The following is a 49,270-nucleotide window of genomic DNA, read 5'->3' on the forward strand; positions in this document are numbered from 1 at the left end:
CCCTGGGGTGCGGGTCGTCGGGCGTGTTGACGGTGTCAGCGTGACCGGCCCTGGATCGAGTCAAACTCCCTAGTGGCCGGGGGACTTGCCGGTAGCCCAGAGGTCAATAGTTGAAGGTCGAGCCGAGCCTCTATAGCCGAGTGAGAGAGCGCCAGGTTCTGTTGAAGGCCTGGCGCGTGATCAAGGCCAACGCGGAACGGTCGGGCAACAAGCAATCGCGGCTCGATGCGCAACAGTTCGAAGAGAACCTGTTCGCGAACATCGAGAACATCCAGCGTCGCCTGCAAAAGAAAACATTCAAGTTTAAGCCAGCGCTCGGCGTCGCCATTCCAAAGGGAAAAGGCAAGGTCGGCAAAAGGGCGATCATCGTCGCCCCGGTTAGCGACCGCGTGGTCCAACGGGCCATCCTAGATGTTCTATACCGTCATTGCGGGTCAGGTGATCTACAGGCCACGTTACGGACGCCGACGTCCGTCGGAGGGGTGCCGGGGCGTGGTATCGGCCATGCGTTGGCGCTCATAGAGAAAGCTGAAGACGTCGGAGCGCGATATTTCATCCGGTCCGACATCCGCGACTTCTTCCCGTCTTTCCCCAAAGCCAACGTCATTGAGCAGCTAAGGAAGGCGCTGAATGATGGGGATTTCGTGGACCTCTTCGATAGCGCGATAAATGTCGAGTTGTCTAATCGAGCTCAACTCGGCCCCGATGCAGAGCTGTTCCCGCTAGGCGCTGATGGCGTCGCTCAGGGCTCGCCGCTGTCGGTTTTGGCGGGCAATCTACTCCTGAAGGACTTCGACGCTGAACTAAACCGTCGTGATGTCGTTTGCGTCAGGTATATCGATGACTTTCTAATATTAGCGAAAAGCGGGAAAGCGGCCGGAAAGGCGCTTGAGGCTGGCCGCTCAATCCTTAAAAACTTGAACCTCGAAGCTTATGATCCGCAGTCGGCTCCCCACAAGGCTGAAGCTGGGCCAATCAATGGAGGCTTTGACTTCCTTGGATATCGGGTCGTTCGGGGCCTTAATCCGCCCTCGGCATTAGCGCGAGAAAAGCTGCTCGGGAAAATTTCCGAACAGATCGCTGAGGGTAAGAAATGGGTAAATCAATCGCTAAGTGACGGGCAGCCGAGGACGAAGCGAACGCAGTGCTATATTCAGACGCTGTCCCAGATAGACGACACGCTACGTGGCTGGGCGGGAGCATATCAATACTCGCGCAGCGTCCAGAGCTTTGTCGACCTAGATAGGCGCATAGACGAGATGATCCTGTCGTTCGAAACGTGGTTCGATCGCGCGGTGCATGGATATGAAGCCGATCGATACCGTCGCGCCCTGGGCGTGCGGCTACTCTCGGACACCGCACCGGTCGATCTTCCGTCCGTGGATATGTGACGTTCATCGAGAAACATAGCCGCCGTTTCTTTCCCACAGCCTGTCTTTCTTCGACGAAGGTTCTCCTGCCCTTGAACTGGCGCACAGTTGGGTGGCCCCTGGCGCGCCATGCAACCGCGTTTCTCATCATCTTCGATCGAGGTCGAGCTGATCTGGCTCAAGGACCGCTTCCAGCGCTGGCTTCGTTTCGGCCAGCCAGTTGATGAGATCGTCCACGATCGCCGCCGCCGCGCCGTTACCTTCGCCCCCGGCGCCGTCTTCGCCCTGATCCATTGGGAGGCTGGCGACTACGGCACCACGCTCTCGCGCCTCTGGGTTCTCCGTGCGGTCGAAGCGGGCGAGCCCTTCGACCGCGTTCCTTTCGTCAATCCCGGCGCCGAAGTTCTTCTCGACCTGAAGACCTGGGTGAAGGTCCGCGCCGGCCTGGACGCCATCGACGCCATCGAGGCGCTCGGCATCAATCCTGAGCGCGTCTGCCTCGACCACTGGCGCCATGTCGGCGGTCGGATCGCCGTCGCTGAACCGCCATCACCCTACACCCGCGTCCGCCACCGCGCCTGGCTGTCGCGCAAGCGCCTGGGCTTGATCGACGAGGACGCCGCATGAAGGTCGAGACCAAGGTCTATCTGCCGGCCGACCTCGCCAAGGCGCTCGACCAACTGTCGATCCGTACCCGTCGGCCCAAGTCGGAGATCGTCCGGGCGGCTCTGGCTTCGTTCATGTCGCCGGACGGCGCCGAGCGCACGGAAGCGGCGTTGCTCCGCCGCCTGGACCGGATGAACAAGCACATGGAGCGGCTGGAACGCGAAGCCCAGGTCGGCAACGAGGCCTTGGCGATCTTCATACGCACCTGGCTTGGCGCGACGCCGGTCGTCTCGGCCGCCGACGAGCCAGCGACGCGGGCGCTGGGCCAGAAGCGCTATGGCAACTTCATCCAGGCCTTGAACCGCCGCCTCAGCAGCGGCGCCTCGCTCTCCGACCAAGCGTTCGAGCCGGGCGGCCTTGGGCTCGACGGCGACGAGCCAGCCGGGCGTTAGATGCCGAGGCCTCGGCCGCGTCCGAGCTGCCAGGAGATGTTGCCGCCCCTTTCGACCGTGCCGGCGATGTCCTGGCCCCGATAGCGCTCCATCACCGGCCGCCACGGCACGAGCGCGAAGTCCATATGGCCTTCGATCACCGCGAACTTGCCTGATGCCATCTGCACGCTATCGACCAGCTTGCCGCGTACACTCTCGCCGGGCTCGGGCATTCTGAACGGCAGACCTCGATCCTTGGCCATGGCTTCGCCGCGCCGGCTGATCTCCTGACGCTCCAGCGTCGCGAGTAGGTCTGGCTTGGCGCGCCAATCGCCATTGGCGCCGCGCGCGGCATGGCCTTGCCGAACCAGGGCCTCCCGTCGTCGATCGAGGGCGCGCTCGACCTCAGCGCCGAAGCCCTGCGGCGCGGCGTCTAGTCGCCCGCCGTTGACGAGCTGACGATCTAGCCAGGTGGCGCCATCGCTGCGGATCTGGCGCTCCAGGTCGAACGCCGACAACAGGCGGACCTGCGATCGGCGGCTTTGCTCGAAGGCCTCGGCACGGGCTGTAAAGTCCTTGGGGATACTCCAGGCGTCCTTGCTCCAGCGCTCCACCACACCGGCCCGGCGTAGCGCCTCCAACCTTCGAACATGCGCCTCGACGAGATCGTCGGCGCTGGCGCCGGGCGGGAGCTTCATCTCGCCGCTGATCAGCCGTTGCCGGTGATCGCTGGGGCGATAGACGCCATCCTCGGCAAGGGCGGCGATAGTTCTGTCCGCTGGCCGGCTGACGGGTCTGGCGCCAGTCTCGACGACGGCGCCGATGCGGATATCGGCGGCGGTGTCGCCATCGACCTCGACGTGTCGGACCCGGCCATCGATCCCATCGACCACCAAGCCGACCCGATCGCCCAACTCGTCGGTCAGGCGCTTGTCGATCACCCGCCCGGCCTTGGGCGTCGGAGGCTCGTCGGCCGGGTCGATGACGAAGGCCTCGGGATTGGCCGCGCGACCGCGCCGGCTGACGGCCCGGCTCATGGCGCGGATGACGTCGCCGCGCTCGCCAAGGCCGCGCAAGGTCGACTCCAAATCCTCGGACAGCCGCCAGACGCCCGGAGAGACCTGTTCGGCGAGGTCCATGCGCTCCAGGGTTCTCAAGCGGCCTTGGCGCAAGGTCGCCTCGTGATCGGCGCGGACCTGGCCGGCGTCTGGTCGCATGTCGACGGTGCGCGCCGCGGTCATGTCGGCGACGAGGCCGCGGTCGATGTGCGTGAAGCGCTCGGCGGTGATCTCGGCCTCGCGCTTGCGGGCGACCTCCTGCTCGGTCTGCAAGCCTAGCTCCAGGGTCGCCAGTTCCTGGGCGCGATGGCGAAGGCCATGGGTCAGGTAGTCCTGGGCGATGATCAGGTCCTTGCCGAACGCGTCCTTGCCTCGGACCACGACATGGCTGTGCGGGTGGCCGGTGTTGAAGTGATCGACCGCCACCCAATCGAGCTTAGTCCCTAGATCGCGCTCCATCTGTCCCATGAGGTCGCGGGTGAAGGCGCGCATGTCGGAAAGGTCCGCGCCGTCCTCAGGGGCGACGATGAACCGGAACTGGCGTCGGTTGCCGGCACCGCGCGCGGTGAAGGCCGCGCCGTCAACGCCCTCGCCGTCACGGTCGTAGAGCTTGGCGGGCTCGCCATCGCGGGTGACGCCATCACGCACGAGGTAGCGCAAATGCGCGCCGGCCGCCTGGCTTCCACGCTTCAAGGCCGCCATGCGGGTCTTGATGACAACGCGGCGATAGCCGCCGCCGCCGTCGCGAAACTTCATCGCGTTGGCGGCGTCCTGACCTCTGCCGATCCGCGAGCACCGGCCGGGGAAGCCTGAGCGTCTGGCCGGGCCTTGGCCGCCCGACCGCGAGGCGGTCCGTGCGGGCTTGGTGACAAGGCGCGAGAGACGCTTCCCACGACCTACCGCTTGCCGTCCGTCGCTGCGGATGCGGCCCGGCCGGATCTCGAAATCCAAGAGGTGGTCGTCCATGGCGCCAGCTTGCGCTCATGGCCCCAGGCGGCAAGCGTGGCCGGGGTTAGGGACAACTCTGGCGTAGAAAAAGAAAGAGTCCGACCTCGCGGCGAGACCAGCCCCGCCGCCGGTGGTCTTGGAAATTCCAGTGTGCAGACAACCGCGTGAGGGGCCGCTAGCCCCGGACGCTTCAATCTTGCCATGCGTAAGGTCACTGCTCCACCAGACGCGTTATGCTACTCTGAATCCACCACGCCGAAGCCTACTTCCGGCGGCGATCACGCAAATCTTCCACGGATATAGCCAAGCAGTTTCCGGACAGCCTCTACTATTTCAATAGCCCCTCCCGCGTGACCAAAAGCCCAAGGTGAAGCTATGGATTTCGGCGCGAACATCCGCATACTGCCCGTTCTCCGATTGTTTCGAGCGCGAACAATCTGGACTAAACAGGGGTTGGGGACTGATGGCTGTTGGGGGAGATCTGGCGCTAAATGTAGCTGCCAGCCTAATTTTCGAAGGGCTGAAGCGGCCCTTCCAAGCGTTGCAATTTGAGATGAAGCGCCGGACAGCGGTGAGCAAGGCGCTACAAGAGAAGCCGACGGCTCGCTCTGTTAAGGCCGAAGCGCAAATCTCAGAGGCTATTGAAGCGCTGGCGAGAGTCATCGGAAATTCGGAAGGGAAGCTCGATCAGAATACCGCATTATTCATAAGGGAAGTTCAGCGTACAGCCATTCCTGAGACGATATTCCACCTCGCACTGTGCGGACGTGATCCAGAACCAGTGTTCCCATCGTTCTCTGCGATTTACGATCTTTTCTCGGGTCTTCCGTTTTCCAGCAAGGCCCTATTCAACGCTCTTCATGCGTCGATATTAGAGAGGGTGGAAAAGGTCGAAGATGGTGCCTTGTTGGAAATCCTTCGGGCTCAAAATCACGCTCTCTCTACACAGCTGGACCAGGTAATCGCCTCCCTAAACAATGCATCCCATGTAAAGGGCATAAACACATCTTCCATAGAAGATGCTCGCGTGAAGGTCGCGAAATCCATTGAAGCGGCCAATAGATTTGTAAATATCGAGACTTTGCAGGGGTCAAAGAAGTTCAAACTCAAATCTCTTTCGATACCAGCGCGGCTTGGCGAACTAGACGAGCTGGCTATTCAGTCGGCTAGAGCTTCGGACCAGGACTTCCATTCCATTTACATAAATTTTCGCCGTCAAACGCACCGTGCGGTTATCCTAGGGGATCCGGGAGGCGGAAAATCAACATTGACCCAGCTTCTAGCGATAGACCTTTCCAGCGCCATCACGCTTGAAGCGGCGAACCCCGGCGAAGCGCACATAGACGTGCGCGATCTGAGATTGCCTTTGAGGATCGTCCTCAGAAGCTACGAATCCAGAAAAGAAAAGAATCCAGCTTATTCGTTCTTCGACCACATAAGGGACGAGATACTTATAGCTCTAGAGCAAAACGTGGAATTTGCGGCAAAGTTTCTTCAGAGAACGCTCTCTCTGGGTGAGGCAGTTGTCATATTCGACGGCCTTGATGAGGTTCTTGACATCGACGCTCGTCGCACGATGGTGACCTATATTGAACAGTTTGCCGAAATATATTCAGCATGCCCCATAATGGTTACCTCGCGGCTTGTTGGGTATCGCGACGCCCCACTTAGTGAGGATTTTACTCCTTACGGACTGGCGCAATTCAATGATGCTGAGGTCCTCAAATATGCTGAGAACGCAATCCGTGCAGTCAACGGCCTGAAAGTTGCCGAGGCAAAGCAAAAGGCTGAGGCGTTTCTTAAGCAAACCGAATCCGTGGGTGGAGACCTAAGAAAAAATCCGCTTATGCTTGGACTGATGGTGCAGATTTTTGTCTTTCGAGGAGATGTGCCATCGAATAGGCCTGAAATTTACAAAGAGTGCGCCATGCTCATGTTTGAAAAATGGGATGGCCGCCGAAATATTGTGGCGAATGTTCCTTACGAAGACTTTGAGCTTCTTGACGTATTCAGCTTTGTCGCGGGGAGGATTTTCGGCTCCCCTGAACGTGAAGAGGGAGTGAGTCGAGATTGGCTGACCAAGGAGCTCAAGGTAAATTTTGAAAATTGGTACATCGATAAAGCTAATGCATTTAAAGCCGCAAAGGCTCTCGTGGAGTTCTTAACGGGTCGCGCATGGGTTATGAGTGAGGTTGGGCACCACACATATAAATTCACGCACCGGACATTTCTTGAGTACTTCTTCGCGCGCGGCTTGATTTCGGAATGTAGGGACATTGAGGAATTAATACGAGAAAAGTTACTTGAGCGCGTTGCGCGAAACGAGTGGAACGTTATTGCGCATCTCTCCCTGCAAATGGCCGTATTCCGCGAAGGCGGAAAAATGCGACAAGCCGCGACGGTCATCCAATCAATTTTGGAAGATACTCCACTACCAAGCAAGCAAGAGCTGGCAGTTTTAACATTTGTTTCTAGGGCTACAGAGTATCTCACGTTACCCGAGGTGTCTTACAGCCATATAGCCAAGCTGGTTGTTGACCGCGCTATTCGAGTTGGCTCGAAGGAAGATACGTCTGCTTCAAGTGTAGTAAGAGCACTGCTTAGTGCAGCAAGGACGAGGGCGTCGCTGGCTTTATCTGCGCTTGACGCCGAAGTGGGGCGATGGGCGGCGCAACCTGATGCGTTCGAAAACATCTTCTGTATGTATCTCCTCGACCTACCTGCGGCTACGGGGCGAAGCCCGCGCAGCATTGACAACGTTAAAAGGAGGTCGCGGCTCGATCGAGCTTGGGCATCGCTTCAAAGTATTAGAGTGAAATATCGTGAACAATTTCTGCAGTCAGCGCTAAAGAGTCCCATTGCGGCGCGCTCATATATATACCTCTACAACGAGCGGAGACTTCAACTATATAATATACACGGGATCAATTTGCTGATCTCGGCGCAATCACCTTTAGTTCCGGGGCCCGCAGAGCGGACTCTCCCGGAAGCGCTTCTAGTTGGACTCGCCGGCTTGACCCGTGACCTCGACTTGGATGGACCCGAGTCAGGGATCGATGATCGCATCCGGTTCATTCGCAGCGTCGCTGACGACGCTCTCGCCGGGGCGTTTACCTCATTGAGCGCCCCCCTGATCAGTCGCGAATATATGCGAGAGTTTAAGGGTGATCTTGAGGAGGTCGTGCGGCGCATGTGGCATTTCCGCAGATCGCCACGTCGCTACAAGAGGAGTGAAGCAAGTCTCGGGGCGATAATGGTATGTGTATGTCTGCTCCTAGAGCATTTCCCACACTTTAGGGATGAGCGCGGGGACTTGGGCATTAAGAGGAGCTCGAGGCGGAAGGAGGCGAATCACATGTTCGAGATCTTGGCACCTACGGGAATTTTCCGGGAGTTACTATCCTCTATGGAGGGCTCTGACTTCGCTCCAATTCTCCGAGCCTGGATAGACGACGAATTTCGATTCTCGGGCACCGCGCCTCGGTAGGCTCAGAGCAATCTCCGGGGGCAATGGCTTCGCTGAGACGCGGAAGCGTGACAGCGCCTCTCGTGGCTGCTCCAAGCGCTGCTCGATTAGGTGTCAGTCGGAAACTCTGCCGGGAAGAACGAAGGGACAGCGCCTCTCTTGGAGTAGGCACCCCGCTCGCACCAGAAACCTACTGAGGGGTCACGGGTCTGGCCGCCGCGCTCGGTCATCGCCGTCACATTGGCGTTGAGGATGCGGGCGGCCATTTCGCAGTTGGTGAAATTGTAGTTCGGGTTGCTCTCTCCTTGCGCGTCGAACGTAGCGAAGTGAACACGCATCCCGTTGTTGAGCGGGGAGTTGCGGTAGAGCGTGGCAGGCTTGGCGTCACCGCTGCAAGAGGCCAGGAACGGCATAAAGAACGTAAGCGCAAGCGCAGTCATTGTGCGCATAGATGAACCCTCCCGTTTGGTCCGTGAGCATCGCGCACGGGGGCGAGGGTCTGCAACTAGGAGATGGCGGGGCCGGCGCTCGGCTATACTTGACACGGTTGACCCTCGTCATTTCACGACGTGAGGCGGGGGCCTAAACTGGCACGCAAACCATCTGTCGGCTCAGGGAAGTGTGCGACCGCTCAACGGTCTCTAGATCGAAGCGGCTAGGAATTGTCGGTCCCGGATCACACCCGCCCCTGTGGCGGGAACCCCTCTATCCGCCGCACGTGCGGGAGGGGCGGACTGCTAAACAGTCCGCTTGCGTCTCACGTGTCAGCTGAACCAGGGGTTCCCGCCACAAGGGCGGGAATGACGGTGGTTGTGGGTGGGCTGGAAACCCAATCCTAGGCGCACCTGGCCGCGACGCGGGTCGAGGCCGCGCGGGAGATGACCTGGGCCGGAGCCTTCGGATAGCGCTTGGTCAGCTCGTCCAGGGTGCGGCACGCCTCGGTGGTCTTCTTCAGGGCCACCATCGAGCGGGCCAGTTTCAGCGTGGCGTCCGGCGCCCAGCTGGTCTGCGGCCAGCCGCGGATCGCGCCGATATAGGCCCCGGCCGCGTCGGTATAGGCCTCGCGCACGAACAGGGTCTCGCCCTGCCAGTAGCGGGCTTCCGGCGCCTTGGCGCTGTCCGGATAATTGTTCGCATAGGCCGCGAAGGCCTGTTCGGCATTGGCGTAGTCGCCGGCCAGCAGCAGATCCTTGGCCTGCTTGAAGGCCACGGCCGGATCGGCGGGCGGCGCCGGCGGCGGCGGGGTCCCGCCGGCCAGCGCCATTCCCCCGGTTCCTTGGGCGCCGACCTGGACGGCGGCCGCCTGCATGTCGGCGATCGACTTCTCCAGCGCGGCCAGGCGCTGTTCCAGCAGGTCGGCGCGCGCCTTCTGGTCGGCGACGGCGCGATTGGCCTTGGTCAGCTCGAAATTGGCGGCCTCGTTCTGGCCGTTCAGCTTGGTCAGGGTCTGTTCCAGGTCGCCGACCCGCTCGTTCAGGGCGGCGATCTGGGCGTCGGTCTCGGCCGGCTGAACCACCACGGGCTTACCGGTGTCGCGGCCCTGGAAGACGATCGACCGCAGCTCGCGGACCACCTTCTCCATGCGCTCGACGCGCTTGGCCGAGCGATCGTCCAGCGGATCCTCGACGGGCAGCGGGGTCTGGGCCACGGCCACGGCGGCGGTCGAGGCGAACAGGACGGCGAGCAGAGCGGATTTCAGCTTCATGACCGTGATCTAACGATAGGACGCGGACAAAACTAGGGCGGCTACTCGTTGAGCAGCCGCCCCAGGACTTGCGGCTTAGCGGGCGCCGTCCGTGATGGCCGTGTGGCCGTTACGGTTCTTGGCCCAGGCCTCTTCGCTCGTGCCCGCGTCGATCGGACGTTCCTTGCCGAACGAGATCGTCTCGATGCGGGCGGCGGCGACGCCTTGGCCGATCAGGAAATCACGCACGGCGTTGGCGCGGCGGGCGCCGAGCGCCAGGTTGTACTCGCGGGTGCCGCGTTCGTCGGCGTTGCCTTCGATGCGGACGCGGACCTGCGGGTAGCGGTTCAGCCACTGAGCCTGGCCGGCCAGGACCGGCTGGGCGTCGGCGCGGACCGAATATTCGTCGGTGTCGAAATAGACGCGGTCGCCGACATTGACGACGAAGTCCTGAACCGAACCCGGCAGCACGCCGCTCGACACCGGCGGGGCCGGCGGCGGGGTGTAGGGCTGGCTCGGCGCGGCCGGCGTCGGTTCCGGCGCCGGCGCGGCGGGCTGGGGCTTCGGACGCGAAGCGCAGGCGGCGAGCGAGGCGGCTGCCACGCCGACGAGCGCCAGTCTAATGGCGCGCTGGGTGTCGAAGCTCATCCAGTTTCTCCTCAGTCTACGAACTCTGGACCTGATCCATACCTGCGCAACGCTTGCAATGGACCCATGAAATGCCTGACCAAGCCTCACAATGATGTCAGAAGCTCGTCAGACGATGATGATTCACTTCCGGCGCGAATAGACCAAGCCGAAACCTCTGCCTTAACGCCTGTGCTTCGCGCAGGTTGCCCGAAGGATGTGTCAATCAGTCGAGCAGCGGCGACCAGGCCGGGTCGGAGCCCGAGCCGCCATAGGCCGCCGGCCGCAGGATCCGGCCGGTGATGTCCACCGTCCACAGCTTGGGATTGCCGGCCGAGCCCTCGCGGAAGAACATCAGAACCCGGCCGTTCGGCGCCCAGGTCGGGCCCTCGTCCAGATAGCTGGTGGTCAGCAGACGCTCGTCGCTGCCGTCGGGACGCATGACGCCGATGTGGAACTCGCCGCCCGTCTGCTTGGTGAAGGCGATGAAGTCGCCGCGCGGGCTCCAGACCGGGGTCGTGTAGCGGCCGCCGCCGTACGAGATGCGGCGCACGCCCGAGCCGTCGGTGTTCATCACATAGAGCTGGGCCTGGCCGCCTCGGTCGGAGTTGAAGGCGATCTTGGTCCCGTCCGGCGAGAACGACGGCGAGGTGTCGATGGCCGGGTCGGTGGTGATGCGGGTGGTGGCGCGGCTGCGCAGGTCCATCAGATAGATGTCGCTGTTGCCGGCCTTCTCGACCGAGAACGCCACCTTGCTGCCATCCGGCGAGAAGCGTGGGGCGAACACCATGCCCGGGAACTTGCCGACCGTTTCCTGCCGGCTGGTCTCCAGGTTCAGCAGGTAGATCGACGACCCCGTCGGCCGCAGGGCCATATAGGTCAGTTCCTGACTGGTCGACGAGAAGCGCGGCGTCATGACGATGTACGAGCCGTCGGTCAGGTACTGCGGGTTGGCGCCGTCCTGGTCCATGATCGCCAGGCGCTTGACGCGGGCCAGCTTGGGGCCGCTTTCGGCGACGAAGGCCACGCGGGTGTCGAAATAGCCCTTCTCGCCGGTCAGCCGCTCATAGACGGCGTCGCTGATCTTGTGGGCCACCCGCCGCCAGTTGTCGGGCGTCGAGGAAAATTGCAGGCCCAGCAGTTGTTGCTGGCTGAACACGTCCCACAGGCGGAAGTCGACGCGCAGGCCGCCGTCGGGGCCGACCGTGACCTGGCCGTTGATCAGGGCCTGGGCTCCCGTCGCCTGCCAGTCGGGGAAGCGCGGCTGGACGTTGACGTCCTGCAGCTTGTCCGGCACGCCCGACACGTTCAACGGCTGGAACAGGCCCGAGCGCTCGAGATTACCGGTGATGACCTGGGCGATCTCGGCCCCGCGCGTCGTCCCCGAGAAGGCGGGAACCGCGATCGGCAGCGGCTTGACCGCGCCGGCGTTGATGTCGACCTCGATCTGCGCGGCGGCCGGCGTGACGAAAGCCGCGCCGCCCAGCAGGACGGCGGCCATGAGCAAGAGAGCTCTCAGACGCATCGGGGCTTTCAAGCGCATCGAAGTCTCCTTCTTGATCCTTCCGAGCATCAACGCGAACAGGCCTGTTTTGCGTTGAAGTTCAGGGCGATTTTCTGACCGTACAGGTCGGACGGCAGGTAGGCGAACGGCGAGGCGGCGAACAGCGCGCGGATGGCGCGGTCCGAAGCCGCCTTCACCACGGGATCGGGCGAGGACGTGCCCGGCGACTCCGGCTGACCGACGACCCGGCCGCCCGGTCCGATCACGAACACCACGCGGACATTGACGTTGGCGCCGCCTTCGACCTCGCAGTTGGGGTTCCAGCGGTCCTGGACCTCGCCCTGCAGGCGGCCCAGGGCGGCGGCCGAGAGGCCGGTGGCCGCGCCCATGGCCGGACGGGCCGAGACCGAGGTCTCCGCGCGCGCCGGACCCTTGGGCGCGTTGGCCGTCGGCTTGCCGGTCGCCTTCTTGGACTTGGCGATCGAGGCCTCAAGCGAGGCGAAGAAGTCGGTGTCGGGCTTCTTCTGCGTCGGGGTCGGCTTGGCCGGCTTGGGCGTGACGGCCGGCTTGGGAACGGGCGTCGGCTTGGGCGGCGGCGCGGGCGCGGGGGTCGGCGTGGGCGCGGGCATCGGAGCCGGCGGCTGCGGCGTGGCCTCCGGGACCGGATCCGGCGTCTGCGCCGTCTGCTCCTCGGGCGCTTCCTCGGCGGGGCGCACATTGGTCGGGCCGTTGGTGACGATGGTCACCGGCACCGACTCGCCGATGGTGATCGGCTTGGACTGTTTCCACGGCAGGCCGAACGCGATCAGCGCCGCCACCGCGCCGTGCAGCGCGATCGAGGCCAGCAGGCCCGGAGAGATCGGGGATTCGCGGCGAACGCTCATCAAGCTTTCCTGGCCGCCCCTATTGCGCCGGCCGCAGGTCGCCCGAGCCCTCCGGCTGAGCATCCTTCGGCGCCGCGCCCGTGGAGGGACCGCCCGTCTCGGTGATCAGGTTGATCTTGTTGAAGCCCGCGTTCGACAGGCCCGCCATCACCTGGGCGACGACCGCATAGGTCGCCCCGCCGTCGGCGCGGACGAAGATCGGCTTGTCGTAGCCGCTGCCGGCGATCGCGTTCAGGCGCGGGGCCAGGTTCTGGAACGGGATCTCGGTCTCACCGACGAAGATCTTGCCCTCGCGGTTGATCGACACGGTGATCGGCTCGTCCTGGTTCTGCAGGGCGGCGGCTTCGGTCTTGGGCAGCTCCAGCGGCACGCCGGCGGTCAGCAGCGGCGCGCTGATCATGAAGATGATCAGCAGCACCAGCATCACGTCGACCAGCGGGGTGACGTTGATCTCGGACAGGGCCCCGCGCGAGCGGCGACCGCGACGACGACGGCCCCGGCCGCCGCCGGTCGCGAAGGCGTCATTGGACGACATCGCCATCGGCCTAGACCCGGTCCGACAGGCGGCGCTGGATCGCGGTCGACAGATCGTCGGCGAAGCCTTCCAGGCGGCCGGCGTACTTGCCCGCGTCGGTCGAGAACTTGTTGTAGGCGATATAGGCCGGGATGGCGGCGATCAGGCCGACGGCCGTGGCGAACAGCGCCTCGGCGATCGACGGGGCCACGACGGCCAGCGAGGTGTTCTTCGAGATCGCGATGTTCTGGAAGGCGTGCATGATGCCCCAGACCGTGCCGAACAGGCCGATGAACGGGCTGGCCGTGGCGACGATGGCCAGGCTGCCCAGGCCTTCCTCGACCTTGGCGTTCTCGCGGGCGATCTGGGCGTCTAGGATGCGGTCGATGCGGGCGATCAGGAAACCGGCCTGATTCTCGCTCATGGCGCCCTTGGTCTTGGCGTCGCGCCATTCCTTCAGCGCCGCCTGCAGCATGCGCGGCAGGGCGTGGCGCGGATTGGCGCCGGCCTCGCCCGCGACGTCCTCGAGCGAACGCCCGCCCGAGACCTGCTCCTCGAAGCGGTCGGCGGCGCGGTTCAGGCCCGCGAAGCGAACCAGCTTGTCCAGAATCACGGCCCACGAGCCCAGAGACGCCAGGATCAGGCCGATCATGACGGCCTTCACGACCCAGTCGGCCTGCATGAACAGGGCGAAGAACGAGAAATTCGGGGCGGCTGCCGAGGCGTCCATGCGGGTTATGGCTCCGTTGGGGCGTCTGAAACTCTTATCACGCGCCGTATGGCATGAAGCGACGCTTGGGTGAAACTATGACAATCGTCGAGCGATCCCGAAAAACGCTGTTTGTTTATTCGTCGTCGCTGATCAGCCACGGCGCCAGCTGCGCCAGCATCTCCGCCGTCGGACGACGCGGACGGCCGTCCAGGGTGATGCAGATCGCCTCGCCCCGGGCCTCGACCAGCACCTCGTCGCCGCGCGTCACCTTCTGGCTGACATAGAGCCGCGCGCCCTTCACCCGGTCATAGGTCGTGCGCACGATCAGCGCGTCGTCGATCCGCGCCGAGCGCTTGAAGTCCAGCGTCATGTGGATGATCGCGAACGCCGTGTCGGCCTTGGCCAGCGCGGTGTGCGAGATTCCGACCATGCGGAAGAAGTCGCTGCGCCCCCGCTCCATGTAGCGCAGGTAGTTGGCGTGATAGACGATCCCCGAGAAGTCGGTGTCCTCGTAATAGATTCGCACGGGCAGCTGATGCTCGCGGCCGGAGAACACGCCGGCCGTCGGTTCAGGAGCGGTGGGTTCGGGCGGGGTCGTCATGAGGACTGCTTAGCCGCTGGCGTCGCGAACGTCAGCCCCATCGACATCAACCACCCCAGCACCGGCGCCGCCCCCGCCCCGATCACCGGCGCGGGATAGTTGGCGATCAGGTTGGCCAGGACGAAGCCGGCCCAGGCGGCGGCGAGGGCCAGGGCGGCGGGGGCGCGGCGACTCCAGAGCATGGCCATCGGCACGGCGATCAGCGCGACCGCCGCGAGCGGGCCCAAGGTCGGCGAGACCTCGAAGGCGCGACGGACAACCAGTTCGACGTGGTCGACGGCCGGCAGGGGATCGGGACGGCTCAGCGCCCAGGCGACGCCAGCCCCGCCGATGACGGCGAGGATCCCGGCCAGGCGGCGCTTGGACTTGTCGACCAGGGCCACGACGCCGAGCGCCAGGGTCAGGGCCAGCACGGACGCCGCGTCGGGCTGGGCGGCGAGGACGATCAGGGTCGCGGCCAGCAGTAAGGCGACGATGGCGTCGAGGCGCTGAGCGGCGGTCCAGGCGGCCAGCGGGACCAGCAGCGAGGCGGCGTGCAGTTGCAGCGGTCCGACGGCCACCCAGCGGCGGACGCCTTCCATCGAGACGCCGGCGACCAGGATGTAGGCCTCGATGGCCAGCGTCAGCGCGAGGACGATCACGGCGGCGATGCGCCCCGGCGGCCGGACGCGCCAGGCGATAACGATCGCCGAGAGCGCCCCGACCACGCCGGCGGCGACCTGCAGGATCATCGCCGAGGACGAGCCGCCGGCCGCGCGGATCGCCAGGACCGAGATGACCAGGGTGGCCACGACCTGCAGCATGACGGCGGCTTTGCGCATGGCCGCTACTCGTCGAACAAACCGCCCTGCCCCGTCGGGGCCGGCGGCGCCTTGAGACCCAGGTGCAGATAGGCCTTGCCGCAGGCCACCCGCCCGCGCGGCGTGCGCTGGATGAAGCCCTGCTGCATCAGATAGGGCTCGATGACGTCCTCGACGGCGTCGCGGGCCTCGGCGATGGCGTAGGCGATGGTCTCGACCCCGGCCGGGCCGCCGCCATAGTGCTCGATCAGGGCGCGCAGATAGCGGCGGTCGAGACTGTCGAGGCCCACTTCGTCTACTTCAAGCCGGGCGAGCGCCAGGCCGGCGGCCTTGCGGTCGATGACGGCCGCGCCGTCGGCCTCGGCGAAATCGCGGACACGGCGCAGCAGACGGCCGGCGACCCGCGGGGTGCCGCGAGCCCGCTTGGCGATCTCGTCGGCGCCGTCCTCGGACAGCGGCGCGCCCATCTTGCGGGCCGCGCCCAGCAGCACGTGGCGCAGCTCGGCCGGGGTGTAGAACTCCAGCCGAATCGGAATGCCGAAGCGGTCGCGCAAGGGCGTGGCCAGCATCCCCGCTCGCGTCGTCGCCGCCACCAGGGTGAAGGGCGCCAGGTCGATGCGGATCGAGCGCGCCGAGGGTCCCTCGCCGATGACGAGATCCAGCACATGGTCCTCCATGGCCGGATAGAGGATTTCCTCGACGTTCGACGACAGGCGGTGGATCTCGTCGATGAACAGGACGTCGTTCGGCTCGAGATTGGTCAGGATCGCGGCCAGGTCGCCCGGCTTGTTCAGCACCGGGCCGGAGGTGGCGCGGAAATTGACGCCCAGTTCGCGGGCGATGATCTGGGCCAGGGTGGTCTTGCCCAGGCCCGGCGGACCGAACAGCAGCACGTGGTCCAGGGATTCGGCCCGCCCCTTGGCGGCCTCGATGAAGATGCGCAGATTACCCTTGGCCTGCTCCTGACCGACGAACTCGGCCAGGGTCTGCGGGCGCAAGGCGCGGTCGGTCGCGGGAACCTGGTCGCCGTGCTGCGGCTCGCCGGAGATGACGCGGGTCATCGCCCAAGCTCCTGCAGGCCGGCCTTGATCAGCGCCTGCACCGTCGCCTCTTCGCCCAGGCGATCGGCGGCGGCCTCCACCACGCGGCGAGCGTTCACCTCGGCGACGCCCAGGCCCATGAGGGCGGCGACGGCGTCGCCGGTGGGCGCGGGCTTGGCGAGCGCGGCGGTCGCGCCCGAGGCCGGGGCGGCTGTCAGCACCGGCCCGTCGGTGATCGGCTTGTCCTTCAGTTCGGTGACGATGCGCAGGGCCAGCTTGGGTCCCACGCCGTTGGCGCGGCCGACAGCGGCCTTGTCCTCGCGGGCCACCGCCGACGCCAGCTCCGCCGGAGACAGCACGTCCAGCACCGCCATGGCGGCCTTGGGTCCAACGCCCTGAATCGCCTGCAACAGCACGAAGGCCTTGCGATCCTCGCGCGTGGCGAAGCCGTAGAGCCGCAGGCCCGCGCTCTCGCTCCACTGGCTCTCGATGTGCAGCAAGGTCTCCTCGCCCAGGGCCGGCAGGCGCTGAAGCGTGCGGTGGCCGCAGCGGACGACGTAGCCGACGCCCATGACGTCGATCAGGGCCTCTTCCTCGCCGACCTCGGCGACGGCGCCCCGCAATCTTCCGATCATGCGACCCTCCGATTGGCGACGCGCAGATTGGCGTGGGTGACGGCGACGGCCAGGGCGTCGGCGCAGTCGGCCGTGGTCTTGCCGGCCGTGGGCAGCAGGCGAGCGATCATGAAGCCGATCTGGGCCTTGTCGGCCGCGCCGGTGCCGACCACCGCCTTCTTGACCAGACGCGTGGAATACTCAGCGACCAGCAGCCCGGCGCGGGCCGGCGCGATCAGGGCGGCGGCGCGGGCGTGGCCCAGCTTCAGCGTCGACTGAGCGTTGGTGTTGAGGAACACCTCCTCGACCGCCGCCTCGTCGGGCTTGTGCTGCTCGATCACCGCGCAGATGCCCTCGAACAGATGCAGCAGGCGCTGGGCGAAGTCAGCCTTCTCGTCGGGAACGATCACCCCGTGGGCGACATGGCTCATGCGCGAGCCCTCGACCGTCAGCACGCCCCAGCCGGTGCGGCGCAGACCGGGATCGAGCCCCAGGATTCGGATTGGCGTGCGATTCGCGTTCATCATGTGTTCTCGCACCATCGCCTTTTCCCGGCCCCACGAAAAGCCAGTCCTTTGCTAACGAGGCGTTAACGGCGGCCCTTGCGCCGCGAGCGCTGGCGGGCTCTCCTCGCGCCCAGGTTCATTGGGGAGAGTACGGATGAAACGGTCGGTGTGGATGACGGCGGGCGCCCTTGTGGCCCTCGCGACGACGGCGAGCGCGCAGGTCGCCGAACCGCCCAAGACCGTCCGCCCCGACCAACTGGCCTTCCGCGACCTCTACAAGGAGCTGGTCGAGATCAACACCACCCTGTCGGTCGGCAGTTGCACCCAAGCGGCAGAGGCGATGGGCGCGCGGCTGAAGGCGGCGGGCTTCCCCGAGGCCGACGTCAAGGTGGTGGTCGCCGACGGCCATCCCAAGGAGGGCAGCCTGGTGGCGATCCTTCACGGGACCGATCCGAAATCCAGGCCCATGCTGCTGCTGGCCCATATCGACGTGGTCGAGGCCAACCGCGCCGACTGGACCCGCGACCCGTTCAAGCTGGTCGAGGAGAACGGCTACTTCTTCGGGCGCGGGACCTCGGACGATAAGGCCCAGGCGGCCATCTGGGTCGACAGCCTGGTCCGCCTGAAGCAGGCCGGCTTCAAGCCCAGGCGCGACATCAAGATGGCCCTGACCTGTGGCGAAGAGAGCGAGGCCTATAACGGCATCGAGGACCTGGTGAAGAACCACCGCCCGCTGGTCGACGCCGAATTCGCCCTGAACGAAGGCGCCGACGGCCTGCTGGACGAGCATGACAAGCCCGTCGTGCTGGAGGTCCAGGGCGGCGAGAAGGTCTATCAGGACTTCACCCTGACCGTGACCAATCCCGGCGGCCACTCCAGCCGCCCCGTCCCGGCCAACGCCATCTACCAGCTGTCGGCGGGCCTGGACCGGATCGGCGCCTATGGCTTCCCGCCGCGCTTCAACGACGCCACGCGCGGCTACTTCACCAAGATGCAGGCCCGCGTGCCGGCCGAGCAGGCGGCGGCGATGAAGGCGCTGGTCGCCAACATCAACGATCCCGCCGCTCTGAAGACGGTGACCGCCGACCCGATGTGGAACTCGATGCTGCGCACCACCTGCGTGGCCACGATGGTCAATGCCGGACACGCGCCCAACGCCCTGCCCCAGCGCGCCACGGCCAACGTCAACTGCCGCATCCTGCCGGGCACGCCGGTCGAGGAGGTCCGGACCAAGCTGGCCGAACTGGCGGGCGCGCCCGTCGCCGTGACTCTGGCCCACGAGCCCAACAGCGTCTCGCCGCCGCCGCCCCTGACGCCGGCCATCATGGGCCCGATCGAGAAGGAAGCCGCCAAGCTGTGGCCCGGCGTTCCGATCGTGCCGATCCTGCTGACCGGCGCCACCGACGGCGTCCACACCAACGCCGCCGGCATCCCGACCTATGGCGTCTCGGGCCTGTTCGGCAGCTCGGACGGCGACGGCATCCACGGCCTGAACGAGCGCATCCGGGTCAAGTCGCTCTATGACGGCCGCGACTTCCTCTACGCCCTGATCAAGGACTACGCGGGCGGCAAATAGACGCCCCTCGCCTCTGGAACCGTCGTCCGATCTCCCTATCTCCGCTCCAGCGTAAAGGGAGACGGACGATGGTCGAGACATCGGACGACGGCATCCTGGCCGAGTACATGGTCAGCTACTGGTCGATGAAGCACGAGAAGCTCGACCGACCGACCAAGCTTCTTGAGACCCTCTACATAACCGAGCGCTACCAGGCCGGCGAAAATCTTCGCGAAGCGCGGTCGGCCTATGATCACTCGGTCTGGAACGGCGTGCCGGTGGGCGAGATGGATCGCCGTCTGGCCGAGCTCGACCAGTTCATGCGCGAGCTGGTCCGCGAACGCGCCGCCCAGTGGCGCCAGCCGCATTAGGAAGCCGGGGCGAGACTCAAGCCGCCTCCACCGCGCTCCAGCCGAACAGGCCGCCCAGGATCAGGCGCTTGACGGCGGCGACGTCGAGGCCCGTGCAGACCTCGGCGTTGGGCGCGCCGTCGATGCGGTCGACGCGGCCCAGGCGCTCGCCGTCGACGACCACCCGCAGGCGCGCGGGCGTGAAGCTGAAGAGCTCGGGCGCGATCAGGCTGGCGGCCGCCACCGAGTCGTGCGGCCGACAGCCTTCGCCGCCCCAGACCTGCTGATGGAAGGCGATATAGGGCCCGGCCGCCTTGATCAGGCGCTGGGACAAAGGCGAGCCGCAGCAGGCCGCGCCCTTGGCCAGGTCCTCGGCGGTGACCGACACCTGGTGCGTGACGTCCATCGGCATCAGGCGCGGCATGACCCGGCCCTCCAGCGTGCGCTGCAGGGCCTCCGGGTCGCTCCAGCTGTTGAAGTCGGCGCCGCCGGCCGCCTTGCCGGCCACCTCGAAGGCGCCGGCCATGATCGTCGGCCGCCAGTCGCGGAAGGCGGCGGGGTCTTCCAGCAGCCCCTTGGCCAGGTTGGTCAGGGGGCCGAGGAACAGCCCCATCACCTTGCGACGCGCGGCGAAGGCCAGGAAGTTGGCCGAATGGCCGCGCTCCAGCTCGGGCAGCTTCCAGCGCTGCGAGAAGCCCGCGCCGTTCAGGCCGTCGACTCCGTGGGCGGGCCGCATCCGCTCGACCCGCCGGCGGGCCAGGCCCGAGCCGGCGCCGATATAGACCTCGGCCCCGCAGCCGGCCAGCCGCAGCACGCCCCGGGCGTTGGCGGCGGCCTGGTCGACATAGGTGTTGCCGAACACGGCCGAGACCGAGACCACGTCCACGGCCTGTCGCGCGCGGGCCAGAAGCGTCAGCGCCAGGGCGTCGTCCACGCCGCAATCGGTGTCGATGTGAACCCGCAGGACCATGTCCGCAGTCTAGCCGCGCCCCATGACGGCGAGAAGAGCGGCGAGAGAGATCAATCCCCGCCTAACCCGCCAGGTAGGCGTCCAAATTCCGCTTCACCCGCGCCATCATCGGCTCGTCCGCCGCGGGGCGCTGGAACGCCTGGCCGGTGATCGTCTCGAACGCCTCGATATAGACGTCCGAGGTCTGCCGGATCAGGTCCGTGGGGATTTCTGGGATCGGGTCGTTGTAGGGATCGCAGCGCTGGGCCACCCAGGCGCGGACGAAGTCCTTGTCGAAGCTGTCGGGGCGCTCGCCGGCCGCGAACCTGGCGTCGTAGGTCGCCGCCTTCCAGAAGCGGCTGCTGTCGGGGGTGTGGATCTCGTCGGCCAGGACGATGGCGCCGTCGGCGTCGAGGCCGAACTCGTACTTGGTGTCGGCCAGGATCAGCCCGCGCTCGGCCGCCAGGGCCTGGCCGCGCGCGAACAGGGCCAGGGCGTAGGCGCTGAGCTGGTCCCACTGCTCGGGCGTCAGCAGGCCCTGTTCCAGGATATGGGCGGGCGACAGCGGCGCGTCGTGGTCGCCGTCGGCGGCCTTGCTGGTGGGGGTCAGGATCGGCTCGGGCAGGCGCTGGTTGGCGCGCAGGCCGTCGGGCAGTCGCACGCCATACATTTCGCGCTCGCCCTTGTTGTAGAGCGTCAGGATCGAGGTCGAGGTGGTCCCGGCCAGATAGCCGCGCACCACCAGTTCGACCGGCAGCATCTCCAGACGCCGGCCGATCAGCACGTTCGGGTCCGGATAGGCCAGGACGTGGTTGGGGCAGATATCGGCGGTGGCGTCGAACCAGTAGCGCGCCGTCTGGGTCAGCACCTGGCCCTTGTACGGCACGGCGCACAGGATGCGGTCGAAGGCGCTGAGACGGTCGGACGCCACGATCACCCGGCGGCCGTCCGGCAGGTCGTAATTGTCCCGCACCTTGCCGCGATAGTGGTTGGGCAGGCCGGGCAGGTCGACTTCAGCCAGGGCGTTCGGGGCGGAAAAGGTCACCGGGGCCTCGTCGCTGGAAATACTGGAAGTAAGAAGGGGAGGCCCATTCGACCTCCCCCAAGAGCGTCAGCCCAGCTTGGCCAGGTCTTCGTCGCTGATGTCTTCGTTCGAATAGACGTTCTGGACGTCGTCGTCGTCGTCCAGCAGGTCGAGCAGCTTCATCAGGGTGGCGACCGAGTCGCCCGTGACCGGCACCTGCATCTTCGGGCGCCAGGCGATCTTGGTGTTCGACGCCGCGCCGAACTTGGCTTCCAGGGCGGCGGCCACCTCGTTCAGGCTTTCGAAGGCGGTGTAGATGGTGTGGCCTTCGCCCTCCTCGTCCATGTCCGAGGTGACATCGTCGGCGCCGGCCTCGATGGCGGCTTCCATCATGGCGTCTTCCGACGCGGCCTTGGCCGGGTAGGTGATCTGGCCGACGTGATCGAAGTTGAAGGTCACCGAGCCGGTGGCCCCCATGTTGCCGCCGATCTTGGTGAAGTAGGACCGGACGTTTGCGGCGGCGCGGTTCTTGTTGTCGGTCAGCACCTCGACGATGATGCCGACGCCGCCGGCGGCGACGCCTTCATAGCGGATTTCCGAATAGTCGGCCGCGTCGCCCATCTGCGACTTCTTGATCGCGCGGTCGATGACGTCCTTGGGCAGGCTCTCGGCCTTGGCGTTGTTCACGGCCAGGCGCAGGCGCGGGTTCATGGCCGGGTCGGGCAGGCCGGTCTTGGCCGCGACGGTGATTTCCCGCGACAGCTTGGAGAACAGCTTGGAGCGCGCGGCGTCGGCGCGGCCCTTGCGGTGCATGATGTTCTTGAATTTCGAGTGGCCGGCCATTCGGAGGCTCTGTCTCTGGTCTGAAAAATGGAGTGTGGGCGCTTCTAGCCCCCGAGGGCGGGTTTTGTCACCCCCAAGGGGCGCCGGCCGGCGCTTGCACTTCGTCCCGCCCCGATGATAGTTAGGCGATAACTTAAGTATCAGGGAGCGACCGATGAGCCTGACGCTACACGCCCACCCGCTGTCCTCGTTCTGCTGGAAGGTGCTGATCGGCCTCTACGAGAACGACATCGCCTTCGGGAACGTGATGGTCAACCTGGGCGATCCGTCCGGGCGCGAGGCGTTCCTGAAGCTGTCGCCGATGGGCAAGATGCCGGCGCTGCGCGATGAGGCCCGCGACGAGACCGTGCTCGAGACCAGCGTCATCCTCGACTATCTGGACCTGCGCTATCCGGGCCGCGTGCGGTTCGTACCGCGGGACCCGGACCTGGCCTGGCGGACGCGGTTCTGGGACCGCTTCTTCGACCACTACATCCATCACCCGATGCAGCGCATCGTCGCCGATCGCATCCGGCCGGCGGAGGCTGGCAGGGATCCGTACGGCGTCCGGGAGTCCTACGCCCAACTGGCCACGGCCTGCGATCACCTGGAAAAGGAACTGGCCGACGGCCGCGACTGGATGTGCGGCGACTTCGGCCTGGCCGACTGCGCGGCGATGCCGGCGCTGTTCTACGCCGACAAGGTCCAGGCGCCAGAAGCGCCCTTTGGGAACCGCTGGCCGCTGTGCCTGGCCTATCTGGAGCGCCTGAAGAGCCGCCCCTCGGTCCAGCGCGTATTGGCCGAGGCCGAGCCGTTCTTCCAATACTTCCCGACCGCTTAGGCGACTTCCGGGATCGACTGCCGCAGCCGCCCGCCGACGCGGATCGGCTCGACACGCACCGCCAGGCCCGTGCGGTCGTCGGTCTCGACGAACACGCCGCACACCGTCGCCGGCCCCGAGGCCGGCGTGTAGCGCCCGCCGCTGATCTTGGTGGTGAAGCGCCGCAGAGGCTCTTCCTTCTGGTTGCCGATGACGCTGTCATAGTCGGCGCAGGCGCCGGCGTCGGTCTGGTAGGCGGTGCCGCCCGGCAGCACCTGGCAGTCGGCGGTCGGGACGTGGGTGTGGGTGCCGACCACCAGCGAGGCGCGGCCGTCGCAATAGTGGCCCATGGCCATCTTCTCCGACGTCGCCTCGCAGTGCATGTCGACGATCACCGCGTCGGCCACCTGGCCCAGCGGGGCCTTGTCCAGCTCACGGTCGGCGGCGGCGAACGGGTCGTCCATGGCGTCCATGTGCACCCGGCCCAGCAGGTTGACGACAAACACCGTCTTGCCACTGTCGGTCTGGAAGAGATGGCTGCCGCGCCCCGGGGCGTCGGACAGGATCGGGTAGTTGGCCGGCCGGATCAGGCGCGGCTCGCGGACGATATAGGTGAGAGCCTCGCGCTGGTCCCAGCTGTGATTGCCCAGGGTCAGGCAGTCGGCGCCAGCCTCGAACAGCTCGCGTGCGGTGTTCTCGGTGATGCCGAAGCCGGCCGCGGCGTTCTCGGCGTTGATGATCACGAACTCGAGGGAGAGCCGGCGGCGAAGATCGGGCAGATGGTCGGCCAGGCCGTCGCGGCCCGACTTGCCGACGACATCGCCGAAGAAGGCGAAACGCATCGAAAGTCCTTAAGGAGGGCCTGGGCGGCCCATGTCATTGACCGCGATATACTCTTTTTCGGTGAGAATAGCGTCCAGCCTTTGATCGTGCGGCTCGTGCGGCAAATTCTCCGCCTGCTGGCCACTGTAGGCCAGGCCCAGCACGACAACGGACTTGCGAGCCCTCAGGGCTTCCAGCGCCCGGTCGTAATAGCCGCCGCCCTGCCCCAGGCGCAGGCCGTCGCGCTGGAAGGCCAGCAGCGGCGTGATGACCAGGTCCGGCAGCACGACCGGCTGGGTCGGCGGAGGACCGCGCAGGCCGATGGCGTCATGGACCAGCGGCTGGCCGACGTCCCAGGCGCGGAACACCATGCGGCGCGTCTCGGCGTCCTCGACGGCCGGCAGGGCGATCGTCCAACCGGCCTCCCGCATCTGGTCGGCCAGGATGCGCGGCGACACCTCCGAGCCAAGCCCGTGATAGAGCGCGGCGACCTTACCAGCGGGATCGGGGAACAGTCGCGCCAGCGGCTCGCGCGCCACCTCGGCGATCATCCAGTCGGCTTCGGGGTGCTCCAGCGCCAGCTGCTTGCGCTGGTTGCGCAGAAAGACGCGCAGGGCCGTCTTGGCCGCGACAGGATCGGTGATCGCCATCCGTCGCTTATAGGAGACCATCGCTTCGGGAAGAAAGGTGGCGGCGCCGCGAAGAACCGTGAAGACGTTTCAATCCACTCGAACCTGTCAGTAACAGGTGGGCCCCGTGTTCCCGCAGCCACGGCCACGAGAGGGAACAGGTCCCGATAGAGAGATTAAGGTCCCTGGGAATAGAAATCTTCGACGAGAGCCACAGCAAGACCCGCCGTGGATCAATATAGGGGGTCGGGAGCCCCAGCGATAGAGGCGCCCGCGTCGCAGGCGACGATCAGAGGCCCAGCGACGCCTTCAGGAAGGCGTCGGTCTTGGTCAGCATCTCGGTTCGCGCCGTGTCGTCGTTGAGCTGGTGGTCCAATCCCTTGAACTCGACCAACTCGGCCTTGCGTCCCGCGTCCCGCAGCTTGCGCTCCATCAGCCGCGACTCGCCGATCCCGACATTGGCGTCGAGGTCGCCATGGAACAGCAGGACCGGCGCCTTGATCTTCGCGGCGTTCTGGGCGGGCGAGCCCTCGGTCACGTGCGGGCCCTTGCCGATGAATTCACTGACCTGGAGGTAGTTGGTGAAGTTCAGCGACTCGGCGCGCAGGGTCTCCAGATCGGTGACCGGCGCGATCGCCACGATAGCCTTGAAGAGGTCCGGATCCAGCACCGCCGACTGCAGCGCCGCGTATCCCCCGTACGACCAGCCGACGATGGCCAGCTTGCCCGGCGCGGCGATCCCCTGCTGGGCGAGCCAGCGGCCGCCGTCATTCACATCGCCGATCGCGGTGCGCCAGGACTGGAAGCCGTTCTTCTGGAACCAGTCGGCGCCATAGCCGGCCGAGCCTCGATAGTTGGGTTGCAAGACGGCGTAGCCCTGCTGGGCGAAATACTGGGCGAGCCAGTCGAAGCCCCATTCGTCGCGCGCGCCGGGGCCGCCGTGCGGCATGACGATCGCCGGCAGGTTCTTGCCGTCGCTGCCCGGCGGCAGGGTCAGGTAGCCAGGGATCTGCGTGCCGTCGGCGGCCGGATAGGTCACCGCCTTCACCGTGGCCAGCTTCAACTTTTCCAGCTGCGGCCGGGCGGCGATCAGCTCCTGCAGGTTCCGGGTGGTCTTGTCATAAAGGTAGTAGAGGCCCGGATCGCTGTCGCTGCCGGCGAACAGCAGCAGCTTGGACTCGTCGGCCGAGGCGTCGACGAACGTGATCAGGCGACCCGGCAGCGCCTTGCCCAGCGCCAGACCCAACTTGCGCAAGTCGGGGTCGAAGAATTCGGTCTCGCGCTTGTCGGTGACGTAGGAGACGCCGACCACGCGGCTCTGGCGACCGATCCGAACAAGGCCCGTAACGTCGACGTCGGGCCGCGCCAGCACCAGGTCGCGCTTGAGGCTGTCGTCCAGCGCCGTCTTGTACAAGGCCAGGCGGCCGTCCTTGACGTCGAAGCCGTAGACGACATTGAGCTTGGGATCGACGGCTTCGGGGCTGAAGCCGCTGTAGCCCGTGGCGCCGAGGGTCAGCTGGCCCAACGGCAGCCAGTCGCGGCGTTCAGGCTGGCGATAGAAATAGAGGATCCTGTCGCTGGCGTAGCCCGACGACCGCGTCGGCCGAACGCCCATCACCCGGACGGTCCCGCGCCCATCGCTGATATATTCGATGGCGTTGAGGTTTGACTTCTCGACGGACCGGCGAGCCAAGGTTGTCGTGTCGACGCGATCGACGCCCAGGCCGTCGTCTTCGTTGGCCAGGTGGGTGCCAGTGCCGCGCTCCGGCACATGGTCGCGGGTCATCAGGATCCCGCCCGGCGCGTCGTCGGTGGCCCAGTCGATCACCACGCCGCCGTTCTGCGACATCCGCAACGAGCGGTCGTTTGTCTGGGCGCTGAGCACCTTCAGGTCGCCCCCGTCGCTGTTGATCGCGATCAGGCGGGTGAAGCCCAGGCGGTTCTGGGCGTCCTTCACGACGACATAGATCTGGCAGACCAGGCGCGTATTGGTCGACCAACGGCAGCTCGTCAGCCGTTCGGGGCTGCCGCTGGAGGCGAGGATCGGCTTAGGCGGGCCGGAAGCGGCCGTGTCGACCACCTCAAGGTGGACGCCGCGCCCCGCGGTCGGGACGATCATCGCCACCTTCTGGCCGTCGGGCGACAGGCTGATCTGCTGGATGTATTCGCGCGCGCCGAACGCGGCGGCAGTGGAATCCGCCGCTATGGCGGGGCCGCTCAAGGCCAAGCCCAGAAGCCCGAACGTCGCCAGCACTCTCATCGAAGCCCTCTTCCGAAACAAGCCCCGAGGGTAGGGAATACAGCGGAGAGAACAACCTCAAGTTATAGCGAGCGGAGCGCCTACTCCGCCGCCAGCTTCTCGATCTTCTCGGCGGCCGCGTCCAGCGCGCGGATGGCGGCGATCTCGGCCTTGGTGCCGTCCTGGTTCAGGCGGGCGATCTCGGCGTTGGCGTGGGCCAGGCGCAGCTTCATGTCCGACAGCTCGTCGGCCAGCAGCAGGGCGCCCATCAGGAACAGCCGCGTCTCGCCCAACTGGCCGACGTCGGAGCTGACCTGGCGGACCTGGCGGTCGAACAGCCGCGCCAGTTCCGAGAGATGCGGCTCCTGGCCGTCCTCGCAGCCAACCATGTAGGGCCGGCCGTTCACGTGGATGGTCACTTGGGCCATGCGTCAGGCCTCCCCCCGATCGCGGACTTTGGGATCGCCTGCCTTGGGCGCGTCGAACAGGTCGTCGTCCTGCAGCGGCGCGACGGCGTCCTCGGCTTCGTCGTCGTCATGCGCGTGGTCATCATTGGCCACGAACTCGTCGCCGAGCGCGGAACGGATTTCCGCGATGGCGCGGCCCAGGGCGGCGGAGGCCTGCTCGCCGGCTTCCTCCAGCGCCTTTTCACGTTCGCGGGCGGCTTCCAGGTCGGCGACCAGGCGCGTGCGCTCTTCGTCATCGAAGAGGCCCGGCTCGGCGGGGGACGACGACGCGGCGGGAGCAGCGGCGGCGGCCGCAAGCGCGCGCTCGACCTCGGCGGCCCTGGCCGCCTGGCGCTGCTCAAGCTGAGCCACCGCGCGCTCCAGACGGCGCACGGCCAGGTCGAGGGCCGTACCGTCGGCCGGGATCATCGGCGATTTCCAATCATGCGACGCAACATATAGATGAGCCCCGTCTATGCCAGTCGTCAGGGCGACATTTGGGCGGCGCGGAGCCCATAGCAGCATTTACCGAAGCCGTGTCAGTTTCTAGGCCTTGACTCAGCGCCTTTCCCCCGCAAAACGCGCACCCAAATAGGGAACGCCGATCGAACTCGATCGCGCGGTCATAACAGGAGAACGACCCATGGCTATTCGCGTCGCCATCAACGGCTTCGGCCGCATCGGACGTCTGGTCCTGCGCTCCATCGCCGAGCATGGCCGCCGCGACATCGAGGTCGTCTCCATCAACGACCTGGGTCCCGTCGAGACCAACGCCCACCTGCTGCGCTACGACAGCGTCCACGGTCGCTTCCCGGGCGTGGTCACCTCGGGCGAGGACTGGATCGACGTCGGCATGGGCAAGATCAAGGTCACGGCGATCCGTGATCCCAAGGATCTGCCGCACAAGGAACTGAACGTCGACATCGCGTTCGAGTGCACCGGCATCTTCACCGCCCGCGACAAGGCCGCCCTGCACCTGGAAGCCGGCGCCAAGCGCGTATTGGTGTCCGCTCCCGCGGACGGGGCCGACAAGACCATCGTCTACAAGGTCAACCACGAGACCCTGACCGCCGACGACATCGTCGTCTCGAACGGTTCGTGCACCACCAACGCCCTGGCCCCGGTCGCCAAGGTCCTGCACGACCTGGTCGGCATCGAGCGTGGCTACATGACCACGATCCACAGCTACACCGGCGACCAGCCGACGCTGGACACCATGCACAAGGACCTCTATCGCGCCCGCGCCGCGGCCCTGAGCATGATCCCGACCTCGACCGGCGCCGCCAAGGCCCTGGGCCTGGTTCTGCCGGAACTGAAGGGCAAGCTGGACGGCAGCTCGATCCGCGTCCCGACCCCGAACGTCTCGGTCATCGACCTGAAGGTCGTGCCGACGCGCGACACCGACGCCGCCGAGGTCAACGCCGCCCTGCAGGCCGCCGCCGACGGTCCGATGAAGGGCGTGCTGTTCACCACGACCGACCCGCTGGTCTCGTCGGACCTGAACCACATCGCCGCCAGCTCGACGGCCGCCCTGCCCCAGACCCAGGTCATCGAGGGCAAGCTGGTCCGCGTGCTCAGCTGGTACGACAACGAGTGGGGCTTCGCGACCCGCATGAGCGACACCGCTCTTGAGATGGCGAAGTTCCTGTAAGGAACGCACCACCAAACCCCGCTCTCGCAAGGAGCGGGGTTTTCCTTGGCCCGCCCTCGTCCTTCGACAGGCTCAGGATGAGGGCTATTGCCGATCTCTTGAACCTCATCCTGAGCTTGTCGAAGGACGAGGTTCACCCACCGCAGGACGACCGATGACCTTCCGCACCCTCGACACCGCCGATCTCGCCGGCAAGCGCGCCCTGGTCCGGGTGGACTTCAACGTGCCGGTCGATGGCGGGAAGATCACCGACGACACCCGCCTGCGCGCGGCCCTGCCGACCATCCACTACCTGTCCCAGCAAGGCGCCAAGGTCGTGCTGCTGGCCCACTTCGACCGCCCCAAGGGCAAGGTCGTTCCGGAGATGAGCCTGGCCTTCGTGGCCGAGCCGCTGTCGGCGCTGCTGGAGCAGCCGGTCGCCTTCGCCAGCGATTGCATCGGCTCTGAAGCCGCCAAGGTCGTCGACAGTCTGGAAAGCGGCGGCGTGGCCCTGCTGGAAAACGTCCGCTTCCACGCCGGCGAAGAGAAGAACGATCCCGCGTTCGCCAAGGCCCTGGCCGCCAACGGCGACGTCTATGTCAACGACGCCTTCAGCGCCGCCCACCGCGCGCACGCCTCGACCGAAGGCCTGGCCCACCTGCTGCCGGCCTATCCGGGCCTGGCGATGCAGCGCGAGCTGGAAGCCCTGGACGCCGCCCTGGGCAATCCCAAGAAGCCGGTGATCGGCATCGTCGGCGGCTCCAAGGTCTCGACCAAGCTGGATTTGCTGCGCAACCTGGTGACCAAGCTGGACTATCTGGCCATCGGCGGCGGCATGGCCAACACCTTCCTGCACGCGGCCAAGATCGATGTCGGCGCCTCGCTGTGCGAGCCCGACCTGGCCGACACCGCCCTGGAAATCATCGACCTGGCGGGCGCGGCCGGCTGCAAGCTGCTGCTGCCGACCGACGTGGTGGTGGCCAAGAGCGTCAAGCCGGGCGTCCACGCCGAGACCCGCAATGTCTATGACGTCCAGCCCGACGACCTGATCCTGGACGCCGGCCCCGAGACGGTGAAGACCCTGCTGGCGGCCATGGACGCCAGCAAGACCCTGATCTGGAACGGCCCGCTGGGCGTGTTTGAAGTCCCTCCGTTCGACGAGGCGACCGTTTCGGCGGCAAAGCACGCCGCGCAACTGGCGAAATCGGGTAAGATCGTGGCCGTGGCCGGCGGCGGTGATACGGTGTCGGCCCTGAACCACGCGGGCGTGTCGGCCGACATGACGTTCGTCTCGACCGCCGGCGGCGCGTTCCTGGAATGGATGGAGGGCAAGACGCTTCCGGGCGTCGCGGCCTTGGAGGCTTGAGAATCTGACTAGTTTTCTCCGATCTCCCCGGCGAATGCCGGGGCCCAGATGGACGAGCGCTGAAGCGATTTCCAAGAACACCGCGTTCTTCCAATCAGCCCAAGCGCCTTGGGATCTGGGTCCCGGCATTCGCCGGGAAGATCGGAAGAGTTTAAGTACGCAGACTGACCAAACGGGCAGAGAACGCACAAGCGTCACGGCCCCAAAAACAAGAAACGACCCAACCACTTAACGCTTGCAGGAGAGAACTACGTGGCTCGCATCACGCTGCGCCAGCTGTTGGACCATGCCGCCGAGCATGAGTACGGCTTGCCCGCCTTCAATATCAACAACATGGAACAGGGCCTGGCGATCATGGAGGCGGCCGAGGCCGTCAACTCGCCCGTGATCATCCAGGCGTCGCGTGGGGCGCGGAACTACGCCAACGACATCATGCTAGCCAAGATGATCGACGCTCTGGTCGACATCTATCCGCACATCCCGGTCTGCATGCACCAGGACCACGGCAACGGCCCGGCGACCTGCGCCACGGCGATCCAGTACGGCTTCACCTCGGTGATGATGGACGGCTCGCTGATGGAAGACGCCAAGACCCCGGCCTCCTACGAGTACAATGTCGAGGTCACCCGCAAGGTGGTCCAGATGGCCCACAGCTGCGGCGTCTCGGTCGAAGGTGAACTTGGCGTGCTGGGAAGCCTGGAAACCGGCATGGGCGAAGCCGAGGACGGCCACGGCTTCGAGGGCAAGCTCAGCCATGACGAGCTGCTGACCGATCCGGACCAGGCGGTCGACTTCGTCGCCCAGACCGGCGTCGACGCCCTGGCCATCGCCATGGGCACCAGTCATGGCGCCTACAAGTTCACGCGCAAGCCGGACGGCGACGTCCTGGCCATGAACGTGATCGAGGAAATCCACCGCCGCCTGCCCAACACCCACCTGGTAATGCACGGCTCGTCGTCGGTCCCGCAGGACCTGCAGGACATCATCAACCAGTACGGCGGCGAGATGCCCCAGACCTGGGGCGTGCCGGTCGAAGAGATCCAGCGCGGCATCAAGCACGGCGTGCGCAAGATCAATGTCGACACCGACAACCGCATGGCCATCACCGGCGCGATCCGCAAGATCCTGGTCGAGAAGCCGGGCGAGTTCGACCCGCGCGCCTATCTGAAGCCCGCCAAGGAAGCCATGCGCAAGGTCTGCCAGGCCCGCTTCGTCGAGTTCGGCTCGGCCGGCCACGCCGACAAGATCAAGGCGCTGTCGACCGCGACCATGGCCAAGCGCTACCACTCGGGCGAACTGCACGCCAAGTTCGGCGGCGACGCGGCCAAGGCCGCCGCCGAGTAGGCGTCGATCCGTTGAAGACGAAGAGGCCTCCCGGCGCGATCCGGGAGGCCTCTTGCTATTCGGCGGCCGCGAGAAAAAGGCGGCGGCGGGCGAGCAGCTTGGCCGCGCCGGCCCCGACCGCGCCGCAGAGCAGCATGGCCAGGGTGAACCAGGGCCCCACGAACGCGTAGGTTCCCTGCCAGCAGTGCAGGCCGTCGACCGTCGCCGCGACGCCCCCGCAGAACAGGCCGCAGGCGAAACCGGTGAACGCGGGCCGCTCCAGGTCGATGTCGCGCAACCCGGCCGCCACCAGGGCCAGCATCGGCGCGGCGATGACCAGGATGTCGCCAAGACAGGTGGCGGCGCTCGGCCAGTCGGGGGCGGTGAGCGCCTCGGCGCCCGCGCCGGACGCCTGGACGGCGGCGGCGATCAGCATGGCGCAGGCCAGGGCCCCCGCCCCGGCCAAGGCTCGGAACCCGCCGACGCACGCGCGCGCCAACAGGGTCGCGGCGGCCAGGGCGCAGAGAGCGACGGCGGCGGGATAGATCGCCTTGATCCAGAAAAAGGCGCGGGTGGCGGCGACCGGCAGGTCCGGCCGCAGATCCAGCCAGACCAGAATCATCAGCACGCCGGCCAGGGCGCCGGCGGCGGCGGCCTCGGCCAGTCGCCATGGCAGGGTCGCGGCCGACCAGATGGGCGCGCCAGCCCTCATCCCGCTTATCGGGGCGACGGTGTCGTCGATCGTCACGCGTCTCTCCCCACAGAGTCGTATGGCGGTTCACTAGCGCCTATCGCGTCTCATTCGCGAAGGCCGCGGCACTTCAGTCGCGGAACATCGGTTTGTCAATCGACCGGAGCGCGACGACACGAAACTTGATCGTCGCTAGATCTGGCGACAGCTCGCCAACTGGCGGCCTTGCCTACCAGCGCAGCGCCCAGCGCCCGACCGCCGCGCCGAGGGCGGCCAGGGACAGCACCCCGAGGCTGTACCAGAGGGCCACGAAGGTGAAGGTGTTCTCGGCGCAGTGCAGGCCATAGACCGTCGCCGCCACGCCGCCCGCGAACAATCCCGTCGCCAGGCCCGCCAGGGTTGGCCGAGTCGGGGCCATGCCGCGCACGACCCACAGACCCAGGGCCAGCATCGGCAGGCCCAGGACCAGGATATTGCGGCTGCAGACATGCCAGGAATGGCCGCGCAGCATGTGCAGCGTCATCTGGATGTCGGGGCTCATCATCGCCTGGACGACGCCCGCGACCGAAAACGCCGCCAGGACGGACAGGCCCAGGATCCAGCCGCGGCGGCCCGATCCACCCGGCCGCGACAGCCGCTCGACGGCCAGGTAGCCGGCCGCGCCCAGCAGGGCGGTGTAGAGCGCCTTCATCCAGAACATGCCGCCGCGCATGGCCGGCATCAGGTCATGGCGGGTATGCAGCCAGGCCAGCACCAGGACCAGGGCCGCCAGGGCGCCCAGGCCGGCGACCATCGCCAGACGCCGGGGCGGAGCGCGCGTCGGCCCAAAATCCGTGGCCTGGGCGTCCGAGGCCAGGGCGTCGATCAGATCATCCGTTCGCACGGCGCATCCTTTCGGCCAGGGCCTTCAGCGCCCGGTGCAGGGCGACCTTGGCCGCCCCTTCGGTCATGCCCGCCTTCGCGCCCGCCTCGGCCAGGGACAGGCCGGTCAGCTTGACGTCGGAGACGAGGATCCGCTGCTTTTCGGGCAGAGTGGCCAGGGCGCGGTCCAGCTCGAGGCCGACGCCCGGATCGGGCTCGTCGGCGGCCAGGAATTCGATGTGGTCCTCGATCGGCAGGGCCTGGCGGATCTTCCGCCGCCGCCAGTGGTCGATCAGCTTGTAGCGCGCCACCGCGTGCGCCCAGCCGGTGAACGACTGGGACGAATCCCAGGTCGACCGCTTGAGATGCACCGCCAGCAACGTCTCCTGCACCAGATCCTCCACATCGCCGGGCGCGCCGGACATCCGTCGCGCGAAATAGGCGCGCAGCCGGACGCCAAGAACGGCCAGACACTCGCGATAGGCGGCGGCGTCACCGTCCAGCCCGCGCAGCATCAGCGCCTTCAAACGGGTCTCGGTATCCGTCACGCACACCCCTATTCGCGCGGGAAGGGCCGATGGTTACACGGTGTCGCGCCGCGCCGGAACCGCCCGAGACCGCCGCGCCGAAATTTTGTTCTCCCCGTTTTTTGTTCGGCGACCGGTGTAACCTTCACGGCGGAAGCTTCGTATCTCCCATCGACCGGGCGACGACATGCCGCTCCGGCCAGCAACGATCCCAAGACTTCCCCAAGAACACCAAGGAGACACCCCATGAACCGCACCGCCACCACCGCCGCCCTCGCCGCCGTCCTCGCCCTCTCGGCCGGCGTCTCGATGGCCTCGGCCGACGAACACATGAAGACCGGCGCCAAGGTCGAGATGGAAAAGTGCTACGGCGTGGCCAAGGCCGGCGAGAACGACTGCAAGGCGGGCGCGGGCACCTCGTGCGCCGGCACCTCGAAGGTCGACTACCAGGGCGACGCCTGGAAGCACGTGGCCAAGGGCGCGTGCGTGACCATGAAGACCCCGAAGGGCATGGGTTCGCTGACCCCGAAGGCGTAAAGCCCGGCAACATCCATTCTTGTCATCCCGGCCGCAGCGAAGCGGAGAGCCGGGACCCAGGGGGAGCCGCTATGCGCTTGGCCCCTGGGTCCCGGACAGCCTCTGCGAGGCTTCCGGGATGACAAGGATTTTGAGAGCTTCCCCATGACCCCCACCGCCGGCCTTGGCCTCAAGTCCCAGCACTATGCCGACGCGCTCGCGTGCGAGGCTCAGGGCCTGTGGTTCGAGGTCCATCCCGAGAACTACATGTCGGCTGGTGGTCCGCGTCTGGCGGCGCTGGAGGCCATCCGCGCGCGCCGGCCGCTGTCGCTGCACGGCGTGGGCCTGTCCCTGGCCGCCGACGCCGATCCGGACCCCGAGCACCTGGCCGCCCTCAAGCGCCTGGCCGACCGGTTCGAGCCGTTCGTGATCTCCGAGCATCTGGCCTGGTCGACGCACCGAGGCTTGCACCAGCCCGATCTCCTGCCCTTTCCGCGCACCCACGCCGCCCTCGCCCGCATCGCCGCCAATGTCGGCCGCATGCAGGACGCCCTGGGCCGCAAGGTGCTGATCGAGAACCCGTCCCTCTACCTGCCCCTGACCGGCCATGACCTGGGCGAGGTCGACTTCCTGAAGGCCCTGGTCGCCCAAACCGGCTGCGGCCTGCTGGTCGACGTCAACAACGTCTTCGTCAGCGCCAGCAACCTCGGCTACAGCGCGCAGGCCTATCTGGACGCCCTGCCGGCCGAGGCGATCGGCGAGATCCACCTGGCCGGCCACGGCGCCGATGAAGGGGGATCCGACCTGCTGATCGACACCCACGGCGCGCCGGTGGCCGAGCCCGTCTGGACGCTCTATCGCCGGCTGATCGACAGCATCGGCCCCCGCCCGACCCTGATCGAGCGCGACGACGACATTCCCGACTTCGCGACGCTGATGACCGAGCGCGACCGCGCCGCCGCCCTGCTGGAGCCCGTCCTGGAGCCTGTTCATGCCTGAGCTGCTGGACTTCCAGGACGCCTTCGTCGCGGCCCTCGGTGGCGAGCGCGCCGCCCTGTCGCCCTGGCTCGCGCCCGGCGCCAGCGAGGCGGGGCTGTCGGTCTACCGCAACACCATCGCCAAGGGCAGCGTCGACGCCCTGGCCGCCAACTTCCCGACCGTGCTGTCCATGGTCGGCGAAGAGTGGTTCCGCGCCGCCGCCGCGCTGTTCGCCCGCGAGGCCCCGCCGACCAGCGCGGCCCTGCTGGACTACGGCGAGGACTTTCCCGCCTGGCTGGGCCGCTTCCCGCCGGCCCACGACCTGCCCTATCTCGCTGGCGTCGCCCATCTCGACCGCCTGTGGACCGAAACCCTGTTCGCCGCCGAGGCGCCGGCCCTGACCGCCGGGGCGCTGGCCGCCTTGCCGCCCGAGGCCCTGGCCGAGACGCGGCTCGCCCTGCACCCCAGCGCCCGCTTCGCCGCCTTCGAGGCCGGCCTGCCCAGCCTGTGGTCGGCGGCCCGCGCGGGCCATGAGGACCTGGAGCTCTCGGAGGCTCCCGAAGCGCTCCTCTGCCTTCGCGCCAACGGCGTCGTCACGCATCGCGTGATCAGCGAGGCCGAAACCGAATTCCTCCGCGCTTGCCGCGAGGGCCAGACCACCGCCCAGGCCGCCGAGCGCGTCCTGACAACCCATCCCGCCGCCGACCTCGCCGCGCTGTTCGCCGGCCTGATCGCCGACGGCGCCTTCATGGACATCGACCAATGACCGCCGCCGCTCTTCGCGCCCCCTTCGACGTCTTCGCCCGGATCGCCGGCAAGGTTCTGACCGAGGATGTCCTGGCCCTCGTCGCCCGCTTCGGCGTGGCGGCGATCTTCTTCCAGTCGGGCCGCACCAAGGTCGACGGGCTGCTGCACATCAAGGACAGCACCTATTCCCTGTTCGAGACCGAATACCACGTGCCGCTGCTGTCGCCGGAGGTGGCGGCGCACGCGGCGACCTATTCGGAGCACCTGTTCTCGATCCTGCTGGTGCTGGGCCTGTTCACCCGGCTCTCCGCGCTGGCCTTCCTGGGCATGACGGCGGTGATCGAGATCTTCGTCTATCCCGACGCCTGGCCGACCCACCTGTCGTGGGCGGGCCTGCTGCTGCTGCTGATCGCGCGCGGCGGCGGGCGTTTCAGCCTGGACCGGGTGCTGAAGATCGCTTGAGCCTCCCCACACCCGATCTTCCCGGCGAAAGCCGGGACCCAGATCGCAGGGCTGTGAGGCGCATGCAGAAACACCCGCGATCCTCTCCGGAACGCGGGCGCTCCTGCATCTGGGCCCTGGCTTTCGCCGGGGAGAACGGATGGTAGGGCTAATGAATCGTCGGCATGCGCGGCACGGGCTTGCGCCACAGCTGCGAGGTCAGGGCGTTGGCGATGCCGATCCAGCCGAAGTCGGGAGCGACACCGCCGCCGACCTTGCGGGCCTCGATCGCATAGGCCGCCGAGGCCGTCAGCGAGGCCGTGGCCGCGCCCAGCTGGCCGCCCAGGCGCTTGGCGCCCAGGCCCAGCCACAGGGCGTTGAAGCCCTGCACCAGGCTCCAGATCGTCAGGGCGCGGGTGCGGGCGGGGCTGGCCGGGGCGTTCCAGGTGCGCAGGCCCGACAGGGTCATGGCGATGAACAGCGGCGGCAGAAGCAGGCTGGTCAGCGGCTTGGGCTGGTGGGCCACCGGTTCGTGCATCTCGGCGAACTCGACGGCGTACATCTCGTCGTCCAGCACCCGCTCGTGCCGGCGCCCCATCACCATGGCCGCGATGATCGCGCCGCCGGCCAGGGCCGCGCCGACGCCGATCTGCGCCGCGGGATGAAGGCCTTCCCGCCTTTCCAGCTCGAACGCCTCGCGTCCAGCCAGGGCGCGTTCCCGCGACTTTCCGTTGGCGACATGCATGGCGGGACTCCCTCGTGAACTCGCAAGGTCAAACAGCCCAGCTGAATCTTGGTTCCAGCGCGACCGGGCCATCCACACATGATGGCGTGTTCCCCGCATCGCGCCAGCTGAAAACGCGCTTACGGTATCGCGACCTTAGGCCGTCCGCGACCTTCAGCGCAAAGACGGTTCAGGCCGGCAGTTCCCCCACCGCCGATTGCAGGTAGTTCTGCTCGCCCAGCGCCTTGACCAGGCCCAGCTGCATCTCGAGGAAGTCGATATGCTCCTCGGTGTCGCTGAGGATCTCGCGCAGCAGCTCGCGGCTGACATAGTCGCGGGCCTGTTCGCACTGGACGATGCCGGGGATCAGGGTCTCGCGGCCGCCGACCTCGACGGCCAGGTCGCTGGCCAGGCATTCCGGCACGGTCTCGCCGATCTTCAGCTTGTGCAGGTCCTGGAGGTTCGGCAGCCCTTCCAGGAACAGGATGCGGTTGATCAGCTTGTCGGCGTGTTTCATCTCGCCGATCGATTCGTCATACGTGATCTTGCCGAGGCGCTTGAAACCCCAGTTGTCGTACATCCGCGCGTGCAGGAAGTACTGGTTGACCGCCGTCAGTTCGTTGGTGAGCACCGCGTTGAGCAGTCGGATGATGCCGGGATCGCCCTGCATGGCGGCCTCCTTGAAGTTCACGTGTTCGGCCGGAACCTGGGGCAAGCCGAAACCGGCTTCAACCTGAATATGTGCGAGTCGCTCGCGCTCTCACGGAAATCCGCGCGAACGCTGGGCGGATCCCTGAATTTGCTGGTGTTCGAGCCGCTACTCGGCGGCGAAGGCCAGCGCTTCGCGGTTGTCCTGGATCATCTGGCGCATTTCGCAGACGCACTTGGCGCACTGGGCCTGGCAACCCTTGTGACGGAAGATGTCCGCCGGGCGCGTGGCGCCAGCGTCGATGGCGGCGCGCACTTCGCGCTCGCGGATGCCGTTACAATTGCAGACGTACAAGGCAGAACGCCCTACCCGATTGAGTGTCATTCTCATCTAGCCACTCACGACAGCTTTTGCAACTGACTCTCACTACGGTTCATAGCGGCTAGGTGTCGCGGGGCGGCTCGAATTGGCTTAAAGCCCAGCCTTATGACGCTCGCCTGCCGCCTCTATCTGATCACCCCGCCGTCCCTGCCCGACCTGGCCGCCTTCGGCCGCCAGCTGGCCAAGGCCCTGGAAGGCGGCGACATCGCCGCCCTGCAGATCCGCCTAAAGGACGCCCCGGACGAGGTGATCGCCGCCGCCGTCGAGGCCCTAGGGCCGATCGCCCAGGCCCACGACGTGGCCGTGATCCTCAACGACCGCCCCGATCTGGCCGCCCGCCTGCCGGTCGACGGCGTCCATGTCGGCCAGTCGGACATGGCCCTGAAGGATGCGCGCAAGCTGATGGGCCAGCGGATGGTCGGCGTCACCTGCCACGACAGCCGCCACCTGGCCATGGAAGCGTCCGAGGCCGGCGCCGACTACGTCGCCTTCGGGGCCTTCTTCCCGACGACGACCAAGGACGCCCCGACCACCGCCGAACCCGAGATCCTGACCATCTGGCAGGAGACGATGGAGATCCCCTGCGTGGCCATCGGCGGCATCACCGCCGCCAACGCCGCGCCCCTGGCCACGGCCGGCGCGGACTTCCTGGCCGTCTCGGCCGGGGTCTGGGCCTATCCGGAAGGCCCTGACGCGGCCGTCGCCGCGCTGAACGCCGCGATCGTCGAGGGCCTGAGCGCGAGGTCGGGGGCCGGCCGCGAATAAGGCCAAATAACGGCGTTCCCTTGTGACGCGCCGCACATCGGCATAGCTTCCCCCTCAGCGAACAACGATAAATGGGGAGGACGCCGATGAAGCGACTCGAAGTGTGTTTGCTTAGCGTAACGGTCCTGGCGCTTTCGACGTCGTTGATCTCGACGGGCGCGACCGCCGAGACCTGGAAGCAGGCTCCAGGAGACACCAAGTCCTACTACGACGCGGACTTCACCCGCGTGGACCAGGCCACCGGGTTGATCGTGACCCGCGTCGCCGAAGGCCAAGCGAACGGCCCCTACAAGAACTGGCCGGCCAGCAAGGGTCCGATCCTGGTCTTCGCGCTCGACTGCGCGGCCGACAAGTGGATGGACCTTGGCATGGACTTCGACGGCTCCAAGGGCCTGCCCAAGGGCTGGCGCAAGGAAGCCAAGATCGACGACATCTCCGGCGCCGTCGGCAAGGCCGGCAAGCTGCTCTGCGAGACCAAGGACACCCTGCCGAAGGTCGAGCTGCCTTAGCCTCCAATCCGATCTTCCCGGCGAAGGCCGGGACCCAGATCGAACCCATTGGCTTCAACGAGGTGGCGAGGCCGCGAGGCGCGCCGTCCCAAGTCATTCCGGATGGATCTGGGCCCCGGCCTTCGCCGGGGAAATCGGTGTTTTGATACGTGTCCGGCCTTAACCATCTCGAACCGCGCCCATCTTGCCTTCGGGCCTGTGGACGACTAGGTTCCGCGCCCGTTCTTTCACACCGTCGACCTACCGCTCCGCCGCCGGACCTTCCGGCGGGCGTCGACGGCTTTCTTGAGGATTACACGCCTTGGCTACGCCTTCCGCCCTTCTGAACGTCATGATCGACGCGGCCCGGAAGGCCGCCCGTGGCCTGGCTCGCGACTTTGGTGAAGTCACGGAACTGCAGGTCTCGAAAAAGGGCGCGGCGGACTTCGTCACCAACGCCGACATCAAGGCCGAACAGACCCTGTTCGAGATCCTGACCAAGGCCCGCCCGGGCTACGGCTTCCTGGGCGAAGAGCGCGGCATGATCGAAGGCACCGACAAGACCCACACCTGGATCGTCGACCCGCTGGACGGCACCACCAACTTCATGCACGCCATCCCGCACTTCGCGGTCAACATCGCCCTGCAGCGCGAGGGCGAAGGCGTCGTCGCCGGCGTCACCTACAACCCGATCACCAACGATCTGTTCTGGGTCGAAAAGGGCAAGGGCGCGTTCCTGGGCGCCGAGAAGCGCCTCCGCGTCGCCGCGCGTCGCAACCTCGACGAATCCGTGCTGGCCACCGGCGTGCCGTTCGCCGGCAAGCCGGGCCACGGTCAGTTCCTGAAGGAACTGCACCAGGTCAGCCAGAAGGTCGCCGGCGTCCGCCGCTTCGGCGCCGCCGCCCTGGACCTGGCCTGGGTCGCCGCCGGCCGCTTCGATGCCTACTGGGAGCGCAACCTCAACCCGTGGGACGTCGCCGCCGGCGTGCTGATGGTCCAGGAGTCGGGCGGCAAGGTCACCACGATCGATGACGACGACCACGACGTCGTGCAGGGCAAGTCGATCCTGGCCAGCAACCAGGACCTCTATCCGCTGATCCTCGAGCGGCTGCGGGCGGCGTAGTTTTTGTGATGGCGAGGGCGTCAAACCCCTCGCCAAACCGTCACATCCCGGCGCTAAATCGCGCCCCATGACCCTGCTCACCCGTCGCGCCATGACCACCGCCGCGCTCGCCGGCACGCTGCTGCCCGGTTTCGCCCGCGCCCAGGCCAGAAAGCCTATCGTCATCGGCCACCGCGGCTGCAGCGGCGAGCGGCCCGAGCATACCGCCCTGGCCTACGAGCGCGCCATCGAGCAGGGCGCGGACTTCATCGAGCCGGACCTGGTCCCGACCAAGGACGGCCACCTGGTGGCGCGCCACGAGAACGAGATCGGCGGCACGACCGACGTCGCCAGCCGTCCCGAATTCGCTGGCCGCAAGGCGACCAAGACCATCGACGGCGAGCAGGTCACCGGCTGGTTCGTCGAAGACTTCACCCTGGCCGAGATCAAGACCCTGCGCGCCCGCGAGCGGCTGCCGCAGCTGCGTCCGGCCAGCGCCGCCTTCGACGGTCAGGCCCAGATCCTGACCTACGAGGAGGTCGTGGCCATCGCCAGGGCCGGCAGCCAGCGCACGGGTCGCGTGATCGGAACCTATCCCGAGCTGAAGCACCCGACCTATTTCGCCTCGATCGGCCTGCCGACCGAGGACCGCCTGGTGGCGAAGCTGAAGGCGCTGGACCTGAACTCGGCGAGCGCGCCGGTGTTCGTGCAGTGCTTCGAGGTCGGCGCGCTGAAGAAGCTGCGCGCCAAGACCCCCGCGCGCCTGGTGTTCCTGGTCGACGGCGAGGGTGGTCCGGCCGATCTGCCGAACGTCAAATACGCCGACCTGATCACCGCCCAGGGCCTGAAGGACGTCGCCGTCTATGCCGACGGTCTGGGCCCGAACTGGAGCCTGGTCGTTCCCAACGACAAACAGGTCCTGCTGCCGGCCACCGACCTGGTCAAGAACGCCCACGCCGCGGGCCTGCAGGTCCACCCCTGGACGGTGCGGGCCGAGAACTACTTCCTGCCCGCCAGCTTGCGGAAAGGCGATCCCGCGGACCCCGCCTTCCTCGCCATGCACGGCGACGTCGCGCCGGTGTTCAAGGCGCTTTACGCGGCGGGCGTCGACGGCGTGTTCAGCGACTTCCCGGGACTGGCGGCCGCCTCGCGAGGGTAGCCCGGCGCCTCTTGCCGAGACGGCCCGGACCGGTGCAGCGTGCCGGCCGAACTCCCAGGGGAAGCCTCATGAAGATCCGCCACGTCGTCTCCACGGCCGTCCTCGCCGCCGCGCTCATGCTGGGCTCGGCCGCCGCCGCCCAACCCGCCCGGACGGCGTCCAGCGAGTTGCTGGACCGCGTCGCCGAGGACTTCGTGCGCATGACCCTGGAGGCCGGCGAGCGCGAGCCCGGCTATGTCGACGCCTATTACGGCCCGGTCCACCTGATGGACACCGCCAAGGCCGCCCCACGCCCGGTCTCGGTGCTGCGCAAGGAAGCCGACCGCCTGATGACCCTGGTGGTCGCCGCCAAGGACAAGCAGTTGTCGCCCGACGAGCGCCGCCGCAAGCTGTTCCTGAAGGGCCAGATCAAGGCCGCCCAGACTCGCCTGGCCATGATCGCCGGCGACAAGTTCAGCTTCGAGGACGAGGCGCAGGGCCTGTTCGGCGTCCGCCCGGTGATCAAGCCGCTGAAGAGCTACGACCCAATCCTGGCCCGGATCGACAAGCTGGTCCCGGGCAAGGGCGATCTCGCCGCCCGTGTCGACGCCTTCCAGAACCGCTACGTGATCCCGACCGACAAGGTGGAGGCGGTGATGCAGGCGGGCATCGCCGCCTGCAAGGCCAAGACCGAAGAGCACATCAAGCTGCCGGCCGGCGAGCGCTTCGACATGGAGTTCGTTACCAAGAAGCCGTGGAGCGGCTACAACTGGTACAAGGGCGGCGCCCACAGCCTGATCCAGATCAACACCGACCTGCCGATCTACATCAGCCGCGCGCTCGACCTGGGCTGCCACGAGGGCTATCCGGGCCACCACGTGCTGAACGCCCTGCTGGAAGAGAAGCTGACCAAGGACAAGGGCTGGGTGGAGTTCTCGGTCTATCCGCTGTTCTCGCCGCAGTCGTTCATCGCCGAGGGCAGCGCCAATTTCGGCATCGAGCTGGCGTTCCCGGGCAAGGCCAAGACCGAATTCGAGCGTGACAAGCTCTACCCGCTGGCGGGCCTGGATCCGAAGACGGCCGAGGCCTATGGCGAACTGCAGGACGCCAAGGCGGCGCTGTCCAGCAGCGGCAACACCATCGCGGCCCTGTACCTCTCCGGCAAGATGACCAAGGAACAGGCCGTCCGGGCGCTGATGAAGTACACGCTCTATTCGCGCGGCGGAGCCGAGAAGCGGGTGTCGTTCATCGAGACTTACCGCTCGTACGTGATCAATTACAACATCGGCCAGGACATGGTTCGCGACCACGTCTACCGGGCCGGCAAGACCCAGGACGCGCGTTGGAAGGCCATGGAGCGTGTGATCAGCGAGCCGACCGTTCCGGCGGATCTGCGCAAATAGCCAAGCCTGTGCAATAGCTTGGCGCGCGCCCGCGTCGCTTTGCCGACACAGGAACGCAATACGCGCCATCACCGTTTGCCCCCTCGCCGCCGCCTTTTGGCGGCGTAGGGGTCGCCTCGCCTGGCGGCCTCTCCTTCAAGACCAAGGAGTGTGTCCGTGTACGGTGGCGAGCGACTTTCCCGCCTGGGCGCGTTCAGCCCGCGGTTCCCCGACGCCGAGGCCCTGCACAAGGGTCTGGCCCATTGGAACCACGTCCGCCTGTCTCCGGCCGCGCCTTCAGAGGGCTGGCGCGAGGAGCTGGACCAGGAAATCAGGATGCGCCGGATCGAGGGCGCGTTCATCGAGGCGTTCCGTCTGCACGTCGCCCCGTTGGTCGAGGACGTCCCGCAAGATCCCGACGGCTTCATCGCCTGGTTCGAGGCGCTGAAGGACCACGGCCCCGGGCAGTGGGACCCGCTGTTCGACTGGCTGGAAGGCGAGGCCTCGCTGGAGGACCTCAAATGGTTCCTGACCCAGGAGGCGGCCGGCGAAGCCGGCTTCGACGACCTGGTGGCCCTGACCCAGGTCAAGATCCCCGACCGCGCCAAGCTCGAACTCGCCCGCAACTACTGGGACGAGATGGGCCGCGGCGGCGCCAAGGGCATGCACGGTCCGATGCTGACGCGGACCACCGCGACCCTGGGCCTAACGCCGACCATCGACACCACCCTGTGGCCGTCGCTGTGCCTGGCCAATGTCATGACCGCCTTCGCCACCACCCGCCGCTATGTATGGCAGTCGATCGGCGCCCTGGGCGTGGTCGAGCTGACCGCCCCGACCCGCGTGGCCTGCGTCGACGCCGGCCTCAAGCGGGTCGGCGTCGCGGCCGAGGCCCGCAAATACTTCGCTCTGCACGCCCAGCTGGACATCGAGCACTCCAGGGCCTGGAACGCCGAGGCCCTGGTTCCGCTGGTGTCGGAGGATCCCTCCCGCGCCCGATACATCGCCGAGGGGGCGGTCATGCGCCTGATCTGCGGCGAGCAGTGCTTCGACACCTACCGCGCCCACCTGTGGGCCCACGCCCATCCCCTGGTCTACGCGGCGGAGTAGGACGATGGCCTGCCTGTTCGAGGTCTCGCCCTATGACGGCGGCTGGTGCGTGAAGATCGGCGACACCGGCGAGGTGCTGTTCTTCACCGGCCGCCGCCGGGCCGTGGCGGAAGCCCACGACTTGGCGCGCGCCTGGCCGGCCACGGCCGAGGTCCGCATCCATGGCCGTTCGGCCGAGGCGCGCTCGTTCGAAGCGTGGTTCGAGGATCCGCCAGAGCCTATTGGGGCGGTAGCCGGCGCCTAAGCCGCCTCGACCCCGAACTGCAGGCGAGCCAGCCGCGCATAGAGGCCGCCCTTGGCGAAGAGCTCGGTGTGGGTGCCCTGCTCGACCACGCGGCCTTCCTCCATAACCACGATGCGGTCGGCCTTCAGCACGGTGGCCAGGCGGTGGGCGATGACCAGGGTGGTGCGGCCGGCCATGGCCGCGTGCAGGGCCTGCTGGACAAGGCGCTCGCTCTCGGCGTCGAGGGCGCTGGTGGCCTCGTCCAGCAACAGGATCGGCGCCTGACGGACCAGGGCCCGGGCGATGGCCAGGCGCTGACGCTGGCCGCCCGAAAGGGTCTTGGCGCGCTCGCCGACCGGGGTGTCGAAACCCTGCGGCAGGGCGGAAAGGAAGCCGGCGGCCTGGGCGGCCTCGGCGGCGGCCCGGACCTCGGCCTCGGTGGCGTCGGCGCGGCCGAAGCGGATGTTGTCCATGGCCGAACCCGAGAAGAGCGGCGAATCCTGACCCACCAGGGCCATGCGGGCGCGAACCTCCGACGGCTCGACGTCGCGCAGGTCGACGCCGTCCAGGCGGATCGCCCCGGACTGTGGGTCATAGAAACGCAGGAGAAGCCGCAGAACGGTGCTCTTGCCCGCCCCCGAAGGGCCGACCAGGGCGACCGTCTCACCGGGCTTCACGGCCAGATCGAAGCCGTTCAGAGCTGGCAGGTCGGGGCGACCGGGATAGGCGAAGACCACGTTCTCGAAGGCGATCGCCCCTTGGGCCGGGACCGGCAGGGCCTTGGGCGCGGCCGGGGCGGCGATGTCGGGCTTGGCGTTCAGCAACTCGGAAATACGGTCCATGGCCCCGGAGGCCTTCTGGACGTCGCCCCAGACCTCGCCCAGGGCCCCGATCGCGCCGGCGGCCATCACCGCCAACATGGCGAACTGGGCCAGGGTGCCGCCGGTCATCTCGCCGGCCAGGACGAGGCGCGCGCCGGTCCACAGCAGCAGGGTGACGCCGCCGAAGGCCAGGGTGATGACCATGGCGGTCATGCTGGCCCGAGTGGTGATCCGGCGCACCGAGGCCTTGTAGGCCTCTTCCACCGCCCCGCCGAAGCGCAGCGAGGAGGCCTGCTCGCGGCCGAAGGCCTGCACCGTCTCCAGGGCGTCCAGGCTCTCGCCGGCATAGCCGACCGCGTCGGCGAAGCGGTCCTGGGCGGTGACGGTCAGCTTGCGCACGCGGCGGCCGACCAGGAACATCGGGGCCAGGATCACCGGCACCATCAGCACGATGAAGCCCGCCAGCTTCGGCGAGACCACCGCCATGTAGCCGAGGCCGCCCACCAGGCTGAGGATGTTGCGCAGGGCGATCGAGGCCGAGGCGCCGACCAGTTGCTCGATCAGCGAGACGTCGGTGGTCAGGCGCGACAGCACCTCGCCCGTGCGGGTCTTCAGGAAATATTCCTGGTCCAGGCCCAGGGTGTGGCCGTAGAGCGCGCGGCGCAGATCGGCCACGACCCGCTCGCCCAGGCGGGTGATGAAGAAGAATCGCAGGGCGGTGGCGATGGCCAGCACCATGGCCACCGCGCCGAGGCCCAGGAAGGCGCTGTTGATCTCGCTGCCCTGACCCTTGGCGAATCCGTGGTCGATCACGTCCTTGAAGGCGGCGGTCAGGCCCAGGGTCGCCCCGGTCGAGAACAGCAGGAAGAAGGCCGCCGCGATCCCGTCGCCCTTGTGCGCCTTGACGAAAGGCAGCAGGTGGGCGAGCGGGCGGATGTCCTTGCGGCGCGGTCGCCGGGCCTTGGCCTCGGCCATGCCCTGGACCAGTTCTGCCCCCGCGCCGGGACGGCCTTCGGCCTTTTGGTCGCCGCCGTTCGCGTCAGTCATCAACAGTCCCTTGCCAAAATCGCGCGGGTTCTTTATAGCCGCCCGTCTTCGAGGGCCACCCCGCGCGTGCGCGGAGGGCGCTTAACCCAATTCACACTCGCCGGCTTAGTCGGACTGGATCGCCGCCATGAAACAAGACATTCACCCCGACTACCACTTCATCACCGTCACCCTGACGGATGGCTCGAACTACCAAACCCGTTCGACCTACGGCAAGGAAGGCGCGACGCTGGCGCTCGACATCGACCCGCGCACCCACCCGGCGTGGACCGGCGGCAACGCCCAGCTGATGGACCGCGGCGGCCGCGTCTCGCGCTTCAACGCCAAGTTCGCTGGCTTCACCAAGAAGTAAGAAGCTTAAAGCTTCTCGCCGTAAGGGCGACGAAAAGCCGGCGCCGCGTTTGCGGGCCGGCTTTTTCCGTATCTGGGGTCCAGGTTCCTTCTCCCCTTGCGGGAGAGGGAACTACTCCTCCGGATCGTAAGGATCATCCCCGCGATCGCGCATCAGGTCGGTCGCCACGAAATCCATGGCGTCCTCGGCGTCCTTGAAGCTCAGCTCCGACACCGTCTGGTCGCGCACCGAGACGCCCGCCTTGTGGGGGCTGTCCGGATCGCCGGTGATCAGCGGATGCCAGCGCGGCAGGTCCTTGCCCTCGTGGATCCGGCGATAGCCGCAGGACAGCGGCATCCACTCCAGATCCTCGATATTGTAGGGCGTCAGCTTGATGCAGTCCGGCACCGTCTTCTTGCGGTTCGGATAGTCCTTGCAGCGGCAGAGATGCGCGTCGAGGAGCTGGCAGTGCACCCGCGTGGGGATGATTTCGCCAGTATCTTCGTCTTCGAAGCGAACGAGGCAGCAAAGGCCGCACCCATCGCATAGGCTCTCCCACTCGGGGACGGTCATCTCGGAGAGCGTCTTCGTCTCCCAGAAAGGTTTGCGTGGCGTCATGGCGCCGTCCTAAACCCGATTTACCTGGCGAACAAACAGAGCCTGACGCAAACCGTGAACGACTGGACCCTTCCGCCGTACAAATTCGACGACAAGGATCCGTCCAAACGCAGGCCGGAGCCTGCCGCCGGCGCGCCGCCCGAGCCGCCCCACGACCCGTGGGCGCAGCCGGAGCCGCTGCGGGATCCGTTCCAGCTGTCCCCGCCCCCCCCGCCGTCCTATCAGCCTCCGCCGCCCCCTCCGCCGCCGGAGGAGCCCTTCCGCGCCGACCTCAAGCACCGCGCCGCCAGGAAGAAGGCCCGCAAGTGGGGCTGGATCTGGGGCGTGCTGCTGGTCTCGTTCCTGGTTGGCGTGCTCGCCGCCGGCGGCGGCGCGGCCTATGTCTGGCAGAAGTACCTCAAGGACACCCCGCCCCTGCCCTCGCGCGCGGCGCTGTTCGCGGTCAACCGCGCGCCCGGCATCCGCTTCGAGGACCGCAACGGCCAGGTGATCGCCACGCGCGGCCCGCGCTATGGCCAGCGCATCACCCTGGGGGCGGTGCCCAACTACGTGCCCCAGGCCTTCCTGGCGGCCGAGGACCGGCGTTTCTACCAACACGGACCGATCGACGCCCAGGGCATCGTCCGGGCCGCCTGGGTCAACTGGCGCGGCGGCAAGACCAAGCAGGGCGCCTCGACCCTGACCCAGCAGCTGGCCAAGGGCCTGTTCCTGACGCCCGACCGCGTCGTGAAGCGCAAGCTCCAGGAGATGCTGCTGGCCTGGAAGCTCGAGCAGGTTCTGACCAAGGACGAGATTCTCGAGCTCTATCTGAACCGCATCTATTTCGGGGCCGGCACCTACGGCGTCGACGGCGCGGCCCAGACCTATTTCGGCAAGCCCGCCAGCCAGCTCACCCTGTCCGAGGCGGCCCTGCTGGCCAGTCTGCCCAAGGCTCCTTCGCGCCTGGCCCTGACCAACGACATGGAGCGCGCCCTGGCCCGCTCGCGCCTGATCCTGGCCAACATGCGCAAGGAAGGCTGGATCACCGCCGAGCAGGAGAGTCGCGCGCTGGACGACACCCCGCGCCTGTCGCCTATGGCCCTGCAGGACGAGGGCGACTACGGCTGGGTGCTGGACTACGCCACCACCGAGGCCGTGAAGATCGCCGGCCAGAACGCGCCGGACCTGGTGGTGCGCCTGACCATCGACCCGCTGCTGCAGCGCGAGGGCGCCGAGGTCGTGCGCCAGACCATGGCCACCGAAACCACCCGCTCGGGCGCGCGCCAGGCGGCCCTGCTGTCGCTGTCGACCGACGGCGCCATCCGGGCCATGGTCGGCGGCACGGACTATGGCGAGAGCCCGTTCAACCGCGCCGTCCAGGCCCGCCGCCAGCCGGGCTCGACCTTCAAGCCGTTCGTCTACGCCGCCGCTGTCGAGAAGGGCGTGCTGCCCACCGACATCCGCGTCGACGAGCCGGTCAGGTTCGGCGACTGGAGCCCCGAGAACTACAGCGGCGGCTATCGCGGTCCGATGACCGTCGAGCGCGCGCTGATCAACTCGATCAACACCGTGGCCGTGAAGCTGGGCCAGGAGGCCGGCGGCGCGGCGATCGGCGATCTCGTCCGCCGCTTCGGCATCACCACCCTGCCGCCCGTCCCCGACCTGTCGGTGGCCCTGGGCTCGTACGAGGTGAGCCTGCTGCAGCTGACCTCGGGCTTCCAGGTCTTCCAGCAGGGCGGCGTCCGGGTCGAGCCCTATGTCATCGAGGCGGTCACCACCCAGGACGGCCAGGCGCTGTTCCAGCACCAGCCTCCCCAGGCCGAGCGCCGCGTCTATGACGTCGGCCACGCCAGCATCATGGTCAAGATGATGAAGAAGGTGGTCACCGAGGGCACGGCCAAGCGCGCCGCCTTCGGCCGTCCGGCGGCCGGCAAGACCGGCACCAGCCAGAACTGGCGCGACGCCTGGTTCGTCGGCTTCACGCCCGACTACGTGACCGGCGTCTGGGTCGGCAATGACGACGAGAAGCCGATGAACAAGGTGGTCGGCGGCGACATCCCGGCCAGCATCTGGCGCCGCTTCATGATGACCGCCCACCAGACCCTGGCGGTCCGCGACTTCGACTGGTTGCTGCCGGACCCCGCGCCGCAGACCGAGCCGGATCCGCGCAACGGCTACTACGAGACCCTGTCGGCCGAGTTCGCCCGCGCGGCCTCGGAACTGGACGCGGCGGCGAAGGCGGCCGAGACCATGGCGCCGACCGCCCCGCCGCCGCCGGAGCGGTTGCCTTACTGACCTAAATTCTTGTCATCCCGGAAGCCTCGCAGAGGCGGTCCGGCGACTGTGTTGGGTCAAGCGGGTTTTTGCCAAGGCTGGCCGGATTTAAGCATGCCGTTTGCGGCGACGACGAT

Annotated in this window: 52 protein-coding genes and 1 pseudogene; 24 read left to right on the forward strand and 29 right to left on the reverse strand. The window is 67.0% G+C overall.

From position 1 onward, the window contains the following. Positions 1 to 110 precede the first annotated feature (110 nt). The 3 genes from AC07R7_RS22895 to AC07R7_RS22905 all read left to right on the forward strand — a co-directional run bounded on the left by AC07R7_RS22895 (position 111) and on the right by AC07R7_RS22905 (position 2,428). A complete protein-coding gene (locus AC07R7_RS22895; protein WP_494636701.1) occupies positions 111 to 1,391 on the forward strand; it encodes a reverse transcriptase domain-containing protein in 1,281 nt (426 codons plus the stop codon). A 108-nt stretch (positions 1,392 to 1,499) separates the two neighbouring features. After that, entirely contained in the window at positions 1,500 to 1,997 is a 498-nt protein-coding gene (locus AC07R7_RS22900; RefSeq protein ID WP_494636702.1) for a DUF2840 domain-containing protein, read from the forward strand. Next, positions 1,994 to 2,428 (forward strand): ribbon-helix-helix protein, CopG family, encoded by a 435-nt coding sequence (locus AC07R7_RS22905; RefSeq protein WP_494636703.1) that lies wholly within the window; start codon positions 1,994 to 1,996, stop codon positions 2,426 to 2,428. Before AC07R7_RS22900 ends, AC07R7_RS22905 begins: the two co-directional genes overlap by 4 nt. Here the strand turns inward: AC07R7_RS22905 and AC07R7_RS22910 are convergent. Continuing rightward, positions 2,425 to 4,221, reverse strand: coding sequence for a DUF3363 domain-containing protein (locus AC07R7_RS22910; RefSeq protein WP_494636704.1), 1,797 nt, complete (start codon positions 4,219 to 4,221; stop codon positions 2,425 to 2,427). The genes AC07R7_RS22905 and AC07R7_RS22910 overlap by 4 nt on opposite strands. A 655-nt stretch (positions 4,222 to 4,876) precedes the next feature. Here AC07R7_RS22910 and AC07R7_RS22915 point away from each other — a divergent pair. Then, positions 4,877 to 7,900: an NACHT domain-containing protein gene (locus tag AC07R7_RS22915; protein ID WP_494636705.1), complete on the forward strand. Its 3,024-nt coding sequence runs from the start codon at positions 4,877 to 4,879 to the stop codon at positions 7,898 to 7,900. An 86-nt stretch (positions 7,901 to 7,986) separates the two neighbouring features. On the opposite strand, the gene AC07R7_RS22920 is transcribed toward AC07R7_RS22915, so the two are convergent. From AC07R7_RS22920 to ruvC, 12 genes are all read right to left on the reverse strand, one after another. Then, the gene (locus AC07R7_RS22920) at positions 7,987 to 8,328 is read right to left on the reverse strand and encodes a hypothetical protein (RefSeq protein ID WP_494636706.1); all 342 of its coding nucleotides are present in this window, start codon (positions 8,326 to 8,328) and stop codon (positions 7,987 to 7,989) included. Positions 8,329 to 8,714: 386 nt separating this feature from the next. Beyond that, entirely contained in the window at positions 8,715 to 9,584 is an 870-nt protein-coding gene (ybgF, locus tag AC07R7_RS22925) for a tol-pal system protein YbgF (RefSeq protein ID WP_494636707.1), read from the reverse strand. 75 nt (positions 9,585 to 9,659) lie between these two features. Further along, complete coding sequence (gene pal, locus AC07R7_RS22930; RefSeq protein WP_494636735.1) at positions 9,660 to 10,226, reverse strand: peptidoglycan-associated lipoprotein Pal; 567 nt, start codon at positions 10,224 to 10,226, stop codon at positions 9,660 to 9,662. A 190-nt stretch (positions 10,227 to 10,416) separates the two neighbouring features. Then, entirely contained in the window at positions 10,417 to 11,715 is a 1,299-nt protein-coding gene (gene tolB, locus AC07R7_RS22935) for a Tol-Pal system beta propeller repeat protein TolB (protein ID WP_492887218.1), read from the reverse strand. A 47-nt stretch (positions 11,716 to 11,762) separates the two neighbouring features. Beyond that, positions 11,763 to 12,578, reverse strand: a complete 816-nt coding sequence (gene tolA, locus AC07R7_RS22940) for a cell envelope integrity protein TolA (protein ID WP_494636708.1) — start codon at positions 12,576 to 12,578, stop codon at positions 11,763 to 11,765. 19 nt (positions 12,579 to 12,597) lie between these two features. Further along, complete coding sequence (locus tag AC07R7_RS22945; RefSeq protein ID WP_494636709.1) at positions 12,598 to 13,119, reverse strand: ExbD/TolR family protein; 522 nt, start codon at positions 13,117 to 13,119, stop codon at positions 12,598 to 12,600. A 4-nt stretch (positions 13,120 to 13,123) separates the two neighbouring features. Continuing rightward, positions 13,124 to 13,822, reverse strand: coding sequence for a protein TolQ (tolQ, locus tag AC07R7_RS22950; protein ID WP_125159123.1), 699 nt, complete (start codon positions 13,820 to 13,822; stop codon positions 13,124 to 13,126). A 115-nt stretch (positions 13,823 to 13,937) separates the two neighbouring features. Further along, a complete protein-coding gene (gene ybgC / locus AC07R7_RS22955; RefSeq protein WP_494636710.1) occupies positions 13,938 to 14,405 on the reverse strand; it encodes a tol-pal system-associated acyl-CoA thioesterase in 468 nt (155 codons plus the stop codon). Further along, positions 14,402 to 15,226, reverse strand: a complete 825-nt coding sequence (locus tag AC07R7_RS22960) for an FtsW/RodA/SpoVE family cell cycle protein (protein ID WP_494636711.1) — start codon at positions 15,224 to 15,226, stop codon at positions 14,402 to 14,404. Before AC07R7_RS22960 ends, ybgC begins: the two co-directional genes overlap by 4 nt. Positions 15,227 to 15,231: 5 nt before the next feature. Further along, on the reverse strand, positions 15,232 to 16,266 hold the full coding sequence (ruvB, locus tag AC07R7_RS22965) for a Holliday junction branch migration DNA helicase RuvB (protein ID WP_494636712.1): 1,035 nt from the start codon (positions 16,264 to 16,266) through the stop codon (positions 15,232 to 15,234). Then, positions 16,263 to 16,880, reverse strand: a complete 618-nt coding sequence (gene ruvA, locus AC07R7_RS22970) for a Holliday junction branch migration protein RuvA (protein WP_494636713.1) — start codon at positions 16,878 to 16,880, stop codon at positions 16,263 to 16,265. The genes ruvB and ruvA overlap by 4 nt, the downstream gene beginning before the upstream one ends. Further along, on the reverse strand, positions 16,877 to 17,398 hold the full coding sequence (gene ruvC / locus AC07R7_RS22975) for a crossover junction endodeoxyribonuclease RuvC (RefSeq protein WP_494636736.1): 522 nt from the start codon (positions 17,396 to 17,398) through the stop codon (positions 16,877 to 16,879). The genes ruvA and ruvC overlap by 4 nt, the downstream gene beginning before the upstream one ends. A gap of 121 nt (positions 17,399 to 17,519) precedes the next feature. Between ruvC and AC07R7_RS22980 the strand changes: the two genes are divergently transcribed. Together AC07R7_RS22980 and AC07R7_RS22985 are read left to right on the forward strand one after the other, a co-directional pair. Further along, entirely contained in the window at positions 17,520 to 18,941 is a 1,422-nt protein-coding gene (locus AC07R7_RS22980) for a M20/M25/M40 family metallo-hydrolase (protein WP_494636714.1), read from the forward strand. 68 nt (positions 18,942 to 19,009) lie between these two features. Then, complete coding sequence (locus AC07R7_RS22985; protein WP_494636715.1) at positions 19,010 to 19,291, forward strand: hypothetical protein; 282 nt, start codon at positions 19,010 to 19,012, stop codon at positions 19,289 to 19,291. A 16-nt stretch (positions 19,292 to 19,307) separates the two neighbouring features. On the opposite strand, the gene AC07R7_RS22990 is transcribed toward AC07R7_RS22985, so the two are convergent. The 3 genes from AC07R7_RS22990 to AC07R7_RS23000 all read right to left on the reverse strand — a co-directional run bounded on the left by AC07R7_RS22990 (position 19,308) and on the right by AC07R7_RS23000 (position 22,086). Beyond that, positions 19,308 to 20,240 carry a nucleoside hydrolase gene (locus AC07R7_RS22990; RefSeq protein WP_494636716.1) on the reverse strand — a complete coding sequence of 311 codons (933 nt, stop codon included), beginning with the start codon at positions 20,238 to 20,240 and terminating at the stop codon, positions 19,308 to 19,310. A gap of 61 nt (positions 20,241 to 20,301) precedes the next feature. After that, positions 20,302 to 21,264: a phosphoribosylaminoimidazolesuccinocarboxamide synthase gene (locus AC07R7_RS22995; RefSeq protein WP_494636717.1), complete on the reverse strand. Its 963-nt coding sequence runs from the start codon at positions 21,262 to 21,264 to the stop codon at positions 20,302 to 20,304. Positions 21,265 to 21,330: 66 nt separating this feature from the next. Then, positions 21,331 to 22,086 carry a YebC/PmpR family DNA-binding transcriptional regulator gene (locus AC07R7_RS23000; protein ID WP_492886866.1) on the reverse strand — a complete coding sequence of 252 codons (756 nt, stop codon included), beginning with the start codon at positions 22,084 to 22,086 and terminating at the stop codon, positions 21,331 to 21,333. A gap of 154 nt (positions 22,087 to 22,240) precedes the next feature. Here AC07R7_RS23000 and AC07R7_RS23005 point away from each other — a divergent pair, with 154 nt between their 5' ends. After that, complete coding sequence (locus tag AC07R7_RS23005) at positions 22,241 to 22,906, forward strand: glutathione S-transferase family protein (RefSeq protein ID WP_494636718.1); 666 nt, start codon at positions 22,241 to 22,243, stop codon at positions 22,904 to 22,906. Here the strand turns inward: AC07R7_RS23005 and AC07R7_RS23010 are convergent. The 5 genes from AC07R7_RS23010 to AC07R7_RS23030 all read right to left on the reverse strand — a co-directional run bounded on the left by AC07R7_RS23010 (position 22,903) and on the right by AC07R7_RS23030 (position 27,450). Beyond that, on the reverse strand, positions 22,903 to 23,727 hold the full coding sequence (locus AC07R7_RS23010) for a TIGR00282 family metallophosphoesterase (RefSeq protein WP_492886870.1): 825 nt from the start codon (positions 23,725 to 23,727) through the stop codon (positions 22,903 to 22,905). The two genes, AC07R7_RS23005 and AC07R7_RS23010, sit on opposite strands and share 4 nt — an antisense overlap. Before the next feature lie 9 nt (positions 23,728 to 23,736). Beyond that, positions 23,737 to 24,357, reverse strand: a complete 621-nt coding sequence (locus AC07R7_RS23015; RefSeq protein ID WP_494636719.1) for a 5-formyltetrahydrofolate cyclo-ligase — start codon at positions 24,355 to 24,357, stop codon at positions 23,737 to 23,739. A gap of 268 nt (positions 24,358 to 24,625) precedes the next feature. Then, positions 24,626 to 26,596 carry an alpha/beta hydrolase family protein gene (locus AC07R7_RS23020; RefSeq protein ID WP_494636720.1) on the reverse strand — a complete coding sequence of 657 codons (1,971 nt, stop codon included), beginning with the start codon at positions 26,594 to 26,596 and terminating at the stop codon, positions 24,626 to 24,628. Positions 26,597 to 26,676: 80 nt separating this feature from the next. Further along, positions 26,677 to 27,003 carry a cell division protein ZapA gene (locus tag AC07R7_RS23025; RefSeq protein WP_099575970.1) on the reverse strand — a complete coding sequence of 109 codons (327 nt, stop codon included), beginning with the start codon at positions 27,001 to 27,003 and terminating at the stop codon, positions 26,677 to 26,679. A gap of 3 nt (positions 27,004 to 27,006) precedes the next feature. Further along, positions 27,007 to 27,450, reverse strand: a complete 444-nt coding sequence (locus tag AC07R7_RS23030) for a hypothetical protein (RefSeq protein WP_494636721.1) — start codon at positions 27,448 to 27,450, stop codon at positions 27,007 to 27,009. A 214-nt stretch (positions 27,451 to 27,664) separates the two neighbouring features. Here AC07R7_RS23030 and gap point away from each other — a divergent pair, with 214 nt between their 5' ends. The 4 genes and pseudogenes from gap to fba all read left to right on the forward strand — a co-directional run bounded on the left by gap (position 27,665) and on the right by fba (position 31,361). Beyond that, positions 27,665 to 28,672 carry a type I glyceraldehyde-3-phosphate dehydrogenase gene (gene gap / locus AC07R7_RS23035; RefSeq protein ID WP_099575968.1) on the forward strand — a complete coding sequence of 336 codons (1,008 nt, stop codon included), beginning with the start codon at positions 27,665 to 27,667 and terminating at the stop codon, positions 28,670 to 28,672. Between the two features lie 55 nt (positions 28,673 to 28,727). Beyond that, positions 28,728 to 28,805 (forward strand): annotated as a pseudogene (locus AC07R7_RS23040) (hypothetical protein); the annotation flags it as partial. A 21-nt stretch (positions 28,806 to 28,826) separates the two neighbouring features. Then, entirely contained in the window at positions 28,827 to 30,017 is a 1,191-nt protein-coding gene (locus AC07R7_RS23045; protein ID WP_494636737.1) for a phosphoglycerate kinase, read from the forward strand. A gap of 252 nt (positions 30,018 to 30,269) precedes the next feature. Further along, positions 30,270 to 31,361: a class II fructose-bisphosphate aldolase gene (gene fba / locus AC07R7_RS23050; RefSeq protein ID WP_492886880.1), complete on the forward strand. Its 1,092-nt coding sequence runs from the start codon at positions 30,270 to 30,272 to the stop codon at positions 31,359 to 31,361. A gap of 55 nt (positions 31,362 to 31,416) precedes the next feature. Here fba and AC07R7_RS23055 read toward each other — a convergent pair whose 3' ends face one another. The 3 genes from AC07R7_RS23055 to AC07R7_RS23065 all read right to left on the reverse strand — a co-directional run bounded on the left by AC07R7_RS23055 (position 31,417) and on the right by AC07R7_RS23065 (position 33,440). Further along, entirely contained in the window at positions 31,417 to 32,088 is a 672-nt protein-coding gene (locus AC07R7_RS23055) for an NrsF family protein (RefSeq protein ID WP_494636722.1), read from the reverse strand. Between the two features lie 172 nt (positions 32,089 to 32,260). Then, positions 32,261 to 32,914 (reverse strand): anti-sigma-F factor NrsF, encoded by a 654-nt coding sequence (nrsF, locus tag AC07R7_RS23060; RefSeq protein ID WP_494636723.1) that lies wholly within the window; start codon positions 32,912 to 32,914, stop codon positions 32,261 to 32,263. Further along, the gene (locus AC07R7_RS23065) at positions 32,901 to 33,440 is read right to left on the reverse strand and encodes a sigma-70 family RNA polymerase sigma factor (protein WP_494636724.1); all 540 of its coding nucleotides are present in this window, start codon (positions 33,438 to 33,440) and stop codon (positions 32,901 to 32,903) included. Before AC07R7_RS23065 ends, nrsF begins: the two co-directional genes overlap by 14 nt. Positions 33,441 to 33,665: 225 nt before the next feature. On the opposite strand from AC07R7_RS23065, the gene AC07R7_RS23070 reads away from it, so the two are divergent. The 4 genes from AC07R7_RS23070 to AC07R7_RS23085 all read left to right on the forward strand — a co-directional run bounded on the left by AC07R7_RS23070 (position 33,666) and on the right by AC07R7_RS23085 (position 36,122). Beyond that, positions 33,666 to 33,956: a BufA1 family periplasmic bufferin-type metallophore gene (locus tag AC07R7_RS23070; protein WP_492836870.1), complete on the forward strand. Its 291-nt coding sequence runs from the start codon at positions 33,666 to 33,668 to the stop codon at positions 33,954 to 33,956. Positions 33,957 to 34,100: 144 nt separating this feature from the next. Next, positions 34,101 to 34,934, forward strand: coding sequence for an MNIO family bufferin maturase (bufB, locus tag AC07R7_RS23075; RefSeq protein ID WP_494636725.1), 834 nt, complete (start codon positions 34,101 to 34,103; stop codon positions 34,932 to 34,934). After that, positions 34,927 to 35,679 carry an HvfC/BufC family peptide modification chaperone gene (locus AC07R7_RS23080; RefSeq protein WP_494636726.1) on the forward strand — a complete coding sequence of 251 codons (753 nt, stop codon included), beginning with the start codon at positions 34,927 to 34,929 and terminating at the stop codon, positions 35,677 to 35,679. The genes bufB and AC07R7_RS23080 overlap by 8 nt, the downstream gene beginning before the upstream one ends. Next, positions 35,676 to 36,122 carry a DoxX family protein gene (locus tag AC07R7_RS23085; RefSeq protein ID WP_494636727.1) on the forward strand — a complete coding sequence of 149 codons (447 nt, stop codon included), beginning with the start codon at positions 35,676 to 35,678 and terminating at the stop codon, positions 36,120 to 36,122. The genes AC07R7_RS23080 and AC07R7_RS23085 overlap by 4 nt, the downstream gene beginning before the upstream one ends. 148 nt (positions 36,123 to 36,270) lie before the next feature. On the opposite strand, the gene AC07R7_RS23090 is transcribed toward AC07R7_RS23085, so the two are convergent. The 3 genes from AC07R7_RS23090 to AC07R7_RS23100 all read right to left on the reverse strand — a co-directional run bounded on the left by AC07R7_RS23090 (position 36,271) and on the right by AC07R7_RS23100 (position 37,828). Then, the gene (locus tag AC07R7_RS23090; protein ID WP_492836866.1) at positions 36,271 to 36,846 is read right to left on the reverse strand and encodes a tryptophan-rich sensory protein; all 576 of its coding nucleotides are present in this window, start codon (positions 36,844 to 36,846) and stop codon (positions 36,271 to 36,273) included. A 169-nt stretch (positions 36,847 to 37,015) separates the two neighbouring features. Further along, a complete protein-coding gene (bfr, locus tag AC07R7_RS23095; RefSeq protein ID WP_125159220.1) occupies positions 37,016 to 37,495 on the reverse strand; it encodes a bacterioferritin in 480 nt (159 codons plus the stop codon). A 147-nt stretch (positions 37,496 to 37,642) separates the two neighbouring features. After that, positions 37,643 to 37,828, reverse strand: a complete 186-nt coding sequence (locus tag AC07R7_RS23100) for a (2Fe-2S)-binding protein (protein ID WP_099575957.1) — start codon at positions 37,826 to 37,828, stop codon at positions 37,643 to 37,645. Between the two features lie 132 nt (positions 37,829 to 37,960). Between AC07R7_RS23100 and thiE the strand changes: the two genes are divergently transcribed. The 7 genes from thiE (at position 37,961) to AC07R7_RS23135 (ending at position 44,084) form a co-directional block, all read left to right on the forward strand. Next, a complete protein-coding gene (thiE, locus tag AC07R7_RS23105; RefSeq protein WP_494636728.1) occupies positions 37,961 to 38,620 on the forward strand; it encodes a thiamine phosphate synthase in 660 nt (219 codons plus the stop codon). An 86-nt stretch (positions 38,621 to 38,706) separates the two neighbouring features. After that, positions 38,707 to 39,129: a hypothetical protein gene (locus AC07R7_RS23110; protein WP_492886897.1), complete on the forward strand. Its 423-nt coding sequence runs from the start codon at positions 38,707 to 38,709 to the stop codon at positions 39,127 to 39,129. 301 nt (positions 39,130 to 39,430) lie between these two features. Then, positions 39,431 to 40,231 (forward strand): inositol monophosphatase family protein, encoded by an 801-nt coding sequence (locus AC07R7_RS23115; RefSeq protein ID WP_492836863.1) that lies wholly within the window; start codon positions 39,431 to 39,433, stop codon positions 40,229 to 40,231. 67 nt (positions 40,232 to 40,298) lie between these two features. Further along, positions 40,299 to 41,369: a glycerophosphodiester phosphodiesterase gene (locus AC07R7_RS23120; protein WP_494636729.1), complete on the forward strand. Its 1,071-nt coding sequence runs from the start codon at positions 40,299 to 40,301 to the stop codon at positions 41,367 to 41,369. Between the two features lie 68 nt (positions 41,370 to 41,437). Further along, on the forward strand, positions 41,438 to 42,751 hold the full coding sequence (locus AC07R7_RS23125; protein ID WP_492886900.1) for a hypothetical protein: 1,314 nt from the start codon (positions 41,438 to 41,440) through the stop codon (positions 42,749 to 42,751). Positions 42,752 to 42,907: 156 nt separating this feature from the next. Continuing rightward, complete coding sequence (locus AC07R7_RS23130; RefSeq protein WP_494636730.1) at positions 42,908 to 43,840, forward strand: iron-containing redox enzyme family protein; 933 nt, start codon at positions 42,908 to 42,910, stop codon at positions 43,838 to 43,840. A gap of 4 nt (positions 43,841 to 43,844) precedes the next feature. After that, positions 43,845 to 44,084, forward strand: a complete 240-nt coding sequence (locus tag AC07R7_RS23135) for a DUF2188 domain-containing protein (protein ID WP_494636731.1) — start codon at positions 43,845 to 43,847, stop codon at positions 44,082 to 44,084. Here AC07R7_RS23135 and AC07R7_RS23140 read toward each other — a convergent pair. Then, positions 44,081 to 45,934: an ABC transporter transmembrane domain-containing protein gene (locus tag AC07R7_RS23140; protein ID WP_494636732.1), complete on the reverse strand. Its 1,854-nt coding sequence runs from the start codon at positions 45,932 to 45,934 to the stop codon at positions 44,081 to 44,083. The two genes, AC07R7_RS23135 and AC07R7_RS23140, sit on opposite strands and share 4 nt — an antisense overlap. Before the next feature lie 124 nt (positions 45,935 to 46,058). On the opposite strand from AC07R7_RS23140, the gene rpmE reads away from it, so the two are divergent. Further along, positions 46,059 to 46,283 carry a 50S ribosomal protein L31 gene (rpmE, locus tag AC07R7_RS23145; RefSeq protein WP_125159158.1) on the forward strand — a complete coding sequence of 75 codons (225 nt, stop codon included), beginning with the start codon at positions 46,059 to 46,061 and terminating at the stop codon, positions 46,281 to 46,283. 111 nt (positions 46,284 to 46,394) lie between these two features. Here rpmE and AC07R7_RS23150 read toward each other — a convergent pair whose 3' ends face one another. After that, on the reverse strand, positions 46,395 to 46,880 hold the full coding sequence (locus tag AC07R7_RS23150; protein ID WP_492886904.1) for a YcgN family cysteine cluster protein: 486 nt from the start codon (positions 46,878 to 46,880) through the stop codon (positions 46,395 to 46,397). Between the two features lie 54 nt (positions 46,881 to 46,934). On the opposite strand from AC07R7_RS23150, the gene pbpC reads away from it, so the two are divergent. Beyond that, positions 46,935 to 49,154 carry a multimodular transpeptidase-transglycosylase PbpC gene (gene pbpC / locus AC07R7_RS23155; protein ID WP_494636733.1) on the forward strand — a complete coding sequence of 740 codons (2,220 nt, stop codon included), beginning with the start codon at positions 46,935 to 46,937 and terminating at the stop codon, positions 49,152 to 49,154. Positions 49,155 to 49,270 lie beyond the last annotated feature (116 nt).

Source organism: Caulobacter sp. GW821-FHT05F04, from assembly GCF_059419665.1.

Excerpts from the sequence above, each read along its gene's own strand:
- AC07R7_RS22920 (WP_494636706.1), bottom strand. The coding sequence starts at position 8,328 with ATGCGCACAATGACTGCGCTTGCGCTTACGTTCTTTATGCCGTTCCTG.
- AC07R7_RS23030 (WP_494636721.1), bottom strand. The coding sequence starts at position 27,450 with ATGATCCCGGCCGACGGTACGGCCCTCGACCTGGCCGTGCGCCGTCTG.
- AC07R7_RS22905 (WP_494636703.1), top strand. The coding sequence starts at position 1,994 with ATGAAGGTCGAGACCAAGGTCTATCTGCCGGCCGACCTCGCCAAGGCG.
- AC07R7_RS22980 (WP_494636714.1), top strand. The coding sequence starts at position 17,520 with ATGAAACGGTCGGTGTGGATGACGGCGGGCGCCCTTGTGGCCCTCGCG.
- AC07R7_RS23110 (WP_492886897.1), top strand. The coding sequence starts at position 38,707 with ATGAAGCGACTCGAAGTGTGTTTGCTTAGCGTAACGGTCCTGGCGCTT.
- AC07R7_RS22900 (WP_494636702.1), top strand. The coding sequence starts at position 1,500 with ATGCAACCGCGTTTCTCATCATCTTCGATCGAGGTCGAGCTGATCTGG.
- AC07R7_RS23085 (WP_494636727.1), top strand. The coding sequence starts at position 35,676 with ATGACCGCCGCCGCTCTTCGCGCCCCCTTCGACGTCTTCGCCCGGATC.
- tolB (WP_492887218.1), bottom strand. The coding sequence starts at position 11,715 with ATGCGTCTGAGAGCTCTCTTGCTCATGGCCGCCGTCCTGCTGGGCGGC.
- AC07R7_RS23000 (WP_492886866.1), bottom strand. The coding sequence starts at position 22,086 with ATGGCCGGCCACTCGAAATTCAAGAACATCATGCACCGCAAGGGCCGC.
- ruvB (WP_494636712.1), bottom strand. The coding sequence starts at position 16,266 with ATGACCCGCGTCATCTCCGGCGAGCCGCAGCACGGCGACCAGGTTCCC.
- AC07R7_RS23135 (WP_494636731.1), top strand. The coding sequence starts at position 43,845 with ATGGCCTGCCTGTTCGAGGTCTCGCCCTATGACGGCGGCTGGTGCGTG.
- gap (WP_099575968.1), top strand. The coding sequence starts at position 27,665 with ATGGCTATTCGCGTCGCCATCAACGGCTTCGGCCGCATCGGACGTCTG.
- ybgF (WP_494636707.1), bottom strand. The coding sequence starts at position 9,584 with ATGAAGCTGAAATCCGCTCTGCTCGCCGTCCTGTTCGCCTCGACCGCC.
- AC07R7_RS23080 (WP_494636726.1), top strand. The coding sequence starts at position 34,927 with ATGCCTGAGCTGCTGGACTTCCAGGACGCCTTCGTCGCGGCCCTCGGT.
- tolQ (WP_125159123.1), bottom strand. The coding sequence starts at position 13,822 with ATGGACGCCTCGGCAGCCGCCCCGAATTTCTCGTTCTTCGCCCTGTTC.
- AC07R7_RS22910 (WP_494636704.1), bottom strand. The coding sequence starts at position 4,221 with ATGAAGTTTCGCGACGGCGGCGGCGGCTATCGCCGCGTTGTCATCAAG.
- bufB (WP_494636725.1), top strand. The coding sequence starts at position 34,101 with ATGACCCCCACCGCCGGCCTTGGCCTCAAGTCCCAGCACTATGCCGAC.
- rpmE (WP_125159158.1), top strand. The coding sequence starts at position 46,059 with ATGAAACAAGACATTCACCCCGACTACCACTTCATCACCGTCACCCTG.
- ruvA (WP_494636713.1), bottom strand. The coding sequence starts at position 16,880 with ATGATCGGAAGATTGCGGGGCGCCGTCGCCGAGGTCGGCGAGGAAGAG.
- thiE (WP_494636728.1), top strand. The coding sequence starts at position 37,961 with ATGACGCTCGCCTGCCGCCTCTATCTGATCACCCCGCCGTCCCTGCCC.
- AC07R7_RS23120 (WP_494636729.1), top strand. The coding sequence starts at position 40,299 with ATGACCCTGCTCACCCGTCGCGCCATGACCACCGCCGCGCTCGCCGGC.
- AC07R7_RS22960 (WP_494636711.1), bottom strand. The coding sequence starts at position 15,226 with ATGCGCAAAGCCGCCGTCATGCTGCAGGTCGTGGCCACCCTGGTCATC.
- AC07R7_RS22990 (WP_494636716.1), bottom strand. The coding sequence starts at position 20,240 with ATGGTCCTGCGGGTTCACATCGACACCGATTGCGGCGTGGACGACGCC.
- bfr (WP_125159220.1), bottom strand. The coding sequence starts at position 37,495 with ATGCAGGGCGATCCCGGCATCATCCGACTGCTCAACGCGGTGCTCACC.
- tolA (WP_494636708.1), bottom strand. The coding sequence starts at position 12,578 with ATGAGCGTTCGCCGCGAATCCCCGATCTCTCCGGGCCTGCTGGCCTCG.
- AC07R7_RS22915 (WP_494636705.1), top strand. The coding sequence starts at position 4,877 with ATGGCTGTTGGGGGAGATCTGGCGCTAAATGTAGCTGCCAGCCTAATT.
- AC07R7_RS23010 (WP_492886870.1), bottom strand. The coding sequence starts at position 23,727 with ATGCGTTTCGCCTTCTTCGGCGATGTCGTCGGCAAGTCGGGCCGCGAC.
- AC07R7_RS23150 (WP_492886904.1), bottom strand. The coding sequence starts at position 46,880 with ATGACGCCACGCAAACCTTTCTGGGAGACGAAGACGCTCTCCGAGATG.
- ybgC (WP_494636710.1), bottom strand. The coding sequence starts at position 14,405 with ATGACGACCCCGCCCGAACCCACCGCTCCTGAACCGACGGCCGGCGTG.
- AC07R7_RS22945 (WP_494636709.1), bottom strand. The coding sequence starts at position 13,119 with ATGGCGATGTCGTCCAATGACGCCTTCGCGACCGGCGGCGGCCGGGGC.
- AC07R7_RS23015 (WP_494636719.1), bottom strand. The coding sequence starts at position 24,357 with ATGGCGATCACCGATCCTGTCGCGGCCAAGACGGCCCTGCGCGTCTTT.
- AC07R7_RS23025 (WP_099575970.1), bottom strand. The coding sequence starts at position 27,003 with ATGGCCCAAGTGACCATCCACGTGAACGGCCGGCCCTACATGGTTGGC.
- AC07R7_RS23090 (WP_492836866.1), bottom strand. The coding sequence starts at position 36,846 with ATGCATGTCGCCAACGGAAAGTCGCGGGAACGCGCCCTGGCTGGACGC.
- AC07R7_RS23005 (WP_494636718.1), top strand. The coding sequence starts at position 22,241 with ATGAGCCTGACGCTACACGCCCACCCGCTGTCCTCGTTCTGCTGGAAG.
- AC07R7_RS23070 (WP_492836870.1), top strand. The coding sequence starts at position 33,666 with ATGAACCGCACCGCCACCACCGCCGCCCTCGCCGCCGTCCTCGCCCTC.
- AC07R7_RS23020 (WP_494636720.1), bottom strand. The coding sequence starts at position 26,596 with ATGAGAGTGCTGGCGACGTTCGGGCTTCTGGGCTTGGCCTTGAGCGGC.
- AC07R7_RS23045 (WP_494636737.1), top strand. The coding sequence starts at position 28,827 with ATGACCTTCCGCACCCTCGACACCGCCGATCTCGCCGGCAAGCGCGCC.
- AC07R7_RS23125 (WP_492886900.1), top strand. The coding sequence starts at position 41,438 with ATGAAGATCCGCCACGTCGTCTCCACGGCCGTCCTCGCCGCCGCGCTC.
- AC07R7_RS22985 (WP_494636715.1), top strand. The coding sequence starts at position 19,010 with ATGGTCGAGACATCGGACGACGGCATCCTGGCCGAGTACATGGTCAGC.